The sequence below is a fragment of the Hyphomicrobium sp. B1 genome (genome assembly GCF_049532635.1).
Taxonomy (GTDB): Bacteria; Pseudomonadota; Alphaproteobacteria; order Rhizobiales; family Hyphomicrobiaceae; genus Hyphomicrobium_B.
The window spans coordinates 2,897,538-2,951,881 of the sequence record NZ_CP134871.1; the positions used below are offsets into that span (position 1 = coordinate 2,897,538).

The window sequence follows — 54,344 nt, forward strand, 5'->3', positions numbered from 1 at the left end:
TATCCAGCTCCTGCCTCAGCTCGTTCAAAACGAATTTGGCTACGATGCGACGTTAGCTGGCCTATCCTTATCTCCTGGCGGCTTCGTTACAATGATGATGATGCCCATTGCAGGCTATTTGACGGGAAAAGTGCAGCCGAAATATCTGATCGCGCTCGGGCTCGCCATCATCGGTTTTTCAATGTGGACTCTAACAGGCCTTAGCCCAGATCTTTCGTTCTTCTACGCGGTCTGGACTCGCATGTTTACGGCGGCCGGCCTACCGTTCCTCTTTATTCCAATTACGACGGCCTCTTATGCCGGCCTCAAAGGCGGCGACACCAATCAAGCCGCCGGCCTGATCAACATCGCGCGCAATCTAGGTGGCAGTATAGGCTTGGCCATGGTGCAGACGTCGTTGCAGCAACGCCAACAGTTCCACCAAAGTAGGCTTGTCGAAAATGCTATCCCGTCGAACATCCATTTTCAGGAGTCGCTGCGCCAAGCGACAATATTCCTGCAAAGCAGCGGATCTTCGGCGACGGATGCTATGCACCGCGCTGAAGCTCTTGTCGGCCAGGTCATCATGAAGCAAGCAACGTTACTGTCGTATATCGACACATTCTGGGTAATGGCCGTGGTTTGCTTCATTGCCTTTCCGTTTGCCTTTTTATTGCGCTCAATTCCTCTCGGAAAGGGCCCACAACACTAGTCTTTGCGCTGCTATCGTGGGGGCCGCCATGCTAAAAAGACTTTGCCCTATTTTACCGTTTCTGACGGCGTTCTGTGCAACAGCATGCAGGGCGCTATCTGCGCTCTCGTACTCAGTCTAGGTTGCCGCTTATCTCTTGAACTTTTTTACGGCTCGCGCGTTTGGGGATCGCCAGCAATGGAGATCCCGCATGCCCATCCTCACGACGGCCATCATGACGTTTATTTTACTCGTCCTCATCGGTATCGTCGTCGGAATTTTCATGAATCGCGGCAGCCGGAGTTGGCTCGGGCGCCGGGTCGCGGAAGCGACAGGAATTGGCGACGCCACCTATGCACTCGTGGGCATCGCAGGGTCGTTCATGGGCTTTCATATCGGTGTCATTCTCGAACTGTTGCCGAGCCTGCTGCTGTATCTCTGCGCCATCGCTGGCGCCCTGCTGACGATTATCTTCTGGCGCCGTGTCTGAGCGCTGAACAGGCAGACCCGGAGCATGGATAGAGCCGCACAAATCAAAACCTTGTTGGAGGAAGCCGACAACGCCAAAGCTTGGTTTGCTAAGTACACCGATGAGCTCAAAAGCGATCCGGCGAACGAAATGCTTTTGCGGCTAAAGGAATTATGTCGGGTGGAATTCGAAAAGCGATGGGACCAACTCATCGATTTGGATGTCGACGTTAGCGGATTGGCAGGCGTGAACAGACGTCCCCGGATCGAAGACTAAGGCCGTCGAGGCGCGCCGGACCCAAGAAAGTCGGTCTTTCGGCCTAACTCGGCTGTCGTTATGTCTCGCTTTCGATAAATGTAATCCTGGGCTAAGTTCCAACTGACGCGTACCTTCACGGTTGGAATTTAACGATGTCGGAGAATGACGACGCACCGCCAGTCATTGAGCCTCGCCCTGAGGAGCGGCCGCCCGATATTACTTTGCGAGCGCTTCTGCAGCGCATTCGCCAGCAGGAGCTGCTTGCGGAACTCGGCGTAAGCGCCATGCAAGGCGCGACCCTCGATGTGCTGTTGACGGAAGCGACGCGTCTGACCGCGCAAGGCTTGCGCGCCGACTTCTGTAAGGTCTTGGAATATCTGCCCTCCGAAAACCGTTTCCTGATTCGCGCAGGAGTCGGGTGGGAGCCTGGCATCGTTGGCGTGGCGACGGTCGGCGCTGATACCGAATCGCCGGCCGGTTTTGCATTACGCACAGGCAAGGCGGTCATCTCAAATCACCTAGAGAACGAAGAACGCTTTCGGACCCCGGAAATTTTGGCGGCGCACGGCGTAAAACGTGCCATGAATGTCATTTTGCAGGGCGATGGCAAACCTTTTGGCGTTCTTGAGGTCGACAGCCAGTCGGATGATGATTTTGTCGAGCACGACCTCGCGTTTCTTCAGGGTGCCGCCAATGTCCTCGGCATGGCGATTGAGCGGGAGCGTTACGAAAGATCGCTGAAAGCTGCAATTGATCGCCAAGAAATTCTAATCAAAGAGATCAATCATCGCGTTAAAAATAGCTTGGCTCTTGTCAGCAGCATGCTGCGGCTGCAAGCGCGAGAAGACGACGATCCGAAAATTGCCGAGCGCCTCGCCGAAGCCTCCGCGCGCGTCAACGCCGTGGCGCGTGCCCATGAGCGTCTCTATCAGAGCGATGATATCGAAAGTTTGGATCTTGGCGTCTACGTCGAGCAGATTTGCAAGGATGTCGACGCTGGCGTGTCGCAGCTTGACGTCCAAGTCGAGTCAGAACGCGGGATCATCATGACGACAGATCGTGCGATATCAACCGCGCTTATCGTGACCGAACTCATCACGAACGCAGCCAAGTACGCATACCACGAAAGGACCGGTGGCAAAGTCTGGGTGCGCTTGGCGCGCACTGGCGCCGAGACGGTGATGCTGACTGTACGAGATGAAGGCACCGGCCTGCCATCCGACTTCGATTTTCAAAACGGCAAGAGCCTCGGGATGCGAATGATCAACGCATTTGCGCACCAGCTGGGAGCACAAGTGATCATCAATCGATTGTCGCCAGGTACAGAAATTACTGTATCGCTTCCGTTGAACTTTCAATCCTAGCGGCACAGCCACGTCTCAGAACAGCCGCTATATCCCGAGAAATCGACCGCCGGCAGGCGGCTCCCAAGTCGGATTCTCAAAAAGGCAGTCGGCAATCGCATACCGTTGGAACCCATAAATGGCGCCTCGGGCATGCGAGCCGAATTTGTCCGTCATGAGCCAAGTCGTGAGGGTCTTCATAATCTCCTCGCGCTGCTCATTGTTCATTGCGTCAATGGCTGTCAGTGCTTGTTCGAAGCATGCAAGCGCACGGTCGGACGAATCTGCGAGGGCATGCCTGTTTGGGAAGACGTCCGAAAGCTTTGTATACGGTCTAGATTGGCCCATGTTGTGAGAACCTTTTGCGGCCTTTCAATGCAGGCTTTAAAAGAGAACTCGCCACGATCCGGCTCGTTTCAACGTCCTTCCCAAACAATTCTTCTATTATGGTTTCTGGCGTCTTAATTTCGCTCGCCCAAATACCCTCCCGAGCGTCGTGCAGCAGGCCATTCGATCTTCTCCGTCGCCTGCTCATGCTGCTCACGCCGGTTTCAGCCACCCACCATAATAGCCCTCGATTTTGTCCCTTGTTTCCTTGTCCCAAGGTCCGGCTTCATCGAGGAAAGAGGGTCCATTCTCCAAATCCTCCCTGGGAATGCCGACGACATAGCCGCCGGCGTCAGGAACGTATTTCAAGGCTAGCCATGGCACGGGATGGTATTTCTTTCCGAGACCAAGCACACCACCGAAGGACATCACGGCGTAGGCGATTTTGCCGGTACGCTTCTCCAGCATCACGTCGTAGATCTCGCCCATTGTCTTCCCGTCGGCGTCGAGCACAGGAGTTCCCTGCACCTTGCCGGCGGAGATCAATGTCAGCGTTTCATCGGGCGTTTGCATGACCCTCCTTCCTGAAGGTGAAGGCCGGAAGCGATCCGGCTCTTCAACGTGGTTGCAGGCATTAGCGCGGCCTAGGTTCACGATTTGTAGAACTTGTAATCCGGCAACGCTTTCAACGAATCCTTCGTGGCGTCAGTCGTGATTTTCTCGCTGTCGCCGTCTCGACCGACTTTCAGTGAACTGAACGGCACGCCCACATACTTGTCGCCGATACCAAGAAAGCCTCCAACGCTCAGCACGACTTCGTCCATCGTGCCGTCAGGTTTCAGAACAATGTCCTCGATGCTGCCGATGTTCTCGTTGGCATTGTTGTAGACCTTAGCGCCAACGAGCTTGCTGGTACGGAATTCATCTGCCGTCTGCATGTTGTCGGCTGCGAATGCTGGGAGCGTTGCCGCACTAGCCATCAGTAAGCCAGCGGCTGCGAGAACGTTGAGAGAAAGTTTTTTCATCGGGCATCTCCTTGCTTTGTGCTTGCAAAAGATTCCCGCCGTTGGATTGTTCCAGTTAAACTGAGGTCTATCTCGCAGGCACCTCGGTGAATGGAGGTCGCTTCGCGTCTCGCGCGCCCCGCTTTCATCGTGCCGAAACGCTCTGTCAAACGCTCTTCCAGCATCGGTATCGTTGGCGACCACCTGTGCCTGGCAACGGTCGGGGGACGTTTTTCGCTGGGAGACGCCGGTTCCAACAATCGATGCGGGGAATGGAAAGGCAGCAAGAGAAGAGGCTGCAGTGAACCAATAGACGCTTAAAAGCATCATCGTGGCTGTGATCGTCAACGCTATGTCGATACTCTGCTCTGGATCGAGAAGCAGGGCTCGATATTGATGAGCATCCGATTTTGCTGTCCCGTCGCATCCGCTGCACCCGGCGCCGCCGTCGTTCCGTCGAAGGGAAGGCGGCGCCCTACAGCAACGCGCACGATGTCGATCGACGCCAACTCTCTCTCAAGAACGTGGCATGTCCGCTGTGCAGGTCGAGCGATCTCGAATGGGTAGGCCCATAACGCGGAATTACGAGCTCCAAAAGGCCGAGCTGCGGTTCAAGCCGGGTCACCAGATTGACATGCGAATGACTCGCCTGCCGGTGGTCACAACCGAAGTGACTACTGCCGCGGGCTATGGGCGGAGGACTAGTTTTTGTGCTTTTTGCCTTCCAAATCTCTTGGATCGACGTTGTGGATCTGACTGCTCGGGTCCGTGCCCTGCTTGGCGGGCTGGTCGCCGGGCAACAATGGCTTGTTTCCCTCTGCCGGATCGGCGGGATGAGGTTGACCGCTTCCTTGCGCCGCCGAACTTTGGCCGGTCGCATTCTCCGGGTCATTGTCTGCCCACGTGTTATAGCTCAATGCGACAAGCGCAAAGCCGCCGACGAATACAAAAATCAACGCATGTAGCGCGGTCACTCTCATAATCCCGCAAACACTGCGAACGCAGATTAGTTGCTTGCTGATCCGCGATGATTGATGGCGTGCGGATAATCCATGCTGGTGGAACGTTGCTCGGTCCCGAGACGTTGCTCAGGCAAAGGAGATCAAAATGGCTGTCAACAAGCCGACGGGGGATAGCGCCCGGAAGGGTGCTGTGCGGAAGCGCTCGCAGATCGCAACCAAAATCCAAGGCGAAGACGTGGACGAAGCGGAGCAAAGAAACCGGCGAATTCATGAGTCAGAAGAAAGCGCCGGCCGCGACGAAGTATAAGGGCGTGCGCAAGGAACAATGACAAGCGAAAACCAAAATCGCGATCGGCGCAAAGGGCCGTGGCCGCTCGTCCTCTCTATAGCATTAGTGGGCGGTGCGATTGCCATTGGCATCATGGCGTGGACGGTGCACCTCGGCATATTCGAGGGGAAGGGTCTTTAGCTTGAGCCTTGAGCAGCTGAGCAATAGCCGTCGCCGACTTCACGAAAAGACTAAGCAATGCCGATTCCGCAGCGAAAATCGCGAGAGCTAGAGGACTGTTGACCAACGAGGTAACGAGTGCAAGTTGGCGGGAATCTTTCAGTTCCGCCGAAAAACAGACTTCAATCTGGGCAATGCGGGCGTCGCGTACATCATGCTGAAGAACCACCGGAATCACTAATGCTGCACGATGTATCGAAACCTGTCCGTCCCCCGCACACGTCGTAGGAGCTGAAACGGTCCGTATTTGCTGGCTTTTTTGAGCCTTTTTGGATCGGATCGGACTGCATCGGATAGAGGATTCTGGCGGAGGCGGTGCTCGCCGCACTGACGAACTAACGCGTTTTTCTCATAGCTGAATTTCAGCTCCGCTATTGGTGCGTCCCTACAGTCTGTACCTCAATCCGACCGTGCCGGCAGGTCTCGCACGATCCAGCGCGTATTCTTGATCGACCATGCGCGCGGTCCCGATGGAGCCCGATTCGTGCTGGCCCGGCGGTAGGGGAGCTAGATAACGAACAGCTTGCCATGCGGCACGTCAGGACTATCGCGTTGATGATGGGTTTCCGGCTCGCGCATCACGGCCATGTTATAGGCGATGCGAACATAATTTTCATCGAGCGCCATAAACGGACCCGAGGCTGACGTTCTTTTACCTCGGTCGACGCGGCAAGAAAGTTGAGCGCGACGCAGTCATCTGGAATCGGCGTCGCCCTGGGTCGAAAACAGCGAGGCCAAACGCGATGAAAGTCATCGCTGGCCTGCAACCATCTTTCGACCCAGTCGGCGAAGCATCCCTAAAACAGATCGGCTCCGTCTTCCAATGCCCGCGCTATTTAAGCAGCGGCGTCACAGCGGGGAGCACAGCCAAGCGCCTAAGCAGGCTTTGGGTGTCGTCACTTTGCATGCGATCTGCGAGGAATGACACGTCGTCATACCAGAGCCATCATCGCATTTCGTGTGGACCGGGCCCTTGCCCACGCGGCCCTGCCCATAGATGACGTTTGCAAGGCCGTGCGTCGAGAAGAGGTAGGCGATATCGTGAGTCATAGCTTCGCCGACCGCTCCGACCTTGACGCAATTACCAGCCTGGGCCGTTGCCGAAAGTGCGCAGAACGCCACCGCGGCGGCCAAGCCGAGTTTCAAAGAACGCATTTGCCCCTCCAAAAAATTAGTTTATCCCGTTCACGAAACTAGATGAGCTTTGTCCGCGGTAACAGAACCGGCCTGCCGCATGCCGGGTTATACGGAAAGAAAATTGGAAAGCGTGCCGCATTTGCCACCCATCCGGCAGTCCGTAGTGCTCCGCTCGACCAATGCGGAACAAAACCTCCATGCCGCCGGCCTGTGAGGCGTTGCCGAGGTTCCTTCTTCTGCGTCGGAGAGCGAACTTAATCGGCCTTCTCAAGGTGACGTTGGCGGAACTGAGCAGGCCCTTCGCCAGCGATTTGCCCAAACGCCTTTGCAAAAGCGCTCAGCGACGAATAACCGACTTCGATCGCCACATCGCTCACCCGTCTTCCGCGAATCAAAAATCCCATGGCCATCTGAATTCGCGCCTGCGCAAGCCAAGCTTGCCAAGTCATGCCGGTTTCTCGCGCGAACGATCGACGAAAAGTGCGTTCCGACTGCGCTGCGATTGCTATGGCCTTCGATAGCGAAACAGCGCTGAGATCAGCCAAGGCATAGTCCATGGCGCGGCGGATAGATGGATGTTGAGCGCCGGGCAAGAACAACGGAAGTTCGCTTTCCAGCCATTCACCGCACAGAAGCGCTAACGTGCGTAAGAAGCTGTCAGCCAGCGGATCGCTCTTGCTGGCGCCGAGCGGCCAACGAACCGCATGCAAGATCATTCCCTGCATCAAGCGGCTCCCGATCAAAATTCGCACATGCCGCGTCTCGTCTTCGATGGCATCCGGCGAAAAATACAGGGAGGCAACGCCACCCGTAACCAGGGAGCGATGCAGGGTTTCCGCGGGAATCCATGCCGCGCGGCCTTGCGGAAGGATATGACGCCCGCGTCTCGTCTCAATCTGCGCGGGCCCGCCCGTCGCGTAGATTAATTGATGGTAGTCGTGTGCGTGCCAATCGTAGAGAACGTCGCGCGCCGCATCGACGAAAGCAAAGCCGACGCCGGACGGTCTGTCGAGGCCGTAAGCGTGAAGGGCGTTTCGGGTTTCAAGGGCATTGAGAGTCTGCATGGCCGATTTTCGCTCTTATCTGGCCGGTGATCGTTAGCCGGTCCGATCGCTCGTGGCTATCATTCTGTTCGAACAGAGAGGATGATATGAGCACCGATACCCATAACCAGCGCATCGTCGACCAGTTCACCCGCTGGGCGAAACCGTTTTCTGAACTTCCTATTCACGCCGAGAGCGGAGCGATGACGCGTACGCTTGAGGCTTGTGAGTTGAAGCCGAAATTGGATGTTCTCGACGTCGCTTGCGGCCCGGGCATTCTTGCCTGCGCCTTGGCACCCCATGTGCGCACCGTGACGGGCATCGACATAACGGCCGCCATGATCGAGCAGGCGCGGGCGCGGCAGATGAAGGCCGGGCTGCAAAATCTCGAATGGCATATCGGTGATGCGGCTGCACTGCCCTTCGAGACAGGCAGCTTTGATCGAGTGACGACGCGTTACAGCTTTCATCACATGCCCGAACCTGCTGCCGCGCTCGCGGAAATGAAGCGCGTATGCCGTCCCAACGGACGCATCATTGTCATCGACGCGACGCCTTCACCAGAAACGCAGTTTGCCTACGACGAAATGGAGCGGCTGCGTGATCCCTCTCACGCAAGTGCGTTGACCCTGGAGCAACTCCGTGAAATCGGCAGGGAGGCTGGGCTTGGCGAAGTCATCGTCGATGCTTACCGTCTCGAAGCCCAGCTCGACACACTGGCAGAAGCATCCGATATGCCTGCGCTTACCACGATGTTCGATGCGGACATCGCGTCCGGCAGGGATCATATTGGCGTTGCAGCCTGGCACAGCACGACCGGCATCCGGTTCCACTTCCCCATTTCGATCATTGCATGGGAGCCGCGGAGCGTGGTCGGATGAGCCGCAGGCTCTTCGTCGGCGCGTCGTCCGCTCGATCTAACGCAATTCTCCATAGTCCGTCAGCCGGCAGCCAACACGATCGCAGCGCCAAAGCAACGCGGGACGCCGCTCCCGCGCCCCGCTAAATTGCCTAGCAGGATGGGCATGAGGGGGAAGTGCCGAAATGAACGTGCTGCACGGCGTTTGCGGGCTCGCGGGCCTGTTGCTGATCGCATGGATTTTCAGCGAGAACCGTTGGCGCGTGCCGCTGCGTGTTGTCATCGCCGGGGTCGCCTTGCAGATCGCTTTGGCATTCCTTTTCACCAAATTCCCGCCGGCAACGAAAGCATTCCTGCTGCTGAATGATGGCGTCACGGCGCTTCAGCAAGCGACCGACACGGGAACGGCATTGGTTTTCGGCTATCTCGGCGGCGGCGCCACGCCTTTCGTTGAAGCGCATCCGGAAGCGAGCTTTGTGCTGGCATTTCGCGCTTTTCCACTTGTTCTCGTGATTAGCGCCATCGCGTCGGTGCTGCTGTATTGGGGCATTCTGCAGCGTATCGTCGGCGCGCTCGCATTCGCTTTGCGCCGAACCCTCGGGATTGGCGGCGCACTCGCGCTTGGCGGAGCGGTGCATATTTTCGTCGGCATGGTGGAAGCCCCGCTGCTCGTACGGCCCTACCTCAAGACGATGTCGCGCGGTGAGCTTTTCGCGCTGATGAGCTGCGGCATGGCCGGCATTGCCGGGACCATGATGGTCATCTACGCGGCATTGCTGGGCTCCGTCATCCCGGACTCGCTCGGTCAGATTCTGATTGCCTCAATCATCAGCACGCCGGCGGCTCTCGCCATCGCGGCATTGATGGTCCCCTTCGTTCCGGACCCAAAGGAAGCGAGCGAGCTTTCGCTGTCGGATCCGCCGCACAGCACGATGGAAGCGATCGTCCGCGGAACGATCGATGGTATCAGCATCGTCGCGACGATCATCGCCATGCTTATCGTGCTTGTCGCTCTCGTCAGCCTTGTAAACCTTGCGCTTGGCCTACTGCCGTATTCCGGCACGCCACTTACGTTGCAGCAGTTGTTTGCCTATGCCTTCTGGCCGCTGCTCTGGCTGATCGGCATCCCCGTCGCGGACCTTTCGACGGCATCTCTACTGATGGGCACGAAGACCGTGCTGAACGAATTCGTCGCTTATCTCAACCTCTCGAAGTTGCCGGCCGACGCTTTGAGCCCGCGCACGCGCCTGATGATGACCTATGCGCTTTGCGGCTTCGCCAATTTTGGCAGCCTCGGAATTCTTGTCGGTGGCATGACGACGATGGCGCCCGAGAGGAAAAATGACATCATTTCGCTCGGACCGCGCTCCGTACTTTCCGGCACGCTCGCGACGATGATGAGCGCAGCCGTCGTCGGAATGATCAACTGACGCGCAGCCGACGCCTATTTCCTTAAGAAAACATGCAGTTCGTGGTGTGAATTCGAAAAATATAGCACCACGGGTACTGGGAACCGCCGTTTCGGTCACTACGTTCTCTACCGGCGTGGGCAGGGGGCTGCCTGCTTCGAGGGATGTTCCCGATGAGGACACACGGATATTCGGCCGAAGAGTTGTCGCGTTTTTATGCCGTCTTGGATCGCGCCGTGCGCGAAGCAGCAGAGCGCGAAATCGAACTCTCCATTCCCACCATGGTGCAGCGCCTGTTCTTTGCCGCAGACCACGGCGAACGTAAAGCCGATAGGCTCATCGCAGCCATATTTGGTGATGCGGCAACGGTTGGTTGTGCGTCCGCTGCATAATCAAAAAATTGTTCCGCGTTGCGAAACAAATTCCCCGCTCGCGCGTATCTGCTTCGATGATGGGGGTCATTCATGGCATTACATCCCATGGGATACGAGCTGACGCAGCGGGCCATTCGCATAACCTATGAGCGTGCGGTTGATGCCTATACTGTCGAAAGCGCGGTTCGTTATCACAGCGAACTCGTCGATCTTCTCGCGATCGAAGCGATGATCGTCAGAATGAGCGACCAGAACGAGACCACGAAAAAGGCGGCGATCGACGACATTACCGCCTGCGCCAGTTATCATCGGGACGTCGTTGATCGGCTGACAGACATCATCGAATCCAACCGGCAGCTGAGTTGGCGCCCCTGACGCCATGCAAAGTCGGAGCTGGGGGCGATGTTGTCCAGCCATCGTCTTGATGCGCACCTTCTGTATGCTGTTGATAAATTCCGCCTCCGGCTTGCCTCGAATCGCTCACAAGCGGACGTTGCATACCGTCTCCCATCATTGGCAAATTTTGGTGAGATCTACACCCCGGCAGCAGCCCTCGCTCGTCCGGGGTGTCCTTTTTGGAATTGCCGCGCTCCGCTGGCGCGTTGCCACCGGGAAATAGTCCAAAAAATTTGCTTGGTTCTCGGAACCCGGGAGCCCTGAGAGCGTCGTTGCTCATGCCACGGTGCTGGCGTTCCCCCGCGCCAATTTCCTACATCGTGGCCGACCCCAGAACACCCCGGCTCCCCCCGCGCCGGGGTGTTCCCTTTCTGCCCGGGCCGGATGTTTCTTAAATGAGCGGTTGGTGAGCGGCGGATTGCATATTTGCGCGCGAGTACCCAACTGCGGGTAATGCCCTCCGACCGCGTTCCTCAGCCTGATTTGTTTGGTCCGCTCACCTTGCCGGGACTTCGCTATCGCGACGACTTTCTGTCCGAGGATGATGAGAGCGATCTCATTCGCCACATCGATGCCGAAGACCTCGCGCCATTTCGCTTTCAGCAGTGGACCGGCAAGCGCCTCACGGCGACGTTCGGCTGGACCTACGATTTCGAAACGGGGAGGTTCGGCCCCACGCGGCCACTGCCAGCATTTCTCACGCCGGTACGCGAACGCGCCGCGCAGTTCGCCGGGCTGTCCGCCAGCCGCCTGGAACAGGCGCTTCTGATCCGTTACGACGCCGGCGCGGGGATCGGTTGGCACCGCGATCGTCCGGTCTTCGGGGAGGTCATCGGGATTTCGCTTGGATCGCCTGCGCCGATGCGTTTTCGGCAGCGGCTCGAAAAAGGTTTCAGGCGGACAACCGTTCCGCTTGCGCCGCGTTCGATCTATTTGCTGTCCGGGGAGGCCCGGCATGAGTGGGAACACAGCATCGATGCGCTGCCTGAGGCGCGATGGTCGATCACCTTTCGGACGCTATCGGAAAAAGGCCGGGTAAAAAGCTCCCGGCCTGAGTAATCCATGTGATTGTTTAGAAGCGCCGCTGCGCGGCATCGATGAGTTCCGAAATATATCTCTTCGCACGCCCCTCGATCTGCGCTGGCGAGTAGCCTTCCTCGCGCAGACGAGCGCGTAATTTCTGGACGGTATCGACAGCGCCCGAGCGCGCCATATCCACGGCCCGATCGAAAGACGCAAACTTCTGCGGATGCGTGCGCCGGTATTGCCAGATTACCGCGCCGACAGCGAATCCGATCGCCCCGGCCGCGATAAGCGCGACAGCCGGTTTGTTCAGACCGCCGTCTTCCGTGTTTGCAGTTTCGTCGTTCGCATTTTCATCCGGCGTGTCGTGTGCATACGTCATCTTGAAATCACTCTCTCTGGTTAAAAGATCACGAGGTGTGCGGCTGCTGTTGAGCCTGGGACTTGTCGCCGTCGTCGGAAAAACTAAAGACATAAAGCCCGGCCGCGACCGCCAGAACCAGCGGCCAATTCTTTGTTGCGGTCCTGAGTAACGCGGGAAGCAGGATAGGTGCGGCCGTCGACACGATGCCTATCAGCTGCTCGTTATCGAAAAACGATTTGGTGGCGTCGACCGGCTCTTCGCTTGCTGCCGCCTCCGGCTCCTCGTCCATAAGCGGGGACGAGCTGCGGAGTTTGACGACAATCGCAATGATGCCGCCCAGAACAACGAAAGCTGCAGCAACGATGAGATTGCCGATTTCCGCACCGTAGGTCCGATTGACGTAAATCGACAAGCTCGCCGCGCCAAAGCCAAGCGCGACGATAAACGGAATGGTAATCAAAATCCGATTGCCAAGATCGGCAATCGCATTGTCAACGCTGGCCTCAGCTCTCTCGAACAGGCTTGCAAACATGGGCGCCCTCCGAGCTTAGGCTTTCCAAATGGCGCCAAGAATGAAACCTGCAGCGACGGCCATGCCGAGCGTCGTCAACGGTTGCTCCGCGACGGATTTATCGACTGCGGTCGAAAAATTTTTCGCGACTTTCTGCATACCATCGCCAAGCTCTGCACCCTTCGACGCCAGCCGCTCGCCCGTATCCTGCAGATTGGCCGCCGTCCGTTCGAGCGAATCCATGGCGCGCATACCAGCGTCCACCGCCTTATCGGTTAAATCGTGTGAAGCTGATCTGACGTTTTCCGAAGTCTCTGAACTGGCCATGCCGTTCCTCCCGAAACCAAAACGATTTGCAACGCCAACGCCTCCCGGCGATCGTTTGTTCCGGGGCAATACCTTCAGGACGCTAGGCGATAGGACGCATGCCGATCATCTTGCGGATCGCAGGGACGGCGTCGCGCTTCCTCGATCTCATAAAGGCGGTTCAATCGCTCCAGGATCGGAATGGAGGTCGTCCAATCCATGTCGTCCTGCAAGATGCGTTTCAGATCTTCCGCCGATCGTTCGGCAAAAATTTCGACCCAATGCACCGGCTCCGCAAAGTTGCGCGGCAACGGGCCGAAGGACCTACGCAAACTCGAATTTTTTCGCTCATTGAGGGGTAATGCCGTCTACGGACGGAGGTTCCCCGACGGCACCCGCAGCGTCCGCCACGCGCTATCAAGTCAATGATCGGAAAACGAGATTCCGTTCTCATAAATTCTCGTAACCGAAGCTGCGTAGTTCTGATGCGGTGCCTTTCGACCTCCCAGCCAGGCTGTCTCTTTCTGAAGCGCACCTTCGCAGGCCGCTAACCGCCCCACAAAATAGTCGTGCCAAGACACCCTCCGGCAAGCTTCGTCAGGCACATTCGCAGCGATGAATGCGGAAAGGCGGAGATTGCCATGAAATGGCTCGGGATCGTAGCGGTTGCCTGCACGATGTTTGCCGGAGCGGCAGCGGCCGGCGAGATGGACGGCCGTCGCCCGGGTGGCCCAGGTGGCGGCGGGCAGAACCCCTGGAGCCAGAACTCCGGCGTCTTCGTCGATGTACCCTGGTCGGCGATCGACAACGGCAACAATTCCGGCATTCCGCCGCGCAGCGACTATGAGATCCACTGTCGCGACGTCCGTCACAGCTGCTTCGGTCAGTTTGGAGTGAGCGAGCCGGGCTATGGCCAGTGCATGGCAAGCCGCGGCTGCTAAAGCGTAAGACCTTCCGGGCGCGGAGTACGCCCGTTTACGCCTCCACTTTATCTTGCGTTTTCGTCTCGAAATCGCTGGCGTCGTGGCGCTCGCGCAATTGCTGATTGAGCGGCCCGGAAATGCGATTGACCATGCGGCCGCGTTTGACGGCAGGACGTTCCGCGATGGTGTTCGCCCAGCGGTTGACGTTGGTGTAGTCCTGAACCTGCAGGAACTCGGCCGCACCGTAGAGATCACCGCGGACAAGATTGCCGTACCATGGCCAGATCGCGATATCTGCTATTGAGTAGTCGTGCCCTGCCATGAAGGCATGCGCCGCGAGATGGCGCTCCAGGACGTCGAGCTGTCGCTTGGTCTCCATCGCGAAACGATTGATCGCATATTCGATCTTGATCGGCGCATAGCTGTAGAAGTGACCGAGGCCGCCGCCGAGATAGGGTGCGCTACCCATCTGCCAGAACAGCCAGTTCAGCGCTTCTGCGCGCGCATCTGGATCGGGAGGCAGCAGCTCGCCGAACTTTTCCGCAAGATAAAGAAGAATGGCGCCCGACTCGAAGACACGCCGCGGCTTAGGCCCACTGCGGTCCATGAGAGCTGGAATTTTCGAGTTTGGATTGACCTCGACGAAGCCGCTGCCGAACTGATCGCCCTTGTCGATGCGGATCAGCCAGGCATCGTACTCAGCGCCTTTATGGCCGAGCGCAAGCAGCTCTTCGAGCATGATCGTGACCTTCTGGCCATTCGGCGTCGCGAGCGAATAAAGCTGCAGCGGATGCCGTCCGATCGGAAGCTCCTTGTCGTGCGTCGCTCCGGCGATCGGACGATTGATGTTGGCGAATTGCCCACCGCTTGGCGCGTCCCAAGTCCAGATTTTCGGCGGGGTATAATCGGATGAGTTTGTCATGGCTGGGATTCTTGCATTGAAGGACATGGCGCCGCTTCGGTCGTAACAAGTGGACGGGAAGCCGCTTCATGCGCCGGAGCGCACCCAACATGACCCTTATCATCCATTGGCGCCAGCCGCACGCCGAGACGACAAGCGCGTCGTTTTGCAACGCCGCCCGCCTCGGCGCCGGCATGTAGGCCGGACATCCGGAGCGGGTACGCATTTGTCCCCTTAAGCGGACACCAGCAGCGTTATGCTGCTTTCTGCCATTTCGCGGGTCCCTGGGCCTTGAGCTGTTCTTCGAAATCGCCCACGCCGAATGGCAGAACCGGCTGCAGTTGGTCGTCGAGAAAGACGAACAGAACGTCCTCGGCGTTTCGGAAGCTGAAGAACACGATCACGTCGTCCTCGCCGCCGCCTTCGAGATGCGGATCGCCATTGGCGACGCCGACGACATAACTGCCGACGGGGCGGATTTCTTTCATGTCGCCGTTCGGTTTGTAGAACCTCAGCTCTCCCTGCAGCACCAGCGTAATGTAGGGCACCTTGTGCTGGTGAAGCATTATTCTCGACTGCGCACCGAACTTGAAAATGGCGTCGACGATGCCGTTTTTGCGGTCGACATTGTAGACGTAGAACCAGAGGTCATCGAAACCCTCAAGCTGCCGCCAAGCAATATTGCTGTCATCGAATGTGTTGCCGGACACGACGTTCCTCCGTTGTTTCGCGATGATATCTGGGCGCAATGCAGCGTCCTGAACGGAACATCGGCTAGCAAGCCAGCGCCGACTACGGCGAAAAGCCCAGCGGCCGCCGGGCAAATTTCCCGACGAAGCAAGTCGGCGCTTCACGCGCTGTCGGCGCCCCGATAGATTGTGCGCAGCTTGAGACTGCTATCGCTGGAGTGTGCAATGACGCTGAAGTGGCTGCTCGTTCGCCGGATCACGCTGGTCGCCATAGCCTGTCTTTTCGCCGGATCGCTCATCGCTATCTATCGCGTGGCAAGCATCGCAAAGCACCAGAATGAAGAGCTGGCGCAATCCGTCAGCCGCCAGCTCAATCTACAGCTCCTTCGGATCGACACGATGCTCGACATTCCGAAGAGATTTCCCGATTGGGACTTGGTCACCAGCTACGCACTTCAGCCGGGACAGTGCGTGCAGCTATTGAAGCAGGACGGGTCGGAATGGAGAACGAGCTGTGCCGGCGTCGACACGGTTTCGAACCCGTCGCCGCAATGGTTCATCGACGCGTACAGATCTTTCGCCGGCGGCGAGATGCGGGTATCTCGTCCGGTTTCATATCGCAACAAAGTTGCGGGCAGCGTGGTCGCAACCTTCAATCCTGCCGCGATTGCCGGCGAGACGTGGCACACCATTGCGCCGGTATTCGGCTTCTCGGCTTTGCTCGTCTCGCTGCTTTGTATCGTCACGTACTACGTGATCGATCGCGCACTGCGCCCGACGACGGTAATCCTAGACCGCATCAATCGCTTGGCGAAGGGCGATCTCTCCAGCCAGTTGCCATCCTTCCGTGTCGTCGAAATCAATCGCATCAGCGAAGTCTTCAATGCGCTCGTCGCCGATCTCAAGCGCGCGTCGTCGGAGCGTGCCGAGCTTGCGCGCCGCCTGGTCGACGCTCAGGAACAGCAGCGTCGCCACATAGCGCGCGAGCTTCATGATGAAATCGCGCAGAAGCTCAGCGCGCTAAATGCCCTTGCCGCCTGTCTCAGAATTGCGGTGCAACACGACGCGACGAAGCTCGAAGGCGAGGCGAGGGCGTTGGAGGACATGGCATCGAGCCTGATGACCTCTCTGCGCAAAACCTTGACGTATCTTCGTCCGCAGGAAATCGACGATCTCGGATTGCTTCCGAGCCTAGAAGGCCTTGTGGCCGCTTATAACACGGAGGCGAAAGGCCGGACGCGCTATACCATTGAGACGAGTGGAGACGTTGAAGAACTCAATTCCGAGACCAGAGCGCACGTATATCGGATTATCCAAGAAGCCTTGAACAACGCTGCCAAACACGCCAATGCGCAAAACGTCAAGGTAACGCTCAACCAGTTTCGCAATGTGGCTGGCGAGAAAATAGAACTGGCGGTGACAGACGACGGTATCGGGCCGATGCCCGACGCCAAACAAAAAACGTTTGCCGGATCGGGATTGATCGGCATGCGCGAACGCGTGCTCGCGTTGAGCGGATCGCTGGATGCCGGGCCGCTCGAGCAGGGAGGCTTTGGGCTACATGTGCAGTTCCCGTCGCACGTGCATGGGAGCGCCGCATGAGAAATATCCGTGTGCTGCTGGTCGATGACCACGCCGTGGTCCGCGAAGGCTATCGGCGCCTGATCGAAAAGCATGACGGCATGGAAGTTGTTGCCGAAGCCAGCGATGCTTCGTCCGGATATGCAGCCTTCAAGGCCGCGAAACCGGACGTGGTCATCGCCGATATCTCTATGCCGGGTCGTGGTGGTATCGATCTCGTACGCCAGATCCGCCAGCTCGATCCGCATGCCCGCGTTTTGATGTTCACGATGCATGCCGATGCAACTTACGCGCAGCAGACATTCCGGGCCGGTGCGCGGGGCTACATCACCAAGAGCAGCGCGCCGGATGTGCTGATCAATGCGATCCGCAGCGTTTACGCGGGTAAGCCGGCGCTGTGCGATGAGATCAATCGCATCATTGCCGAGAGCCGCGTGATGGATGACGTCTCGCCGATCGACGCCTTGACGCCCCGCGAGTTCGAGATCCTACGCATGATCCTCGATGCCAAGGCGACGGATGAGATCGCGAACGCCTTCAACCTCAGTCCGAAGACGATTGCAAATCATCACTACACGATCAAATCGAAGCTCGGCGTCCAGTCCGATATCGAGCTCGTCTACCTTTGCATGAAGCACGGATTGATCGCATCGGTGTTGGCTTCGGCATCGATTTAGACGCAATTTTCGGGAATTTTTTCACTTCGCGGAGTGGTGCGATGCAATGACGAATGTCCGCGTGACGAGCGAACTTCCGCTTGCATGAACTCCGTGCAACTGCCTACATGCTCGGCACCGGGGCTTATTCAAAATATTGTCAGCTGCGTTGCCCCGCTGCGTTGCTGTCATCCTGGGACTGCTCGGCCGTAAAGGCTTGGCTCCAAGCGGAAAGCGCGACCGTATCGCGCCGCAAGGTACCCACTATGACGTCACTTCAAGACCTTTCTATTTTGATCGTCGACCCAAATGGCGAAGCAGCGTTTGGACTGCGGCAGTCGTTTATTGCTGCGGGTGCGAAAGCACACGTCGTCGAAAGCCTCGCATTCGCAGAGCGTCTTCTCGATGCAAAAAATATAGACGCTGTAGTTCTGCCGTATTCGCAGGATCCGCAGACGATCGGCTTCTGCCGCATGCTCTCTGTGCGCAATATTCCGTCCGTCTTTACGTCGGAGCCACCTGCGCGCTATCCCACGCGTCAGCAGATGTCAGGCGCGATCATCGCCGTCAAAGGCCTGATCGACGAGAGTGGTCTGCAGACCTACCACTCCATCAATTGACATTGCAAAAAAAACGCCGAGCGCGGAGTGCGCTCGGCGTTGTCTTTCAGCTATCGCACAAACCGACACGTGGGCGCGCGAAGGTTGACTAGTCTTCCTCGTCCTCGTCGGGGACTGCCTCGTTCTCGTCTTCCCGTTCATCGTCAGAATCGTCATCGTCGCCCGGATAGGATGGTGCTCCCAAAGGCTCGCCGGGCATTTGCACGGGCACCGGCGAGGGCTCGTCCGGATCGAATTCTTCCGGCTCAACGACTTGCTGCTTCCGCTTGTCCATTGTCTCTTCCTCGCTCTCGAAAACGCCTTGCCTGAAATATTGTGCGTTCTGGGATTAGATCCAGTGGGCCGGCATACGCGTCCTTTGAGTTACGTCAGACGCACCAGCATCGTGTCAGGACCTCCGATGTCGGAAACGATCTTGGTGGCAAACGCATCGTCTCCGCCGACAACGATATAGGCGAATTTCAGCGCCTTGGCTTTTGCCTCTTCGGCGCCGGCGCCAGGCGTCAATTCGTGAAAGACAGAGCGGTTGAACATCCCGTCGTCCAAGATCTCCGCGATCGCCGGACAGGCGTAATAATAATACTCCCGCTGCTGCTCGATCGTGTCGATGAAGATCGACCCGAGCGCCTCCATAATGGCGCGCCGATTGCGATAGGTCGGGCTACAGGCAACGAGGATGCGCAGTGCGCTCGGGGGGGACTTGTGACGGCTCATGTTAAACAATTCCGCGATGTTGTCGGAACTCGAACGCGCCTCGAACCATTTTGCGCATGGCCTATGACAGGCATGAGCGTACTGATCACGAGGTGCGGCGAACGCACATAGCGGCCAAGCCAGTGATTAGGCGAGCGAAAAAATGCGGTCAGCGGGACGCCACGGTGTCGCGCAGCCTGCATTCGCTGTGGCTCATGCTCAAAACGACAAGAAGGTCTAACGAAAGTAGGATACCCAAGCCAAGGAGCACCGCAGTGGATAGTCGCATTTCGCAATTGGAGCGCGCATTCGAGCTGGCAAGCTCGGGCCGTTGTGCCTCGGTCGCGGACATCAAGCGCAAGTTGCGTGAAGAAGGCTATATGGACGACCAAGTGGAAGGGCCGTCTCTGTTTAGCCAACTGAACACTCTCATGAAAAAATCGAATGGCCACGCGTCGCGCAATGCGGCCCGTCCGTCGAGTTCGGGTTCGAGCGCAGCTTGAGCAAATCTCCATAAGTCTGGACGCACCCCGATCCCTGCCAATCGGGGTGCTCCATTCCGCTACGGCCTTCTGGGGCAGTCGCACTGAGGGATCGTGCGTGCCGTAGCCCCGGCTTTACCAACTGCGGTGGTTTCGGTTCCATCAACGTGAACGCAAGCGCTTCTGGACGGGTGTCTTGAGGACACGCCGGGAACTCCCCATGAGCGCGGGCCGTTGCCTCATCTCTCAGGAAGAGGTGGCTATATGGAAAGTTTCTCGATGGTGCAGGCAGGGCGATGGTTGTTTGGTGCCATTTCGATTTGCTGTTTCGCAGCAACTGTGACCGCTGCGGAGGCGCAAACGACGGAGCCCACGCCGTCTCAAAAACCGGACTCTCAAAAACCGGGCGGCCCGGCAAAGCAATCCGGCGATGTCCCGCTGAGTAAGAAGCTCGATAGGAATGACGGCGTGATCAAGCCGCCCCACGGCATTGATCCTGAAATTCATCAGGCACCCCCGGCGAGAACCGGCGATAAAATGCCGGTCATCATCCCGCCGGGCGAGCCGGGAGGCGATCAAAGCGTCCAACCCAAATAATGCCGCGTACGGATCATACGGCGTCCCTTTACTTTTCGGTAAGCTCGTCGATCGCGAATTGGCAATCTTCGAAGAGAATGTTGGCATATCATTCGTCTACAAACGAAGGCGGTAACCGCCCTTCGCGAAAGTCGAAAAATGGAGAGTAGACGCGATGAAAATTGTTCTTGCAGCTTTGATCAGCCTTGGACTGTGCAGCGCCGCGATGGCCGATGCGACATGCAGTGCGACCGCGAAAGAAAAGAAGCTCGCCGGTGCCGCGCTGAAAAGTTTCATGACGAAATGCACGAAAGACGCGAATACGAAGTGCAGCGCTGACGCGAAAGGCAAAAAACTTCACGGTGCAGCCGAGACGAGCTTCACCAAGAAATGCGTACGCGACGCGACAGGCGCGTGACACGGAACCGCAAAAGCAACTAGCGCGTTCTCGGCTCAAAGAACAGCAGCGGCGTGCTTTGACCCAAGCAAGAGGCGCGCTGCTTTCGAGTGGTCTGCGCAAAAATGAGCGATGTTAGCCCTCAAGTCATCGGCGATATGTCGAAGTCTACCGGATGCGAGCAACAGCAGTCGTGGAAGAAAAAACTGCTATGCTGGTTCACGGAGTTCGCCGGTTGGTCGGCACTTCTTATCGGGTCGGCGTCGGCCTTCGTCGTTGCGACGTTATCCGTAATTGTTTGGGCTGCCACCGGCCCGCTTTTTCATTATTCCGATACTTGGCAGCTGATCATAAATACCGGAACGACGTTGGTGACGTTCCTGGCCGTATTTCTCATTCAACACAGCCAGAACAGGGACGGCAAAGCCATACAACTCAAGCTCGACGAACTCATTCGTAGCACGCAGAAGGCGCGCAATCGGCTGATCGACCTTGAGCATTGTACTGATGAAGAGATCGAGCATCTTCAGCAAGAATTTGCTCGGCGCAGAAATTCGTAAGCTTCGCACGATCGCGCACATCCTGGGGCGGCGGAACCGTGGCCTGCACGTGGCGTTCCACGGCAGTGCGGCTGTCGAAACGGAAAGGATGTCGACCATGCAAGCCGAAAACAGATTTCTCAACACCACCGAAGTGCCCGGTACGTCTGTCTACGACGGCAGCCATGCCGAGATCGGCGCTGTCGATGACCTCATCGTCGACACCATGTCGGGAAAGGTACGCTATGCGGTATTGAGCTTCGGCGGATTTCTCGGGCTCGGAAAAAGCCAATACGTCATTCCATGGACCGCGCTAAAATGGGACTCGGATCTCGATGGCTATGTGACGGGCATTACCGAAGAGCAGCTTCAGTCGTCCCCCGATCTCGATCCGCTTTCGCTGCGCAATCGCGAGACGGAGACGCGCCTGCATGAAGCCTATGGTGCGCCTGGCTATTGGGAGCTGGAGCCGCGGAGATAAAACCAGGCTCTACAGAAGTCTGATCGCGCAGCCGTGAAGAGAGTTCGGGCGCTCTGTCGCAGAGCGAAACTCAACCGCATGGCGGCGCGTTCTTATCATTGATCTTCGCAGGAGAACGATGATGCATCCCGCAATGGCAGTTTGGATTTGGTCGGTCGCCATGCTGCGCGCATGGCAATCATCGATGTGGGAAGGCGGCAATTTAGGTCTGTCGCTGGATACCGCGCCAGCAACGACACAGCCTCGTACGCGTCTCGCAAATTATGATATTCGCCTCGTGCCGGCGAATGATTATCTGCATTTTGAGGTCGCCGAAAAGCCGCTTCCCGATGTCCTCCTGGATCGGCTGGCCGATCTCTATTGGGCGGAACGCGGCGCGGAACTCGCGATCTGACGGTGAGCCCTGTCACCCGGAAGGCTTTGGCCTATTACCGGTTGGCTCATCCTTATGGTCGACCTCAGCCAACCGTTTAAGCCGCTGCGTTAGAGCGTCGGGTAGCTCTTGGGCATCATTTGAGAACAAATCTCTCAATCGCACCGCCACCTGACGCTCGAAATGAAACATCCAGTCATCGATATCTCGCACGTGCCCATCCAATCTTTTTTTTCCGTGTTTGCATTCGTAACGTGTACGTTGGAATGCTGTTCCTGGTGTTTTGGACGCGCGACGAAGCAAGCGCGCAGAACGGAGCAAACTTCTTGCGCACCTCGATGCTCGGGGTTTGCCTTCGACAGGCATTTTTGCGCTGTTTGAACGAAGCGCCGCTGCGGATTATTCGGTTAACATCATGAAATAGAACGTTACGCAGTCGTCACCCGACCGCCGCATTCCGCTTCGACAACACCCGCAAACGTGCAAAGCGGGGTGCGTGATGGAAAAGGACAAAGCGGCGGAACGGATCGTTCACGGCTTGAATCTCATTCGCGGTGAGGCGGCGCGTCTCGATACCGCCCGGGCGGAGGGCAGGTCGTTCGAGGCGAAGCTCGCTCTTAAGACGATCAAAGACGAGTGCTTCCATCTTCGGCAATTTCTGTACGAGCTTCGCGAGGACGGTCGGCTCGATTGATCGAGCGGGCGAGCTGCACCGCGAAAAAATGCGGCCTGTGCGCTGGCGACGGCTCTCGGCTACGTCGGAGCACCCCAATGACGTCGGGTCGAAACCGCGGGTATTCTGCCATCGCAAAGACGCAGCATGACTATAATTTAATGGCCGAAGAGCTACGAAGGGAGTGCAAAGAGCGCCCAATAAACCCGCTCAGGACCCGATATCGTCCATTTGCGATAATCCGCGAGTATGATTGCGCGCCTTGTCCATATCGAACAAAGTAGGACCTACGTGCGTTGTGACAATGGCCGTTACGGGTCACGGCGAGAGGTGGTTTCCCATGTCGAAGCAGAAATTCGCGCTGGCCTTGGGCGGTGGAGCCGCACGGGGTTGGGCGCATATCGGTATTTTGCGAGGCTTGGCCGAGGCTGGGCTGGAGCCCGAAATCGTCGTCGGCACATCGATCGGCGCCATTGTCGGCGGTCACTATGCGTCAGGACGCCTCGATACGCTGGAGGAATTTGCCCGAAGCCTTACCCGTCGGCGCGTGTTCAGCTTTCTCGATCTGAGCGTTTCCGGTTCGGGCCTTATCGCGGGGCAACGCCTGTTCGACCGCTTCGACGATCATTTGCGCGGATACAAAATCGAAGACCTGCCCACGCGCTTCGCTGCAATCGCGACCGATCTGTCGTCCGGGCAGGAAGTGTGGTTGCGTCGCGGCAACGTGATCGACGCGGTTCGTGCTTCGTCGGCTATTCCGGGCATCGTGAAGCCGGTCAACATCAATGGCCGTTGGTTGGTCGACGGCTGTCTCGTCAACCCGATTCCGGTCTCGGTGTGCCGCGCACTGGGCGCGCGCGTCGTCATCGGAGTCAACCTGACGACGGAGTTTGGACGCGGGGGCATTTCGATTGGCGACGACGATGACGAGGTTTCAGAGGAGGTCATCGTCGATGAGGCGCCCATCACGCGCTGGAACGGCCGCGGCGCGTTCCAGCTTCTGCACCGTCAGTTGTTCGGGCGCAGCGACGGTGCGCCGGGAATCACCTCGGTTATTCTGAACTCCTTCAGCATTTTCCATGATCGGATCTCTCGCGCGCGGCTGATGGGCGATCCGCCCGATCTACTTGTTGCGCCGAACCTGGCCGACATCGGCGTTCTCGACTTCCACCGCGCTGATGAAATGATCGCGAGCGGTCGGGCGGCGATAGAACCACATATCCCAATGATTGAGAGTTATTTGAACGCTCCGCCTCCGGCGTTGATCAACACCCGGCTTTTTGCCGGTTGAGGCCAGGTCAGCAGCTTTTCAGCATGCATTGAACGGTGAATAGCGCCCGGGCGTCCGTGTACGGCACATCGTCACGCATGGGAAACCGTTTTAGGCCCGCGCGCGTCTACGTCTCGTGATTTTCTTCGGCCTTGGCTGCGTGGGCTTTCCCAAGAGAGAGCGGGCGTTTGATGACCGTAGTCGCAACCATTCAAGACGTCAGGGATTTCGCTCTCGCCAAGCACGAAGGGCAAGTGCGCAGGCATGACGGCAAGCCCTATATCTCACATTTGGACGGCGTTGCGTCGATCTTGAGAGAGCACGGATACACTGCGCCGGAAGTGATCGCAGCGGCGTTCCTGCACGATACGCTGGAGAAAACCGATACGACGCTCGAAGAGTTGATCGAGAAGTTCGGGATGGTCGTCGCCGAACTCGTCTTTTGGCTGACCGATACGGAGCAGGGAAGCCGCGATGCGCGCGCTTTGGAGGCGGCGTGGCGCCTTTCCCGCGCGCCCTGGAATGCCAAGCTCATCAAGCTGGCTGACATCATCGATAACGGTACAGCCATCATCATGTGCAATCCGGATTTCGGACCGACGTTCCTCGATGAGAAGCGGTTGCAATTGAAAAAGATGGCAGAGGTTGAAAGCAGCAGGCTGCTTCGCCTTCCGCTGTTCCAGAAGGCTGCCATCGTGACGGAATCTGCTTCCCTGTAAAATCCGAACACGGCGCGAATGCAGCGCGTCGGTGCATTCAACTCGCATGCTCGACGTTAGCCTCAGAAATACGCCGACGGCGAACGGCGCCATCGGACATGCTGGCACGTACGCGCGGCAGCGAGCCCGGCAGTTCCTCCTGCAGAAACGCAATCAGCTTCTCTCGAACTTCGCATCGAAGGTCCCACGCCGCAGGCGAAGTGCGTGCGCTGACGAGCGCTCGGAGTTCGACCGTTCCTTCCGTCGCGTCCGTCACCTGCAGATTGACGACCTGCCCGTCCCAGAGCGGCGACGCCTTGGCTATCTCCTTCAGTTTGTCGCGCACGCGATCGACCGGCACGGTGTAATCGGCGTGCACGAGAACCGTCCCGATGATCGATGCATTCTCGCGCGTCCAGTTTTGAAAGGGTTTCTCGATGAAATACGAGAGCGGCACCACCAGGCGCCGCCAATCCCAAAGCTTGATGACGACGAAGGCCGACGTGATCTCTTCGATCCATCCCCATTCACCTTCGACGACAACCGCATCATAGACGCGGATTGGTTGCGTCATGGCGATCTGGACGCCGGCGATGAGGTTGGCGAAAACCGGACGCGCCGCAAGCGCAACGACGAGACCGGCAACGCCGGCGGAGGCAAAGAGGCTGATGCCGTATTGCCGAACCGCTTCGAACGTCATCAATGCGGCGCCGACCGTTACGATGACGATGAGCGTCTCGGCCGCGCGCTGGAGTATGCGAACCTGCGTGTAATGCTTGCGGGCAAGCAGGTTGTCGTCAGCCAGCACGTCGAACCTGCGCAGATAGAAGTCCGCAGCGATCTTCGTTGCGATCAAGGCGACCCAGCCTGCGAGGATGATGAAAGCAAGGCCGAGCGCCCTGCTGAAAAAGGACTGGACACTGTCGCTGAGCGGCGCCACGGGAACGGCAAGCGAAACGATAATGATGATAAGCGCAAGCCTCGTCGCGCCCTTCGTGTTGGTGAAAACCGACCGCAGGTAAGGGTGATTGACGCCGATCCAGCGGCGCATCGTGGCGACCAGTGCGCTATGCAAGACGATAGCGACGGCGATCGCACCGAGCGCCAATCCCACCGGCAAGAGCCAATCCGGCATCGCACCGAAATAAAAAGAAGTAACGGCTTGGAGCATAAATCTCCCGCTGGGCCAATTGCTGCTTTGCAGCGTAACGCCAGGGGGAGGGGAGAGTTTCGTCGTTTAGACGATGACAGGCGGCAGGAGAGGGCCGAGATCCCGTCGCACCCGTGTCGTGCCGGAATGTCGCAGGAACGATCGGCGGCATGGGAGCGTAATCCTGGTACCACGGCCCGCACCTTCCCCCCAGGTGCCGTCCCTCAAGCCGTGGCCAAACCCGCACACCCTGGCTTCCCCCCGGCCAGGGTGTTCTTTTTTTTAATGGCTCAGCGGCGCTCCTGCTCAACCAGAGCCAAGCGTTTCAGCGGCTCAGCGATGATGTCGGGCAGAGCCGTGAAATTCCGTTCTGAAGTGAAGAGTTTTCTGAGACGCGGCGCGGCGCGATCCTTGAACTCGACCACCCAGTCGTCGTGTAAGGAACAGGTAACTTGTGCGAACTTGCCCATCGCGATCGTTCCTTCTCCTGCATTCAAATCCAACACGAGAAGAATACGCGAAAAGTGTTTCCAATCATTTGCCTGAAATTCGATTGATCTCGGCCCGGAATATCGAAAACGGCACCGCCGTTAGGAATTCGGTGACGAGCGCCAGTCGCTCTGATAGGACACCCGCACTGATCCCGGCCGCGGCGGATGTCGCGCCGGAAATCATCTCATTTGAATGGAAGGAAAAACGATGCCAACGATGTCAGACAATCGTCGCCGACGCATTATTGCCCGTCAGCGCAAGCTGGAAAACTTGAAGAAGCGGACTGAGAAGATCGCCAAAAAAGAGCGCAACGCCTAACGTGCGCACAACGCGGGGCGGTCGTCGCGCGTTATGGCTGCCACTTGAAAGTTTCGTTGCTCTCAAGAACGGCAGCAAGCCGCGCCACCGCCTCCGCATGTTGATTTAATCTGTCTTCCAGCGCCGCCATCATGTTGGACTTCACGGTTTGCGGCCATCGCCGCGCATGAATGAGGTTGAGCTCGATTGAGAGCTCAGTGATGATCTCATTGTGCCAATAAAGCGCGTCTTCGACGGTATAAGCGTCCAGCGCATTTTCCACGCAGATTTCCAGATATTCGCTAGCTTTCATCATGTTCGCATCCGGCTCGTCGGAACGCAGGTTTGCAGACGTGTCGCGAAAGAAACCGCGCCGCAAGCGAAGCGCATGCAAAAGTGCGCCGCCCTTCATGTGGTCGACCAGCTTGCGGAGCAGCCTCGAAGGATGGGTGCTGCCAAATGCGGGCAGAGGATGATTGCCGTCCGCCGCCATCGCTAAACCCTCCCTGAACATATTCTACGCTATGTGAGCGTTTCTCTTGGCCGATCCTCCGCCGTTCGAAGGACGCGCAATCGCCGGCTTTTGTTCCACCTTCGCGGAAGAATTTGGCTTATTTCCAACGAGCTGGCGAAAGGATCGATGCGAAGATCGGCTGGCGCTGCAACTTTCCCCCGGGCCGCAGGTAATAAAAACGATATCTGGCGTTTTACGCTCGGTATCGCGAGCCCAGAGACTATCTGTCTTCACAAACACCGCTCCGCGGATCCTCGATAGTCGTTGGAGTTCGATCCTGTGCCGGTCCACCCTCCCGGCGCGTGGGCTTCGTCGAGCGGAGCCGTAAAAAGCCTCGGTTTTTGCCTCAAGCGAAGCCGAGGCTTTTTATTTTTGAACGCAGGCGATTGCGGAACCTCTCAATTCCGAGAGGCGTTGAAGGCGCACAACGACAGGAGGTTAGTTATGAATTGGGATCGTATCGAAGGTAACTGGAAGCAGTTCAGTGGCAAGGTCAAAGAGAAGTGGGGACAATTGACCGACGATGATCTTGCCCAGGTGAACGGCAATCGCGAGCAACTCGAAGGCATTCTCCAGAAGCGCTATGGCTATGCAAAGGACCAAGCCAAGCAGGAACTCGATCGCTGGTCGGATTCGCTGTGACGCCGATATTAGCAGTCTTGTAATGGAAAGGCCCAAATTTTGGGCCTTTCTTTTTGGTTTCGGCGTCTAGAATGGCACCAGAGACGATTCTGCGTCGGGGGCATCAGGCATGACCGAAACGTTTTACGCCGAAATTCTCACGCGTTCAGAGCAAGATCGCGCCAACGGACGGCTGGAAATCTCGCTGTGCAATGCGGCCGGGGACTGTCAGACGATTTCACTTAGTACCGATGCGGTCGCGGCTCTTGCATCGCTCATTGCTAACGCACCGCAACCGAGCACCGCACTGACCAAAATCCCGGATAATTTTGCTGTCGGTCACGGTCGGCACGAACCGGTCGTGATGTTGCGCTTCGAGGACGACCCTGCCTACGGCCTGACGGCCGAACAAGCGTTTGGCCTTGGCGAAGCGCTACTGGAAGAGGCCGAGACTGTCGCTACAAAGATGAAATACGCGGTGCGCCAGTAGACAGCGTACATTCATCAGGCATGCCGGGCGGCAAGCTTCCGCGCGCTTTTCAAATCATGCACGAAATCGGCGTAGGCCGTCTCTTTCTCATGGCGATCCCGAATGCGCAGGATCGACGACGGATGCACGGTGATGAAGCCAGCCCTCGTCCCGAACTCTGCCGGTCCGCGTGAGCGCCCGATAACCACGGGCGCACCGGCCAGCGCATAAGCGGCAGTCCCGCCAAGCGCTACGACGAGATGCGGGTGGACGAAGTCCAACTCCTTCATCAGCCACCAGCGATAGTGCTTCACTTCTCCCATCGTTGGCTTTTCGTGAAGACGTCGCTTGCCGCGTTGCTGAAACTTGAAGTGCTTTACCGCATTCGTGACGTAAGATTGCGCGCGATCTATTCCGGCTTCACGAAGTGCTTTATCGAGCAGCTTGCCAGCCGGTCCGACGAACGGATGGCCTTCGAGATCTTCCTGGTCGCCCGGCTGTTCACCGACGAACGCAAGCGCTGCTCCAATCGGCCCTTCGCCGAAGACGGCACGCGTTCCACCCTCGACCATTGGGCCAGCGGCCGCCATCTCTTCGTTGAGTTCGGCGAGAGTGCGAGGCTCGTTCCCGACCGAAGGCGCGAAGAGATCGCCCGTCGAGGGACTCGGCGAAGCGCGCTTGCGCACAGATGGTTTGGAAGCTTCCTTCGGCATGGCGGGCTCAACGCGCAGATAAAAGGCGAGTTTAATCCATCACGCGCCAACGGGCGATTGGTTCCCATCAAATGAAATGGGCGCCGGAACGTGGGGTTCCGGCGCCCTCGTCTGAGGCAAGTCAGGGAGCACTGCCAACCTCAGTCGTGGAAGGTCTCCCCATGGAGAGCGAGATCGAGCCCTTCGGCCTCTTCGGCTTCGCTCACCCTCAAGCCAATCGTGTACTTGATGAGGAGAAGAATGATGAGGCTGACGACGCCGGACCAGACCAGCGTCATGGCAACGCCCTCGACCTGCAGCATCATCTGACCGGGATTGCCGTCGAGCAGCCCCGATTTGCCCGCGCCGCCGACCGACTGCACGGCATAGACGCCGGTCAGGATCGCGCCGAGGATGCCGCCAAGGCCGTGAACGCCCCAAACGTCGAGGGCATCGTCATATCCAAACATATGCTTGAAGCCGGTCACGCCCCAGTAGCAGACGACGCCCGCCGCTAGACCGATGATGAAAGCGCCGTTGACCGAGACGAAGCCGCAAGCCGGCGTGATCGCTACGAGGCCGGCGATGGCGCCGGAAATGGCGCCAAGCAGGCTCGGTTTGCCTTTGACGATCCATTCGAGCAGCGTCCACGACACGAGCGCGGCGGCCGTTGCGAGATGCGTGTTGATCATCGTGATGCCGGTCGAAGCGCCGGCGCTCAGCACCGAGCCGACGTTGAAGCCGAACCAGCCGACCCACAGCAGCGAGCCGCCGACCATCGTCAGCGCCAGGTTATGCGGCGCCATCTGAACGGTGCCGTAGCCCTTGCGCTTTCCGATCACGATCGCCGCGACGAGGCCCGCGATGGCCGAGTTGATGTGGACAACGGTGCCGCCCGCGAAGTCGAGGACCCCGGCGCCGCCGAGATAGCCGCCCGGTCCCCAGACCATGTGGGCAATCGGCACGTAAGCAAAGAGCAGCCAGAGCGACACGAAAATCATCGCGGCCGAGAACTTCATGCGGTCAGCCGGACCGCCCAAGGCGATGACTGGCGTGATGATCGCAAACGTGCCCTGGAACATGATGAAGAGAAATTCCGGGATGGTCGGTGCTGCCGGAGCCGGAGTATCCGGCGCAATGCCAGCGAGCATGACCTTCGAAAAACCGCCGAAGAACGCGTTGCCTTCCGTGAAGGCCAGCGAATAGCCGACGACGCACCAGATCACCGAAAGGATACCGGCTGCGAACGTGCACTGCATCAGAATGGCGAGGGCGTTTTTCTTGCGAACCATGCCGCCGTAGAAGAGCGCGAGGCCGGGAACGAGCATTGCCAGCACCAATACGGACGACGTCAGCATCCATGCGGTGTCGCCCGAGTTGATGGCCGGCGGCGGGGCGGCAGCCTGTGCGAGAGCGGCCACTGAAGACGCAAAGAGCGCTGCGGCGCCGAGAGCCGACGCTCTCAACGACGCCCGAATTCTTGAATGCATTATATATTCCCCCGAAATAGGTCACGATCGTCGACTGCCACTCGATCGGCAGGCGCAATCGGCTGCGTTCTCAGAGGGCACAAATATTTATCGCAAGGAATGTGCCAGTAGGCCGACGCAATAAAATGGGAACACGGAACTTGCGAAGCCTTGAGGCGCTTGCTCGTCGGTTGGGCAGTAGGAAAGTTTTTGGGCAGAGTGCTAAAGCTGCCGTGCCGAAACGTAGCCCGTCATGCCTGAGTAGCAGGAGCGGTGGCGTCAGCCCGGCGGCGAAATCGGCCAGTCGGCTTCGACGTATTTCCGGAACCAGGCGCTGAAACACTGCGGGACCGCCGCGATCTGCTCTCGAATCGCATCGGGGGTCGACCAGCTATAGCCATCGCATTCGATCGGGTCCGGAGCGATGACGCCGTCGTAGATCCCGCGAAAGACATGGACGAACTCATGTTCGACGAGGCCTGCGTCGAGTTCCGCCCGGTACGTAAAGGTTCCGATTGCCGTCAGCGGGCAGATGATCCGCATTTCTTCGTTGAGGCGCCGCGCAGCGGCTTCCGACGACGTTTCGCCGGGACGAGGATGGCCGCAGCACGTGTTCGTCCACAGACCACCCGAATGATATTTGTCGATCTGGCGCCGCTGCAATAGCAGGCGGCCTTTCCGGTCCCAAATCATCACCGAAAACGCCCTGTGCAGGCTGCCCTGCCGGTGCGCATCGAGCTTTTCAGCGATACCTGTTGGATTGTCCTCGCTATCTACAAGGACGACTTCTTCTCGAAGCATGGTCGCGGTTCCCCCAGCCGGCCCATTAGCACATCACCCAGCCGGGAGGATAGCGCCCGCTCATTGAGGCGAAATGGCGTCGGGCGCGCCCAGGCCCTAACTCAGCGACGGAAAAATCCCATCATGCGGGTGAAGTTGCGCATAATTTCATCGGCGGGTCGATCAAAGACTTCCAGTGGAATGCGGATGTGGTTGGGCGCTGGCATGGCCCAGGGCAACCGCATCAGGAAACGGTAATAAGGCCGCTTGCGCCAGTCGGCTAGCAGCGCGCGGTTCAGCGGTTCCTCGAGAATGATATGCAGTTCGTTGACCTCCGCTCCTCTGAGATTGAGCGAGACCAGATCGAGTTGTTTGATCGAGCGCCAGGCGATGATGCCGAGGCCCTCGGCGAAGATGCCGTATTGGCTGGCGCCGATCCGCGGCCTGCCCGTTTCGAGGAGCGGAAAATTATAATAGGCATATCCCAGCATGATGAGCGCCAGCGCAAACAGCACGCTGATGCCATGGACGATACCGAGCGTCGCTAGGACGACACCGATTAGCCCGACGACATAGACCGGAAATTGAATTTCTTCCCGTTCATAGGCCACCGTATAGCCGTGCATGTCGTTTTGGCCCACGGGCACACGGTCTTGCATGTCGACTTCCGCTGCGGCAGTCCGTGGGAGGAACAGTGCCACGAACATGGCCCGTCGTTAAGCCCCCGCTGTGCTCGCCAGCGATGAGACATGCCAATAATTCAGGCACTCGATCGGGGGGCGGGGCGGACGCCGTCGCTCATGATGATGACAATCCAATCGCTGTCATGCTCCCGTGCCTCGTGGTACCTTAGCTGAGGTGCGATGAAGAAAGAGGTCACGTCAGCAGCAAGGGGGCGTCGATATGATCCTGGGAATGGATTCGCTTACATTCGTGCACGTCGTATTGAGCTTGATTGGCATTGCCACGGGCCTAATCGTATTCTTAGGCTTCGTTGCCGACGCTGAAATGCCCACCTTGACCGCCGTTTTTCTCGTGACGACCGTTTTGACGAGCGTGACCGGATTTGCCTTTCCATTCTCCAAGCTGCTGCCGTCGCATATCGTCGGCATCATCTCACTGGTCGTGCTGGCCGCCGCCCTCTACGCCCTGTATGTCGCGCGGCTGTCCGGCTCCTGGCGATGGATTTACGTCGTGACAGCGTCGGGCGCACTCTATCTCAACGTCTTCGTTCTCATCGTACAGCTTTTTCAGAAAGTCCCAGCCCTTCACGCCGTCGCGCCGACGCAGTCTGAAACGCCGTTCGTTGCTGCACAGGGGCTGACGCTCGCAATCTTTATCGCTCTCGGCTTCCTCGCCGTTCGCCGGTTTCACGCGGCAAGCGCGCCATCCGGAGGCAAATTGCGATCGGCGGCGTGACCCATCGGTTACGCAGGGATGGCGTTATGCCCGCGAACGCGCGAAAGTGTTGCGATGCCCTTGATGCACCAGTAGCCTCGAGATAAAGGGCCTCGTTTCATCTGCAGGAAACGCGAACGCTGATGCGCCGCTACTTGAATTTTCTGATCGGCCTTGCGTTCGCGGTGCGCAGTCTTTTGCCTGTGGGCTTTATGCTTGCCGCTTCACCGGACGCTGAAGGCATGCCCCAGATCGTCATTTGTACCGGGCATGGACCGCAAAACTGGGTCCTGGATGAGAAGGGCGTGCCCCGTCCAGCCAAGACCTCACCGGACAACAAGAATGCCTGCCCGTACGCGGCTGCAGGCGCCGTAGCGGCCGATCACGACGCGCCGCAAATCCTCGCGCATACGGTCCGCTATGCAGCGGTCACGTATTCAATCACGGCGCAAATATTCCGAACGACGCCAAAGCCTGGCGCGCAATCCGCGCGCGGACCCCCAACCACTCTGATCTGAGTTCTTCCGATTTTTTTGTCGAGTTGCGTCGCTGCGGTATCTCGACCGCCTGCGTATGCGCGTTCGTAAGTCTGATATCAGAGTGGAATTTTCGTTATGCAAATCTTCAAGCCTCGCACCAGCGCGGCTCCGATACGCATTGGCATGGCAGCCGCGTCGACGGTGCTGTCATGCTTTGCCGCAGCGCCATGCGCACACGCTCAGGATGCGAATCCGGCGTCGTCCGTCCAGCTTCCCGACGTCAACATCGAGCAACCTAAATCGCAAAAAGTGCAGCAAGCAGCTGAGAAGCCAAAACCAAAGCGCATCGCCCAACAGAAGGTGACCGCGAAAGCACCTCAACCTTTGCCTGCGGCCGCGCCGACGTCGACCGACCAATTCGCCGGAACATTGCAGGCTGGCTCAGGTGCAAGCCCATTCATCGGCAATCCGGGCACACCCTCAGCCAATGTGGCCGCTGTGCCGGGAGCCTCCGGCGCAGGTGCTCAAACTGCGACCTCGGTAAGCATGAAGTATTACGAGGACACACCCGTGTTCTCCGTCGACGATATTCTTGACGACGTTCCTGGCGTTTCGCTGAAGCAGGGCAACGGTCCCCGAGACATGGGTATTTCCATCCGCGGATCGAACGCCAGAAATGGTTTCGGGATACGCAATATCGTTGTCCTCGATGACGGATTTCCGGTTACGCAGCCGGATGGCCTTTCCCGCAGCGACCTCATCGATCCGCACGCCTACGCAGGTGTCGATGTCTGGCGCGGCCCGTCGTCGGCCCTCTTCGGTAACTACGCGACCGGAGGCGCCATCAATTTTCGAACCTATCCGGGCGGCGTGATCGACGGCGTCGAATACGGCCTGGACGTTGGCAGCTTCAATTACCTCAACAATTACGTTATCGGCGGCAAGAAGGGTGACAACTGGGAAGCCTCCGTCTTTACCAGCGACGTTCGCGGCGACGGCTACTTCGGTTACAGCGGCTTCAATACTCAGACCGTCAATGCGTTGATGACATATCAACCGTCCTCGACCGACAAGTTCACCTTCAAATTCATCAACAACAACGTGGACACGGAATTGCCGTTTCGCACGTCGTTGCAGCAGTTCAATCAGAACCCGTTTCAGAAGGGCTGCCAAACGGCGGCGACAGCCGCCGACGGCTGCGCAACGAATAAGTTCTCCGCGACCGGCAATACCAGTTCTGGTGTCCCGCAAACCGCCGAGCAGGCAGGCGCCGGACGGGATGACCGCCGCACGATTGGCGGCTTCCGCTGGGACCATGCTTTCGATGCGGCAACGGCGTTACAGACGCAAGTTGTGGTCGACGATCGCAACATCAACCAGCCGACCGGTACGACGAGCGCCGTCGGCGATTATCTCTCCTACAACGTCATTTCCGGCGTGACGCACCGTTCGACCGCCGCCGGCCTGCCCACGCTGGGCTACCTCGGAGCGTTCTGGAACTACCTGCCCGTCGATGGCAAAACGTTCAACATCGCGCCGGGTGGCGGCGCACAGCGCGGCCTGTTGCAATCGGAGCAGACAGGTTCGACGATGAACGTCGGCGCGCGTGCCCGCCAGGAAGTGAAGCTGACAGATGATTTTTCCGTTGTCGCGGGCGCAACCGTGGAACGAACATCGCTCGATGGTTCTCAGATTGGCTACGTCTACAATACTGACGGAACGATCAAGAAAACGAACTTCGTTTCAGCCGATCGCGACTTGACGAACGTCGCGCCCGAATTGGGCGTCGTCTACACGCCAACCCGCGAATGGCAATGGCGGGCACGCGTCGGAACAGGCTACGGCACACCGCAGTTTTCGAACCTCTTCGTCACGCCCGAAGGACTGCCAGGCAACAACACAGAGCTGAAATCGCAGACCAACGTTGGCTTCGATGTCGGCGCAGACTGGACGCCGGCACCGGGCGTTGCGCTCAGCGTCACGGGCTTCTACGAATTCTTCAGGAATGAACTTGTTTCTCAGTCGCCGGGGCCAGGACTGCCCAACTTCTCATTTAACGCACCGGCTTCGGAACATCGCGGCATAGAAGCGTCAGCGAACATCGCGCTGGGGCATGGCTTCAAGCTGACGGCGTCGTATACGTTCGACGACCAGATCTATACCGACTATGCCGAGCGCCTTTCCGGCGCGACGGCGGCCGTCAGCCGCGACGGTAATAAAATTCCCGGCGTCGCACCGAACGAGGTGTCAACGCGCCTGAGTTACGATGTGCCGGCCGGCGCATTCAAAGGCGTCGGTGCGTATGCCGAATACGAATGGCACGACAGCTTCTTCATGGAGAACGCCAACCTCTTGAAGGCACCTGGGTACGACTTGGTAAATCTCAACGTTCACTACAACAAAGGTCTCAGCGGTGGTCCGATCAAGTCGCTGATGGCCTACTTCGAAGTCCAGAACGTGTTCAACGAAACCTATATCGCTTCGGCAAATAACATCACCGATCGTGTGGGGGCGGGAGCAGACGATCTGGCCGCTATATCCGGCTCGATCTACGCCGGCGCACCGCGCGCGTACTATGGCGGCATGAAGCTGAAGTTTTGACGCTACGCCTCCAGATGGTCCTGGGCGAGGCCTCACAATCCGAATGCCGCCGCGGACGCGCGCCGCGACGGCGTACCTTCCTATGTCGATGCTTCACCTGGATGTGACGCGAATCGCCTCCGCGCGTCTGCGCAATCGCAGGTCGAACTTGCCAGCAGTCGTTTTGACGCAGATCATAATTCTCATTTCGATTCGTGCGCGTGCTGAACGGGAGAGAAAAAATGGATCCCACCTTAATGGCATTGATTATCTGGCTCTTGATCGGCGCCGCGGCCGGTTGGCTGGCAGGGCAGATCATGAGTGGCGGCGGATTCGGATTGCTCGGTGATATCGTCGTCGGAATTATCGGCGCGGTTATTGCCGGTTGGTTGTTTCCGTTTCTCGGTCTCCGGCTGGGTGGCGGCGTTCTCGGCGAGATCATCGCAGCCGCCATCGGCGCTATCATTCTGCTCTTTGTCTTGCGGCTCGTGAAACGAGCGTAGCGAAGGGAACTCACCACTACACCGCGGGCCGCTCGTCACTCGGGGGAGACAACGGGCGGCCCTGCCCGTTAAACATTGAAGCAGCGATTGCAGTACCTCGGCTGGGACTGGCTGACAGGCGCGGCTGCAGCCGCAGCATCTGCGAGCCAGGCATGCACATTTTTGAAAAATAAGAAAATCCTTCGTCCGAAAATAATCATGATTTAGGGTCAAGGTCGCCGCTTGCGCTCACGGCACCCGACGCATCACGAATGCCAGCGTCGCGGCCCTGAAGTGAAAAATGGCAGTCTTTAAAACGCCAGTCGGATTGCTTCCCCAGTGACCAAATACAACAGCATGCGCAGGGCTCCGGTTTCCTGTTTTATCATTTCGAAAAACGAAGCCGACCGGATTGGCCGCACCATTCGCTCGGTCCGGCCGTGGGTGGACGAGGTTGTTGTCGTCGACAGCGAGAGCACCGATGACACCGTCAGCGTTGCGCTTGCGGAGGGCGCCCGCGTGATCACGCAGCGTTGGCTTGGCTTTGGCGGTCAAAAACGCTTTGCCGAGGAGCAGTGCCGCAACGATTGGGTTTTCAATGTCGATGCCGACGAGGTCGTCACGCCTGCATTGGAGCGTGAGATCCTTGACGTCTTCACCGGCGACGATCCGAAATTCGTGGCGTACGGCATGCCGCTGCAAATGGTCTATCCGTCGGCCTCCAAGCCTCGTCTGTTCGCGCGCGATCATTGGTACGTGCGTCTTTACGATCGCCGCTTCGTGCGCTTTCGCCAATCCAACATTCACGATGCCGTCGTGACTGACGACTACCCGGTCGGCCAATTGCGGGCGCCGATGCATCATTATTCGATGCGCTCGTTCCCTGACATGAAGCGCAAGTTGAATGACCGCACTTGGCTTCTCGTCGAGAACTCCGATGTGACTACAACTGGATCGGTCTCGCTTCGGTTGTTTACGGAGCTGCCGATGAATTTCTTCAAGTACTACATTGTTCGCCGTCACTGCATGGGCGGCTTTACCGGTCTCCGGTACGCTTCAATTCAGGCTTGGTACCGCTTCCTGAAAATCTATCGGATCTGGGGCGAGGCGGGTCACAAGACCAGACGGATGCCAGCGCCGGAAGCGCCCGCGGCCTGAATTTCCGCTGTGAGCAGCCATCCCAGCGACGGCGGCGCACGGAACGACCATCGACCAATAAGAAGTCTTCCACCCCGCCGCCAATTGCGGTTATAGAACAGCCGCGCACGGTCCCGTAGCTCAGTTGGATAGAGCATCTGCCTTCTAAGCAGAGGGTCGCAGGTTCAAGTCCTGCCGGGATCGCCAATGATTTCAATAAGTTGTCCGGATCGCCCTTCGGTCAAAAAATTCCTGCGGTGCGAACAGGGTGCGACCGGGGAAGGCGCTTCCAAGCGCATAGCCTACCTCGGAAGATCGTCTGAATCACTTCCGCTTATCGGACGGGCAAAACCAGAAAAGGCTGGCAGAAGGTCAGCGCCATCGCTGAACGCACGCTCGGTCAGCTTGCAGCGGCGAAGCATCTGGCCGACATGGGCGTTCCTCCCGGCAATCGACTGGAACTGCTCACGGGTGACAGAGAGGGGCAGCACTCGATCCGCATGCACATTCGATGGCGGGTCTGCTTCAAATGGACGGATGCTGGCCCGAACGAAGTTGAGATCACGGATTATCGCTGAGGACGAAGCCATGACGAAGACGACTTATCCCGCGCCAAGTCTGCTCGACATGAAACGGGTCACAACGCACCCAGGCGAGATGCTGGACGAAGAGTTCCTGAAGCCGCTCGACATGAGCGCGCGGGCGCTTGCGAAGGAGATTGGCGTGCCGGCCAATCGCCTGACAGAGATCATCGCGAAGCGACGCGGCATGACGGCGGACACGGCGATCCGGCTGGCGCAGTATTTCGGTGGGTCGGCTGAGTTCTGGATGAACTTGCAATCGATGTACGATTTGACCGTGGCCGTCGTCAAAAAGCGTAAGATCTACGCTGCGATCTCAACGCGCGAGGCCACCTAGCGCGAGCGGCCTTGGAATGGTTGGTGATTTCCGAAGCCAAATGTCCGCTTCGCCCCGATTTTTGAGGCTTTTTCGTGCCGGCCACAGGTCGTTTAGGACCACTCCCAGTGGGGGAATCTATATCCCAGAAGCTGACTTGACCAGCGGCAGCATGACCCTTCGAACTACGACCGGAATGTCGAGAAAGCGGAAGTCTTATTGTCGAAAGCGCATGGTCTCCTGATGAGCAGACATCGCGTCAGCAATGCCTCCAAGAACAGACATCTGGCGAATGGGGCATAAGATCAGTTGAAGGCGGTCGGGCGTCTAAGGCATTGCCGCACATGCCCAAGGCAAGAATTCGCAGACCTAGATAAGAATGCGATAGACGATGAGCTTGACCAAGCTTTCTCCAGATGGAGACGAAAGTTCTTGAATGTCGAGTTTTTGATCGTGACTTGAATCGACGCCTTTGAATCGCAGATCCACGATCGCCAAGTACTGATCTCTGGTTAGATTGTCTTTGTGGCCTGGGTTGCCTGCCTCGATTTCTTCTTTGGTAAGACGGCCACTCAGTTCGTCGATATTCAAAGTGCCATCTTTGTCGGAATCGAGTCGGTCGAACACCGCAGCCCCGGCTTGCCTAGCTTCGGCAAGATCAACGGTAGCATCGTTGTCCGTGTCCAGCATATGCAGGATCGCTGCTGAAGATATCCTCGCACTAATCGGCGTTGTAACGGTCAGAAATCCAATGCCTGACAACAGAAGCAGAGTTCTTAAACGCATGTTACCGTCGCGTTCGTTCATGGCGTTAGCGATTTTATGACCTCGTCGCCCGAGATCGAGATTTTGACGATGCCCTTGCCGTCGATGTCCATCTTCATCAGATCGACCATGCGGATCTGGCTGTTCTCGTGGGTGCGGAAAAAGTACTGCTTTGTCTTGAGATCGCTGGCCGAGGTCCACAAGGTATAGTCGGCAGGGATATTTCCATGCTCGTCTTTCTGCTCGCGGGCGGCACCTTTTGGTATGTCGAATTGGTTTAGGATGTGGAAGGCTTGCAGAATGGCAGCGCGCCCGGTCTTTGACGGAAAGACCGACTGACTGAAGGCGACCGCTCGAACAAAGCGCGACGGTGGCGTGAAGTCTCCCGGAAGGCCCGCCATGCCGGAGCCCTGGCCCGTCGGTAGCAGTGTGAGGGCGCCTAGATGCACGGGCGGCGCGTTCGTCATCGAGTAATTCACGAAGTTGCGAAGGTTTGTCATATGCCAGTCAAACGCTGGCGAGTTGGTAATCACACCCAGTGGATTATCGTAGACGTTGAGCTTGCCGCCCACATACTCGATGACGATGCTCTTGCCTGCAGCATCATGCACGATGTAGTGGGCCTCGGGCGCGAAGCCCCATCCAGCGAACACAACGGCTGGGACGACTACGCTAGCAATGTTGGCTTTAACCTCTTCGACGGTGGCGAAGTTCTCCAGAATCCACGATGCGACTTCCCACTGCGCAATGGTCTTGCCCGCGTCGCCCGAAGTGTAGGGCATGTATCCGGCGGAGGTTGGAAAGTAGAACATTCCGGCAGCTAGGCCCTTTTCGTTAAGTCCATCGAACAAGATCGGAAGTCCGACGCCGTTCATTCCGACACTTGCGTACTTTGTCGTCCACTTCAGTCCTTCTTTTCCGTCTGGAGTGGTGCCAATCCGCGCATACCCGCGCGGGACCATTATGAGTTCGGAGTGAATATCGGTAGCGAATTCTAAAGTCCGGGCGTGAACGACGGTGCCGTCTTCCGCAATGAGACGAATGCCCGTGCAGGCCTGTACGGCTTGCGCCGAGGCACCGAGAAGGATCGTTACAATAGCAACTGCAGCTATTTTGGATGTGGCGCGATGCCTAAACATTTGGTGGACTTTCTTTTGCCGTTGACGCGACTGTCTCTCGGATAAGCTAACTTCCGCCTTCGGTCTCGAGAAACCGGTTGTCCGTTCTTTAGGCCCAGAATGGCGACGCCGCGATGAGATCGTTGATACCCACGCTGGAACTCGTGAAACTGCCCTAACAGTTCGTCAGCACTCGCCATGGTTTTCGATGAGAAATTTAATGAAGGGGCAACGGCGAACAAAGCTGAGTGAAGCGAAGACAGCGCGCATTCCCGAAAACCAAAAGGTGCTTAAGAGTACCGTCACGCGGCGGACGGCCCATCGCGCGGGCGCATGCTTTCGGCAACCAAAACGACACCATACATGTTCGATCTCCCTCGAACACGTGGTGACCAGCCCCATCCGCCGCCTTGGCGATCACGTTCTCGGGGAAATGATGCAGCGTCAAATACATTCGTCTCCGCGTTGCGAAATGACGTTAAAAGATCGAATTCGATGACTTCATGCGCCCGCGAACTTTGACTGCGAGTGTGCTTGTCGTTCTGCACTATCCAAATTCTGCAAAATAGAAATACGAAATAGCCCGAGAAGATTGTCATCCAGCGCGCAATGCGTTTCGCATTGATCCGACGGAAAAGCTCAATCTCGCTCGGTCGAGACTTTAATTTGCATACGTAGAATGTAGCAGATCGGTGACGGCGTTTCACACCGTGGAATGATAGATTTCGAATCATGGTCCCGGCTTCGTGAGGCGGTCTGACAAATGGATTTATCCACCAATCGCATGACCTCCGTTGTTGTCGCGCTTTTCTGCGGCGCATTCGGATATACCGACACCGGTTTCGGCGCGGATCTCGGGCAAGGAACAGCAGCGCGCGCAGCATCCGTCCAAAGCGCCGACGGCTGGTCGTTTGTCTTCACGAGCTATGGCTGGATCCCATGGATGAGTGGAAACTCCGTTGTCAAAGGGCGGAGTTTCGACGTGAACGTCGATCCCAGCGATGTCTTCGGACATCTCGATTGGTCCACGCTACCGGCATGGATGAGCTATGCTGAAGCGCGCAAAGGACCTATCGGGCTATTCAATGACGTCGTTTATGCAAGCCTCAGCGGTTCGCGGGGCTTCGACGCGGACCGGCGAAACTTAGACTTTTCAGGAAATGTTTCAGCTGACTATACGCAAGTAACCGTTGAGGCAGGCGGCGCGTATGAAATTTGGGCCGATCGCAACCCCGTGCTTTCCGGCACAACGGCATTGGATGTCTTGGCCGGTGCTCGCTATTGGCATCAAGACGCTGCGATTTCAGCCAGTACTGTCACCTCCGGCAACCTTGCGGGGCTCGTACTCGAAAATAACCGGTGGGTCGCGAAATCGGGATCGGTTGATTGGGTGGATCCGTTTGTCGGCCTGCGCGTGAGAAACCAACTCGGCCCTCACGAGGAGCTTGTTGTTCGCGCTGATTTTGGAGGATTTGGAGTCGGAAGCGATTTTTCCTGGCAGGTCCTGGCGACGTATAACTGGCAGATATGTACGCTCTATGGCCATGTCCTCGATGGCTATGTCGGGTACCGCGCGCTGTCGGTCGACTACTCGCAGGGTTCCGGGACATCGAGATACGAATACGATGTCCTTCAGCAGGGCCCCGTCATTGGCTCTACGCTACACTTCTGAAAAAATCGTAGGCGGGCAATACATGGCCGCCAAGCTATCGTCATCGACTCCTGCGGCCCAACAAGAAGGTGGCTAGTCTGTCTTGGATGTTAGCGGCGCAAGACGAGACGTTCTCCTCGCGCCCGTGCGAGTGTCTGTGACGGACGCTCGCCGAATTGATTACGGTAATCGACTGCGAAGCGACCCAGATGCAAGAATCCGAATCGCAACGCGACCGAAGTCACATCGGTTTGTTCGGAAGGCTGGGAGAGCTGTCGCTTGACCGCGTTCAAGCGCATTTCATGTAACAATCGTTTGGGAGGTTTGCCGAATGCCTCTTGGCAAGCCAGATAAAGCGTGCGTTCACGGACCGCCATTCTCGCGCAGAGATCGGCGACTGTCATATGGCCTTCGAGGTTCTCCTTAAGAAGTGTGCGCATGGCCACCGAAACTTTGGCGCGGCGATGCAGCGGCTCAACAACCTCGAATGAGGGCACGATAGCAAGCACCGTGTCGAGCACCATCGAATGTGCTGCGTTGAGAACGTCCTGGCGAGCACTGGGCCCCTGATTCAAGAGTAAATTTAGCGTCTCATTCAAGAGTAGTGTGCGTTGCGAGACTTCGTGCTCACTGATCGGCCAAGATTGGAGAGTCTGCCGATCGATACCGTCAGTTCCGCGGCGCATTCGCATCCAGTGCTCGATTTGTGTCGTGTCAATCGCGACAACCATCAGGTCCGTCCGGCCATTCGCCGCGAACGCAATATCTTCGCCAGCGGGAACAAATAGTGGCTCGCTGGCGCTGGCCGGTCGGCCCCGGATGTGCAGCGAGCCTTCGGCTGCGACCGGTAGCGCCACAACCCAATTCCCTATGGGGGCCGTGCCCTGGTCTAGTATACCCGGAGACCATCGCACTCTGCCGAGTTGAAGCGACGTGAGAATGACTTGCGTCATCCGTCCGGAAAAGGCGCCGGCTCCAATCTGCTCATAGTGGATGTCCCACTCTCGGGCATCCTGAGCCATTAAATCGAAATCGTCGTAGCAATTGTCTTGAACGCCAACGAGTTCGAGCCTGTTTACGTTAGCGCGCATTTACTGATCTCAGCGCTCTTATTTTGCAGGTTCTGGATAGTGGCGGACTCACCGTGATGTTACATTATATTCGTATTGCCCCTAAATCACCAATTCCCGAATCACGTTTCTGACTGTCCAAGTGCCAAACTCTGGATCAAATGGCATGCACGTCCCACAGACCGGACTCAAAATTTCCTGAAAATCGAGAGCGAACTATGAAAACGACATTCGGCAAATGCGGCGCTCTTCTTATGTCACTCGCAATAACAAATTTTGTTGGTGGCGTTGCGTCGGCCTCAGACCTGCCGCCTTCGCTGGTGACCCCGGACAAGCTCGAGACCTCGATTGGCACCCTGGAATTCAAAGACGGTGTGCCGGACAAAGCCACCTCGCAAAAACTCTATGACAACCTTGACCTTACTTACGCGTACCGCGCATTCATGGATAACATGCGGGGGGTCAGCATCGATGCATTGCGGAGAGGCATGCATGAGATTGGAGTCAAGGATAACGAGGTGCTCGTCTTCTCCAACCTGATGGATTCAAAATCGCTTTTCCTCACGGCCAATGCTGACACGATCTATGTCATGGGCTCGCTCGATCTCAGCAACGGGCCCGTAGTGGTGGAAACGCCACCGCAATTCTTAGGTGCAGTTCAGGACGCTTGGTTCCGCTGGGTCATTGACCTCGGCGTGCCCGGGCCCGATCGCGGAGAGGGCGGGAAGTATCTGATCGTGCCGCCCGACTACAAGGGGCAGCTCCCGGACGGCGCCTATTTCATTGCGCGCGCCCGCACCAACACCATCGTCTGGTTTGGCCGGTCGTTTCTGGAAAACCACAGTGATCCCAAGCCCGTTGTCGAAAGTATCCGTAAGTTCACCAAGGTCTATCCCTACGAGCCAGGTGGTGTCGGCACTCCCATTGCGTCCTTCCTGGCTGGCGAGGCCAAGCTGGGTCGGGTGACTGAGCCCCCGCCGACGGTGTTTCACGAAGGCAGCGGCAAGGTGATAAACACCATTCCGCCGAACGACTGGACATTTTACGAGAGACTCAACGACGTCGTGCAGAAAGAACCTGCAACGTCGCTTGACGCGGAACTCATGGGTCCGATTGCAGCCCTCGGCATCGTCAAGGGTAAGCCGTTCGCGCCCGACGCGCGGATGAAGAAGATCATGACCGATGCGTTGGCACTTGCGAATGCCACGTCGCGCACGCTGTTCTTGAATCCTCGGGACCCGCGCTGGTTCTATTATCCGAATTCGTCCTGGTCGAACTATCTGTTCGAGACAGGATATGAGTTCGAGACACCGATCCCGATGATCACGCGCGAAGGGGTCAAGCCGTTCCCACCGACGGGCTATCGTACGATGGATGCGCGCACGAACTTCTTCTACGGCGTCACTGGCATCACACCGGCGATGGCGATGCGCTTGCCGGGCATTGGCTCACAATATTTGCTGGCGATGTCGGATGCGAACAAGAACCACTTCGATGGATCTAAAACTTACAAGGTGACCTTGCCTAAGGGCATCCCAGAGAAAAATTTCTGGTCACTTACGGTATACGACACGATGACCAGATCGATGCTCGAAACGCCGCAGCGCTATCCGCGCGCCGGCAGCCAGAGCTACCCGTCTCCAGCCGCTGAACCGGATGCGGACGGCTCAACCACGGTCTATTTCAGTCCGGCTCAACCCAAAGACGTCAGTCGCGGCAACTGGATTCAAACTACGCCAGGGAAGGGCTGGTTCACGATCCTGCGCCTTTACAGTCCGCTTGAGCCATTTTTCGCCAAGACGTGGAGACCAAGCGAGATCGAATTGGTCGAATAAGCGGACATGCTCTGCGTCGAGCTGAGCCCACACGAAACGATAGTGCCCAATTTCTGCTATTTGGACAAGGCGGCCATATCGATACTGTTGTGATGCCGAGAAAGCGGAAGATGGCTTGGCGTGGTCTAATAGCGGACGCGCTTTGCTGGCGTTGTCCGTTAACTCGATCAAAGCAGAAGTTAAATGCGTAGCTGAGGCAAGCGTCGGGCGCTATTGCATTCTAATTGACCAACTCGACATGCTAGCCATGCGGTCGAGCACGAGCCCGATCGTTGAGGAAACCCAATACGACAAGATTGAAAATTCCAAGAACCATCCAGATGATAAAATGCTGGTAACCGCGGGTTCGACAAACCTCCGGCCCCGCCAATTTGCACCAAAAATGTTCGACCAATGAAGTCATGGCGTTGGTCGCATACGCCCACATGACTACGGCTAATACGACGAGGATAGCGCCGAGCACCATTACGGCGAGCCGTTTGACGAAGCTGGTGGCCATTCGATTGCCTCGTGCCTCTCAGTCATTCCTTCGCTGTGCAATGCTCCGCAACTCCGGTGCAGCTTGGGCCTAATTCGTGCTGACCTTTTTCCAATCTTCGTCGGGATCAAACGTGCGGATGCCCTGAACTTCCGCGGCGGTATCCGGGCCGAGATCGGATTCATAAACCGTCTGGTCCTGATTGATCATAAACGTCTTGTAGCCCGACGCGCCGTATTTTGCCGGCCACGCGATGACGGCGAAGCCACCGATCATTCTGCCGTTTACGAGATAGGAGTAGGCTCCGCCAGGAGCGTGTGCGCCTTGGGCCGTCAGCATGCGGAAGTAGTAGCCGTGATAGGGATTTTGCGACGTGTCTCCGCCCTCGGACGATGGCTTATAACCGGCCGTCACGGCGTCGGCTACGAACGGTCCTAATGGACTTTCCGACTGCGACCCACTGCCGGGCGGCCAATAGAGGCCGTCATGCTTATCGGGTGAGCTGATGAAGCGCCGCGCGTAGGTGGGTGCGCCTTTGCCCTGCGGATTAAGTTCGACGTAATCGTTCTGCGCGTCCGCGATCGCGAGCAGTGTCTGAATGGTGTCGAGTTCGTTTGTGCCGACGCGGCGGTCGATGATTTCTTGTTTGCCCTGCTCGGGATCGAATGCCCACTCGTCGCCTTTTTTGACGATCGGGATCGGGAAGGGGAAATCATCCTCGCCGATGATCAGCACCGCCTTGTCTTTTTCGTCGGTATCTATGGATTGCTTCTGTTCGTAATCCTTCACGAATTTGCCTTTGGCCGCGCGATCTGCAACGGGGTCCCCGGATTCGATCCACTGTTTGAGCGACGGCCCAAGTATCGCCAGAAGCGCTTTTTCATCGTCAGACTTCGCTGCCTCGACAAGCGCCTTGGCAGCGTCCTCCGGCGTAGCAAATGTCTTCAGTTCGGCTCCGAATGCTGTGGCATGCGGCCCGGTCAGCAGCAACGGAACAGCACAAAGGAACATCATGAATTTCTTGAGGTCGCGCAACGCAAGCATGTCCGGATCCTCCCGGCCTAACGCGGATCAAGTTGGGGAATTTTGCCGCCCGACGCGAGCCAGCTTTGGTACGTTTCGAATGGAACGCCGAGCCGGTCGTAATTGACGGTCAGGTATCCTTGCGGATCGCGAGCAACAGTGCGCGGAGCAACTTTTCTCGCTTCTTGGGCGATGACGCCGACATAGAGCTTCGTGTCGCCGTTGTATGCAAAGCGATAGAAGCCGATGCCATTCGAAAGTCGGCCGAGCAAAACGACGTCGTGCTTCACTCTGATATCAGATCGCCGCCCGCCGCCGCGTCCTCCGCCTCCCCGGAAGCCACCTCCGCCTCCTCGGAAACCGCCTCCGCCCCTGAAGTTCCCGCCACGGAAGCCGCCGCGGTTGAACGAGGCGGTCCGGCTTGCTCTGCCGCGTGCGCTGGAACGGCGAACATTTTGCCCGGCGGCCGGGCGATCAAAGGCTGTTGGCCTCGGACGGGCTTGACGATCGGCTCCCGCCGGGCGCTGTGCAGGCCGATTTTTGAGGGCTTGTCCTGCCAGCGCACCACCCGCGGCGCCTGCCAGTGCTGCGCGGCCCGCATCGGCTCGTCCTCGGAACTGCTCGCGAGAGGCCGAGAAATTGCCTTGATAAGGCCGGCGGAACTGGTCGTTGAGACGACGGTTCGCGTAAGGTACGCCCCTTCGATGGACGACGTTATGCTGCCATCTGCCGTTCGTTATGTTGGTTCGATTCCAGCGATTGTATCGGTTCGTGTTGATCCAAAGCTCCGACCTCGGCCAGTTCGCGATACCCCACAGAACGGCGCCAGCTAGAATGCCGCTTCCCCACCATATTCCCGGACCAGCGATATATCCGGGTGGATACCAATAGTACGGTGGATAATCGGGATAAGGCCAAGTGCCATAGACCACGTTCGGATCGTAGGCAGGGACATAGACGAGGTCCGGCTCCGTCGGCTCTATCGTGATGTAATTTTGCGATCCGCTTGTATCGCGCGCTACCGTTTGTTGCTTCGTCGACTTCAGCTTTCCGGCGTCGTCAGCCCGTTGCCGCAAACTCTGGACGGCACTGAGAACATCCTGTTGCTGCGCGAGAAACGCATTGCCGAGTTGCTGGGTCCAATCAAGCTTTTCGTTCATCATCGCCAGCACACTCGGGAACTCCGTCAACGATTTGACGCTCGCGTCCCATGACCGCTTTTGCATGGCGTTCTCGAGCGCTTTTCCTTTCAGTTTCGGATTGGCTTGCGACCAGCGGGCTGCCTCCACGACTTCGAGAGGATATGTCGATGCCATCAAGACCTGCGTGAGCAGGGGATCGGGATAAAGCGCGATCGGCGCGACAAGCTGCTCGAGCTGCTCTTTGCTGATGGTCTGCGTCTGATCTGCTTGAGACCCACTGGATTGTGACTGATCGGTTTGGGACTCACCAATGTCCGCGTTCGGTTCCGGCGGCGCGTCCTGAGCGTACGCGCGTTGGACCGGCTGTCCAAGAGACAGCCAGCCGATCAACGCCGCAGCAACAATCAACAGCACGTATGCATTTTTATTTTTTATCGTTTTCATGCGCAGATATCCAAATTTACGCATTATCGACGGCGTCGATCTCAAAATCACTTTGATGCAATAAAAGAGCAGCGAAGCCTTGAGGGACATCGCTGCTGCTGTGCTACTATCTTGCGATCGTCACTGGACAGTGAGCGCGAGCCACGACATCGCTCGAAACCGAGCCGAGCATGAAGCGCGCGATAGCGCCTTTGCCGCCCGTTCCCACGACGATGTGGTCGACGCCGTGGTCTTCCGCATAAATAACAATTGCCCGCGCGGCATCGCGGCTTTTAACGGAAACAGCTTTCGGATCGGAGACGCCTGCCTTCCGCGCGAGCTCAGTTGCCGAGTTGAGCACGCGCGCGGCGTCGCCATCTTCCCAAGCGTAAATCGTCGGAGCGCCTCGACCTTCAGCTCCAACAGGCAAATTGACGGCCAGTAGCGTGAGTTCGGAGCCGGTGGCCTTGGCTAGTTCTGCTGCTTGAGCCACTGCATTTTTGGAATGGTCGGTCTCGTCTACGGCACAAAGCACTTTATGGGTCATTCTTTTTCTCCCTTTTTAAGTATCGGCGTTCAGTATTTCGGACGGTCGGTTGTGCGCATTGACTGCCGTCAAACGAATGAGTTCTCGGTATCGATCACCTGGGATCGGGTCGGCAAAAATGCAAACCCTTGTTAGGTGGCTTCAATCGATGATGTGATATCCGCCGTCGATATACAGTGTTTCTCCAGTAATGAGTTTCGCGCCGTCCATGCCGACGTCGTCGACCGACACGAGGCTTCGGGTCGGCGCCTTTGATTGGGCTTTCTGAAGCAATTTATCGAACTCGCCGATGCCGGAAGCTGCGCGGCGCGCGGAAAATCAAGTTTAATAAGCAAAATCCTTTGTTCCAGAAAAGTCGCCCGTGCGACTTCTTTCGACGGTGTAAGGGGCCGGGCGATGCACGAGATGAAGTTGAGCAGGGCTTTTACGCTGATCGAGCCGGGGCCCGTCGTGCTTGTCACCACGCGCGATGCGGAGAAAAACAACGTCATGACCATCTCGTGGACGATGGTCATGGACTTCACTCCCGTATTTGCGATCACGACAGGCGCCTGGAACTATTCCTTCTCGGCCCTGCAAAACACGCGGGAATGCGTCATTGCCGTTCCCACGATCGACATGCTGGACCGGGTCGTGGGCATCGGCACATGTTCCGGCAGCGATGTCGACAAATTCGCGAAGTTCAAGCTGACGGCGCGCGCTGGAAAGTCCGTCCAGGCGCCGCTGATCGAGGAATGCCTCGCCAACATCGAATGCAAAGTCGTCGACTTCGTCTCGCCGCACAATATCGTCGTGCTGGAGGCCGTCGCCGCTTACCTCAATCCGCAACGAAAAGAAAAGCGGATGATCCATGCCGTCGGCGACGGAACATTTATCGTCGATGGCCGCAAGTTCGATCGCAAGACGATGATGGCCTCAAAGCTTCCGTCCGGTCTTTGAAGCAAAGGCGACGGCTCCACGGACCGCAATCACCGTTCCATTCAGTTGAGGCGACATGTCAACAACCGTTGGCTACGTTCGAATCCATTTCACGATACCGGGCCATTTATCTTGGGCATGAGCCGCCTCATCGAAAGCTTCCAAGCCCGCCCGACGCTAAACAGCAACCGTCTAAAAAAGTTGGGCTAGATCAAATCTTGAGATTTTTGCAGCACGTTCACGCCGCCTAAATGTCGCTCAGAAAATGCCGGCGGGGGCGAGCGCATCAGGTTCGCTGGATGGGGAGCGCGGCAACGGCAATTCGAATTTAAGCAAGTTTGACAGAACTCAAAATGCCCGGAACCGGGTCTTGTTAACGTGCGTTCGCCGTTTGGGCCCTTAGCCGCGACGCCGGTGGCGTGCTATATGGCTGTCAGTATCGCGTTCTTGAGGAGTTGAGCCATGGCAACGGCACGGTCCTTCTGGAAGGGACATTTGCGCCTCGCGCTCGTTACCATTCCCATTCGTCTCGTTAGCGCCACCGCTTCGGAAGACAAGATCGCGCTCCATCAGGTCGACCGCAAGACGAAGCAGCGCATCCGTTATCAGAAGGTCGCGGGCGAGGGGGGACGTGTCGTGCCGCAGGCCGACATCGTCCAAGGCTATGAGCTCGACGACGGCAACTACGTCCTGTTCGAGCCTGACGAGCTCGACAAGCTGAAGCTCAACACCCGCCACACGGTCGAGTTGACAGAATTTGTCGATGCCTGCTCCATCGACCCGCTCTATTTTGACAATCCTTATTATGTTCTTCCCGACGGCGACGTGGCGGAAGAGGGCTATCGCATCATTCGCGACGCGCTGCGCGCTACCGAAAAATATGGTGTCGGGCAGCTGACGATCCGCGGCCGCGAAAATCTCGTGGCGATGAAGCCTTGCGGCAATGGCTTGATGCTTGAGACGCTCCGCTATGCCAACGAGATCCGCGATGCTGACGAGATCTTCTCCGACATCGGCACGGGCAAGCTGCGACCCGAGTTGGTCAACATGGCGAAGCAGCTCATCGACGAGCGGACGCGAAAGTTCGAACCGTCGGATTTCAAAAATCATTATTCCGAAGCATTGCGCGCCCTTGTGAAGGAAAAGGTCGAGGGCGGCCTGTCGACGGAAGTCGCAGGCGGCGGCGACGAGCCTTCGGGCGGCACGGTCATCGACTTCATGGAAGCGCTACGTCGCTCGACAGGAAAGTCGAAAGCCAAGCCCACGAACACACGCACCAAAACGGCAGCCGCGCGACAGAAGCGCGAGCCCGTCAAGCGGGCTCCGCCGAAAGCACAAAAGCGGAAGTCGCGCGGCCGCTGATTTTTGGTCCAAAATGTCGCAGACTCGTGATACCTTTCACGAACACTGCGAATTGCTCCGGCTCGCTGAGCGGACTTTGAAGGTCCACAGCGGTTTCTCGTAAAATGTGAGACGGGTCGCGATCTCGCCTGATTGCAACAGCAAATTCAGGAGGCTCGAAATGCACCCGTTCTTTGCGCTTTGGATGTGGATGTTCCTGACGCCGCACTTGGCTCAGACGATGTTCTTCCCCTTCACCTAAGATATCTAGGTCTCGATCACCTTGGTGACGGGACGGCGAACGTCTTTTGCGGGCTTGTCTTCTCGCAAGCCTTTGAACGCCGCGTGTCTCAGCAACCCATCGCCCGTCCAGGCGCGATACTCGATCTGCGCCACAAGATCGGGATGGACCCAGACGACGTCTCTGCGCTGCAGATTTGTCAGCGGTCCCTGGACCGGAGGCGCATCGACACGAAGCGGCCTCAGCTTGCGCATCAGGTCGGACGCGGTGCGATGCGTGTACCCGGTGCCAACCCGTCCGGCATAGATCAATCGCTTCTTGTCGTAATAGCCGACGACCAGCGCGCCGACGGCGTTCGGCCCGGCGCTCGAGACGAGATAGCCGACGATCACGAACTCATCGACCTGAATACATTTCGATTTCAGCCAGTCGTCGTGACGGCCCGAGCGATAGGGCCTGTCGATCCGCTTCGAAATGATGCCTTCGAGGCCGAGACTGCAAGCATCTGAAAGCATGCGTGCACCGTCCACGGCGAGATGCCCGCTGTATCGGATCGGCCCGGTCTTCGCTCGGCGGACGAAGAGCTTCTCAAGCAGACGTTTGCGATCTTGCAGCGTCGCGCCGATGAGATTGAGGCCATCGAGATAGAGAAGATCGAAGCAGTGCAGCACGAACTTTTCACTGCGCCCGCTTTTCAGCGCGGCGGCGAGCGCCGAAAAGCTCGAATGACCAGTCGCGTCTTCGACGACAAGCTCGCCGTCGATGATAGCATTTCCGCGATGAAATTCGGCGAGCGTCTTTGCAAGGCCGCCGAAACGATCGGTCCAGTCGAGCCCGTTGCGTGTCAGCAAGCGAACGTCGTTACGGTCGATGCGGGCTTGAATGCGATAGCCGTCGAACTTGATCTCGTGCACCCATTCCTCGCCAATAGGCGGCTTTGCGACGAGCGTCGCTAGGCAAGGCTCAACGAATGACGGCATAGCCGATTTAACGGCACCCTCGATTTTGGATGGAGAAACAAGACCGCCCCCCGATTTCAATGCCGAAGCCTTCAACGGGACCGATCGCGGGCGTTTTACCGGCGCTGCTTTTCGCACAAGCTCACGATCCCAGAAGCTTCTTGATCGCGGTCTTCAGTGGCCGCTCGCTGTCGCAATAGTCCTTCCATGCGGATGATTTTTTGAGGAGCGCGGGCACGCTGTGCACGGTGAAGCGCTTGGGATCGAGGCCCTGTTTCACTTGCGCCCACGTCAGCGGCATCGACACGGTCGCCCCCGGCCGCGCACGCGGAGACAATGGTGCAACGGCAGTCGCCATGCGATCATTGCGCAGGTAATCCAGAAAAATGCGGCCCTTGCGCAGCTTCTTGGTCATCTTGATGAGATAGGCATCGGGGCTATCCTTGGCCATCTGTTGGCACAGGGCGCCCGCGAACGCTTTAGCTTCATCCCATCCCACGCCCGCGCCGCCGCGCGTCTTCAGGGGCGTTACGACGTGAATTCCCTTGCCGCCAGTGGTCTTGCAGAATGCGACAAGACCGACATCTTCGAGCCGCTCGCGCAGTTCGTTGGCCGCAACGACAACGCGGCCGAAATCGACATCCGGCGCCGGATCGAGATCGAACACGAGCCGCCCCGGAACATCGGGCTCGAACGGAGCGCAGTTCCACGGATGAAATTCCAGCGCTGCGATTTGGCCGAGCGCGATCAGGCCTTCCACCGAATTGACTTCGATATAAGGCTCTCGATCGCCGGAGATTTTCACGAGGTCGATTTCCGGCGACATCCCGCGCATGGCGTGACGCTGAAAGAAGCTCTGCCCGTCGATGCCGTCGGGAGCGCGAATGACGGAGCAGGGCCGGCCTTTGATGTGCGGCAGCATCCACTCACCGACCGTTTCTAGATAATGCGCAAGATCGATCTTGCTGACGGCCTCGCCTGTGCCGCCGGGCCAAAGCTCTTTCTCCGGATGAGAGATCGCAATGCCGAGCACTTTGTCGGCGCCTGACGGCGCATCCGATTGCGACTTGGTTCCTGTCTTGCGCATCTTGCGAACGGGCGTCCGTTTCAGCGGTTTCTTTCGAGTGGCAGGCTCAGGCTCGTCGTCATCGGACGATGCGTTCGAATGCCAGACCGCATCGGGCCGCTTGGCGCGTCGCCCGCGAAGAATGAAAGGTTCGGGTCCACGGCCTTCGCCCGCCGCGATCTGCGTCATCGTCCGCTTCGAGGCGACGGAGCGATCCTGCGACAGGATCTTGTCGGCGTCACCCGCGTGCGCGCCTTCGTCCTTATGCTTGATGAGCAACCAGTTATTGCGTTTTCCGCCGCCGTAGCGATCGTTCTTCATTTTGACGAGTACCCAGCTGCCTTTGAGCTTCTCGCCTGCGAGCACGAATTTCAATTCGCCGTCGCGCAGTTGTTGTTCTGGGCTCTTGTCTCCGACGGGCGCCCAGAAACCGCGGTCCCACAGCATCACGGTGCCGCCGCCATATTGACCTTTGGGAATGGTGCCTTCGAAATCGCCGTAGTCGAGCGGATGATCTTCGACCTCGACGGCAAGGCGCTTATCTTTCGGATCGACGGAGGGACCGCGCGTCACGGCCCACGATTTGAACACGCCGTCGAGTTCCAGCCGGAAGTCATAATGCAGCCGTGTCGCGTCGTGTTTCTGAATGACGAAACGCAAATGCTGCGCCGGACGGACCGCCGCCGTGCCGCTGGGTTCCGCCGTTTTGGTGAAATCACGCTTGGCGCGGTATTCGGAAAGCTTTCTCTTCGCCATTCGACTGCATCCGGACCAGGGCTTGCGCGACAAATGTAAGGCTCGGCGATGCCTGCGCGCTAGACGTAGATCAAAGCAAAGCCGCTGGGAGCGCAAGGCTCCCGAGCGGCCCGGGCGCCGTTTGACAGGCGCCTGACGTACGCTGGTGCATCCGTCTGGCTATCCAACGGCGACCGGACACGCCTTGTTCCACAACATTTCGGCCGGGGGGCAATTTCATTTCCTTGCAACGAACGACCTCGCGTTTGCGCCAGCTCAAAGAGTTCCCTTCCGGAACTGCGACATTTACCCGGAAGTTTAGTCGCTAAGGATGTCGTGAGGGCATCCATCCGAGAGACCTAAGGAGTTTTTAGTATGAACCTCAAGATGATCGCGGCGCTGGGAGCTGCTTTGCTCCTGGCGCTCGGCAGTGTGACTGCCGAGGCGCGAAGCGGAGGTGGCGGCTTCCATGGCGGCGGTGGCTTCCACGGTGGAGGTGGCGGCTTCCGTGGTGGCGGAGGACACTTCGGCGGCGGCCGCATGGGTGGCGGCGGCTTTGCAGCGCGCTCGTTCCGTGGCGGACCGGGCTTTAACGGGCCGCGGGCTTTTCGAGGGCAAGTGTATCGCGGTCCGCGCAATTTCGCGCGCGTTCCGAACGGCGGCCGTGCCTTTCGCCCCGGCAGGAGATACGGATACGCCAACGCAAATCGCTGGCGTGGCGGCGGCAAGTATTGGCGGCACGGACGCCGTTGGCGCGGCTATCCGATTTATGCCTATGGCGGCTGGCCATATTACGGTTACGGCTATTATGACGATTACTATTATGACGCCGGCGACGATTGCGGCTGGCTGTATCGCCGTGCCGTGCGCACGGGTAGCCCGTACTGGTGGCGGCGCTATCAGGCATGCGTAGATTGAACGCGCCTCGATAGAGAGACAGCGTCCAAGCAGAAGGCTCCGGAATGCATCCGGAGCCTTCATTATTTTTTATGCCGATTTTGAAGATCGAGTTACGGGCTGGAGCTTCCCGTTCCCTGCGGCGAGCTTGGGACGCGCGCGC

General features: G+C 57.9%; 67 protein-coding genes, 1 tRNA gene and 1 pseudogene (2 of these 69 cut by a window edge). 38 read left to right on the top strand and 31 right to left on the bottom strand.

Going from position 1 to position 54,344, the window contains the following annotated elements:
• From RLW55_RS13815 to RLW55_RS13830, 4 genes are all read left to right on the top strand, one after another.
• Positions 1-691: the 3' end of a DHA2 family efflux MFS transporter permease subunit gene (locus RLW55_RS13815; protein WP_423414487.1), read on the top strand. 890 nt of this gene lie to the left of the window's left edge; 691 of the gene's 1,581 nt are visible here — the last part of the coding sequence; its start codon lies beyond the left edge, outside the window; its stop codon occupies positions 689-691.
• A gap of 190 nt (positions 692-881) precedes the next feature.
• A complete protein-coding gene (locus RLW55_RS13820) occupies positions 882-1,160 on the top strand; it encodes a transglycosylase (RefSeq protein ID WP_423414488.1) in 279 nt (92 codons plus the stop codon).
• Positions 1,161-1,184: 24 nt separating this feature from the next.
• On the top strand, positions 1,185-1,415 hold the full coding sequence (locus tag RLW55_RS13825) for a hypothetical protein (protein ID WP_423414489.1): 231 nt from the start codon (positions 1,185-1,187) through the stop codon (positions 1,413-1,415).
• Positions 1,416-1,549: 134 nt separating this feature from the next.
• A complete protein-coding gene (locus RLW55_RS13830; protein WP_414462997.1) occupies positions 1,550-2,761 on the top strand; it encodes a sensor histidine kinase in 1,212 nt (403 codons plus the stop codon).
• 519 nt (positions 2,762-3,280) lie between these two features.
• On the opposite strand, the gene RLW55_RS13835 is transcribed toward RLW55_RS13830, so the two are convergent.
• The 5 genes from RLW55_RS13835 to RLW55_RS13855 form a co-directional block, all read right to left on the bottom strand.
• Positions 3,281-3,640, bottom strand: coding sequence for a PRC-barrel domain-containing protein (locus tag RLW55_RS13835; RefSeq protein WP_409560294.1), 360 nt, complete (start codon positions 3,638-3,640; stop codon positions 3,281-3,283).
• 77 nt (positions 3,641-3,717) lie between these two features.
• Positions 3,718-4,092 carry a PRC-barrel domain-containing protein gene (locus RLW55_RS13840; RefSeq protein WP_409560293.1) on the bottom strand — a complete coding sequence of 125 codons (375 nt, stop codon included), beginning with the start codon at positions 4,090-4,092 and terminating at the stop codon, positions 3,718-3,720.
• A 680-nt stretch (positions 4,093-4,772) separates the two neighbouring features.
• Positions 4,773-5,045 (bottom strand): hypothetical protein, encoded by a 273-nt coding sequence (locus RLW55_RS13845; RefSeq protein ID WP_414462996.1) that lies wholly within the window; start codon positions 5,043-5,045, stop codon positions 4,773-4,775.
• 1,345 nt (positions 5,046-6,390) lie between these two features.
• The gene (locus RLW55_RS13850) at positions 6,391-6,696 is read right to left on the bottom strand and encodes a hypothetical protein (RefSeq protein WP_409560290.1); all 306 of its coding nucleotides are present in this window, start codon (positions 6,694-6,696) and stop codon (positions 6,391-6,393) included.
• A gap of 236 nt (positions 6,697-6,932) precedes the next feature.
• Entirely contained in the window at positions 6,933-7,742 is an 810-nt protein-coding gene (locus RLW55_RS13855) for an AraC family transcriptional regulator (protein ID WP_409560289.1), read from the bottom strand.
• Positions 7,743-7,828: 86 nt separating this feature from the next.
• On the opposite strand from RLW55_RS13855, the gene RLW55_RS13860 reads away from it, so the two are divergent.
• From RLW55_RS13860 to RLW55_RS13880, 5 genes are all read left to right on the top strand, one after another.
• Positions 7,829-8,602: a methyltransferase domain-containing protein gene (locus RLW55_RS13860; RefSeq protein WP_423414490.1), complete on the top strand. Its 774-nt coding sequence runs from the start codon at positions 7,829-7,831 to the stop codon at positions 8,600-8,602.
• Between the two features lie 163 nt (positions 8,603-8,765).
• Positions 8,766-10,010, top strand: coding sequence for a NupC/NupG family nucleoside CNT transporter (locus tag RLW55_RS13865; RefSeq protein WP_409560287.1), 1,245 nt, complete (start codon positions 8,766-8,768; stop codon positions 10,008-10,010).
• Between the two features lie 152 nt (positions 10,011-10,162).
• Positions 10,163-10,381, top strand: a complete 219-nt coding sequence (locus RLW55_RS13870; protein WP_423414491.1) for a hypothetical protein — start codon at positions 10,163-10,165, stop codon at positions 10,379-10,381.
• 72 nt (positions 10,382-10,453) lie between these two features.
• A complete protein-coding gene (locus RLW55_RS13875; protein WP_409560285.1) occupies positions 10,454-10,738 on the top strand; it encodes a hypothetical protein in 285 nt (94 codons plus the stop codon).
• Between the two features lie 447 nt (positions 10,739-11,185).
• Positions 11,186-11,818, top strand: a complete 633-nt coding sequence (locus RLW55_RS13880; RefSeq protein WP_423414492.1) for an alpha-ketoglutarate-dependent dioxygenase AlkB — start codon at positions 11,186-11,188, stop codon at positions 11,816-11,818.
• A 13-nt stretch (positions 11,819-11,831) separates the two neighbouring features.
• Here RLW55_RS13880 and RLW55_RS13885 read toward each other — a convergent pair whose 3' ends face one another.
• From RLW55_RS13885 to RLW55_RS13900, 4 genes are all read right to left on the bottom strand, one after another.
• The gene (locus tag RLW55_RS13885; protein ID WP_409560283.1) at positions 11,832-12,164 is read right to left on the bottom strand and encodes a hypothetical protein; all 333 of its coding nucleotides are present in this window, start codon (positions 12,162-12,164) and stop codon (positions 11,832-11,834) included.
• Positions 12,165-12,192: 28 nt separating this feature from the next.
• Positions 12,193-12,678 carry a hypothetical protein gene (locus RLW55_RS13890; RefSeq protein ID WP_409560282.1) on the bottom strand — a complete coding sequence of 162 codons (486 nt, stop codon included), beginning with the start codon at positions 12,676-12,678 and terminating at the stop codon, positions 12,193-12,195.
• Between the two features lie 15 nt (positions 12,679-12,693).
• Positions 12,694-12,984, bottom strand: coding sequence for a hypothetical protein (locus RLW55_RS13895; protein ID WP_423414493.1), 291 nt, complete (start codon positions 12,982-12,984; stop codon positions 12,694-12,696).
• Between the two features lie 74 nt (positions 12,985-13,058).
• Entirely contained in the window at positions 13,059-13,295 is a 237-nt protein-coding gene (locus tag RLW55_RS13900) for a hypothetical protein (RefSeq protein WP_423414494.1), read from the bottom strand.
• Between the two features lie 309 nt (positions 13,296-13,604).
• On the opposite strand from RLW55_RS13900, the gene RLW55_RS13905 reads away from it, so the two are divergent.
• Positions 13,605-13,904, top strand: coding sequence for a hypothetical protein (locus RLW55_RS13905; RefSeq protein ID WP_409560279.1), 300 nt, complete (start codon positions 13,605-13,607; stop codon positions 13,902-13,904).
• 34 nt (positions 13,905-13,938) lie between these two features.
• Here RLW55_RS13905 and yghU read toward each other — a convergent pair whose 3' ends face one another.
• Entirely contained in the window at positions 13,939-14,808 is an 870-nt protein-coding gene (gene yghU / locus RLW55_RS13910; RefSeq protein ID WP_423414495.1) for a glutathione-dependent disulfide-bond oxidoreductase, read from the bottom strand.
• Positions 14,809-15,041: 233 nt separating this feature from the next.
• Entirely contained in the window at positions 15,042-15,497 is a 456-nt protein-coding gene (locus tag RLW55_RS13915) for a hypothetical protein (protein ID WP_013948096.1), read from the bottom strand.
• Between the two features lie 204 nt (positions 15,498-15,701).
• Between RLW55_RS13915 and RLW55_RS13920 the strand changes: the two genes are divergently transcribed.
• The 3 genes from RLW55_RS13920 (at position 15,702) to RLW55_RS13930 (ending at position 18,333) form a co-directional block, all read left to right on the top strand.
• A complete protein-coding gene (locus tag RLW55_RS13920) occupies positions 15,702-17,078 on the top strand; it encodes a histidine kinase (RefSeq protein WP_423414496.1) in 1,377 nt (458 codons plus the stop codon).
• The gene (locus RLW55_RS13925) at positions 17,075-17,734 is read left to right on the top strand and encodes a response regulator (RefSeq protein ID WP_409560276.1); all 660 of its coding nucleotides are present in this window, start codon (positions 17,075-17,077) and stop codon (positions 17,732-17,734) included. Before RLW55_RS13920 ends, RLW55_RS13925 begins: the two co-directional genes overlap by 4 nt.
• A gap of 245 nt (positions 17,735-17,979) precedes the next feature.
• Complete coding sequence (locus RLW55_RS13930) at positions 17,980-18,333, top strand: hypothetical protein (protein ID WP_013948093.1); 354 nt, start codon at positions 17,980-17,982, stop codon at positions 18,331-18,333.
• Positions 18,334-18,421: 88 nt separating this feature from the next.
• On the opposite strand, the gene RLW55_RS13935 is transcribed toward RLW55_RS13930, so the two are convergent.
• Complete coding sequence (locus RLW55_RS13935; RefSeq protein ID WP_414462987.1) at positions 18,422-18,607, bottom strand: hypothetical protein; 186 nt, start codon at positions 18,605-18,607, stop codon at positions 18,422-18,424.
• Positions 18,608-18,696: 89 nt separating this feature from the next.
• Positions 18,697-19,047: a hypothetical protein gene (locus tag RLW55_RS13940; RefSeq protein ID WP_423414497.1), complete on the bottom strand. Its 351-nt coding sequence runs from the start codon at positions 19,045-19,047 to the stop codon at positions 18,697-18,699.
• 254 nt (positions 19,048-19,301) lie between these two features.
• On the opposite strand from RLW55_RS13940, the gene RLW55_RS13945 reads away from it, so the two are divergent.
• The 9 genes from RLW55_RS13945 to RLW55_RS13985 all read left to right on the top strand — a co-directional run bounded on the left by RLW55_RS13945 (position 19,302) and on the right by RLW55_RS13985 (position 24,536).
• A complete protein-coding gene (locus tag RLW55_RS13945; protein ID WP_155831240.1) occupies positions 19,302-19,529 on the top strand; it encodes a hypothetical protein in 228 nt (75 codons plus the stop codon).
• A gap of 243 nt (positions 19,530-19,772) precedes the next feature.
• Positions 19,773-20,105: a hypothetical protein gene (locus RLW55_RS13950; protein WP_414462984.1), complete on the top strand. Its 333-nt coding sequence runs from the start codon at positions 19,773-19,775 to the stop codon at positions 20,103-20,105.
• Positions 20,106-20,259: 154 nt separating this feature from the next.
• Positions 20,260-20,502, top strand: a complete 243-nt coding sequence (locus RLW55_RS13955) for a PsiF family protein (RefSeq protein ID WP_409560271.1) — start codon at positions 20,260-20,262, stop codon at positions 20,500-20,502.
• A 104-nt stretch (positions 20,503-20,606) separates the two neighbouring features.
• Positions 20,607-21,041: a low affinity iron permease family protein gene (locus RLW55_RS13960; RefSeq protein WP_409560270.1), complete on the top strand. Its 435-nt coding sequence runs from the start codon at positions 20,607-20,609 to the stop codon at positions 21,039-21,041.
• Positions 20,989-21,501, top strand: a complete 513-nt coding sequence (locus RLW55_RS13965) for a PRC-barrel domain-containing protein (protein ID WP_423414498.1) — start codon at positions 20,989-20,991, stop codon at positions 21,499-21,501. Before RLW55_RS13960 ends, RLW55_RS13965 begins: the two co-directional genes overlap by 53 nt.
• A gap of 133 nt (positions 21,502-21,634) precedes the next feature.
• Entirely contained in the window at positions 21,635-21,895 is a 261-nt protein-coding gene (locus tag RLW55_RS13970) for a hypothetical protein (protein ID WP_423414499.1), read from the top strand.
• A 478-nt stretch (positions 21,896-22,373) separates the two neighbouring features.
• Positions 22,374-22,568 (top strand): hypothetical protein, encoded by a 195-nt coding sequence (locus RLW55_RS13975; protein WP_409560267.1) that lies wholly within the window; start codon positions 22,374-22,376, stop codon positions 22,566-22,568.
• Between the two features lie 319 nt (positions 22,569-22,887).
• On the top strand, positions 22,888-23,838 hold the full coding sequence (locus RLW55_RS13980) for a patatin-like phospholipase family protein (protein ID WP_409560266.1): 951 nt from the start codon (positions 22,888-22,890) through the stop codon (positions 23,836-23,838).
• A gap of 170 nt (positions 23,839-24,008) precedes the next feature.
• Positions 24,009-24,536 (top strand): HD domain-containing protein, encoded by a 528-nt coding sequence (locus tag RLW55_RS13985; RefSeq protein ID WP_409560265.1) that lies wholly within the window; start codon positions 24,009-24,011, stop codon positions 24,534-24,536.
• Positions 24,537-24,573: 37 nt separating this feature from the next.
• Here RLW55_RS13985 and RLW55_RS13990 read toward each other — a convergent pair whose 3' ends face one another.
• Positions 24,574-25,686, bottom strand: a complete 1,113-nt coding sequence (locus RLW55_RS13990) for a mechanosensitive ion channel family protein (RefSeq protein ID WP_423414500.1) — start codon at positions 25,684-25,686, stop codon at positions 24,574-24,576.
• 269 nt (positions 25,687-25,955) lie between these two features.
• Positions 25,956-26,135 (bottom strand): hypothetical protein, encoded by a 180-nt coding sequence (locus RLW55_RS13995; RefSeq protein WP_409560263.1) that lies wholly within the window; start codon positions 26,133-26,135, stop codon positions 25,956-25,958.
• Positions 26,136-26,349: 214 nt separating this feature from the next.
• On the opposite strand from RLW55_RS13995, the gene RLW55_RS14000 reads away from it, so the two are divergent.
• Positions 26,350-26,475, top strand: a complete 126-nt coding sequence (locus tag RLW55_RS14000; RefSeq protein ID WP_414462980.1) for a hypothetical protein — start codon at positions 26,350-26,352, stop codon at positions 26,473-26,475.
• 31 nt (positions 26,476-26,506) lie between these two features.
• Here the strand turns inward: RLW55_RS14000 and RLW55_RS14005 are convergent, their stop codons facing one another.
• Complete coding sequence (locus tag RLW55_RS14005; protein WP_414462979.1) at positions 26,507-26,947, bottom strand: hypothetical protein; 441 nt, start codon at positions 26,945-26,947, stop codon at positions 26,507-26,509.
• A gap of 465 nt (positions 26,948-27,412) precedes the next feature.
• Here RLW55_RS14005 and RLW55_RS14010 point away from each other — a divergent pair, with 465 nt between their 5' ends.
• Both RLW55_RS14010 and RLW55_RS14015 read left to right on the top strand, forming a co-directional pair.
• On the top strand, positions 27,413-27,610 hold the full coding sequence (locus RLW55_RS14010; protein ID WP_013948074.1) for a CsbD family protein: 198 nt from the start codon (positions 27,413-27,415) through the stop codon (positions 27,608-27,610).
• 109 nt (positions 27,611-27,719) lie between these two features.
• Positions 27,720-28,079 (top strand): hypothetical protein, encoded by a 360-nt coding sequence (locus RLW55_RS14015; protein WP_414462978.1) that lies wholly within the window; start codon positions 27,720-27,722, stop codon positions 28,077-28,079.
• A 14-nt stretch (positions 28,080-28,093) separates the two neighbouring features.
• Here RLW55_RS14015 and RLW55_RS14020 read toward each other — a convergent pair whose 3' ends face one another.
• From RLW55_RS14020 to RLW55_RS14035, 4 genes are all read right to left on the bottom strand, one after another.
• Complete coding sequence (locus RLW55_RS14020) at positions 28,094-28,771, bottom strand: UdgX family uracil-DNA binding protein (RefSeq protein ID WP_423414501.1); 678 nt, start codon at positions 28,769-28,771, stop codon at positions 28,094-28,096.
• A 140-nt stretch (positions 28,772-28,911) separates the two neighbouring features.
• Positions 28,912-30,240 (bottom strand): ammonium transporter, encoded by a 1,329-nt coding sequence (locus RLW55_RS14025; RefSeq protein ID WP_409560259.1) that lies wholly within the window; start codon positions 30,238-30,240, stop codon positions 28,912-28,914.
• A gap of 258 nt (positions 30,241-30,498) precedes the next feature.
• The gene (gene idi, locus RLW55_RS14030; protein WP_409560258.1) at positions 30,499-31,020 is read right to left on the bottom strand and encodes an isopentenyl-diphosphate Delta-isomerase; all 522 of its coding nucleotides are present in this window, start codon (positions 31,018-31,020) and stop codon (positions 30,499-30,501) included.
• Between the two features lie 101 nt (positions 31,021-31,121).
• Entirely contained in the window at positions 31,122-31,658 is a 537-nt protein-coding gene (locus RLW55_RS14035; RefSeq protein WP_423414502.1) for a hypothetical protein, read from the bottom strand.
• Between the two features lie 244 nt (positions 31,659-31,902).
• Between RLW55_RS14035 and RLW55_RS14040 the strand changes: the two genes are divergently transcribed.
• The 8 genes from RLW55_RS14040 (at position 31,903) to RLW55_RS14075 (ending at position 37,993) form a co-directional block, all read left to right on the top strand.
• Positions 31,903-32,418 carry a hypothetical protein gene (locus RLW55_RS14040; protein WP_409560256.1) on the top strand — a complete coding sequence of 172 codons (516 nt, stop codon included), beginning with the start codon at positions 31,903-31,905 and terminating at the stop codon, positions 32,416-32,418.
• A gap of 122 nt (positions 32,419-32,540) precedes the next feature.
• On the top strand, positions 32,541-32,915 hold the full coding sequence (locus RLW55_RS14045) for a DUF2946 family protein (protein WP_414462973.1): 375 nt from the start codon (positions 32,541-32,543) through the stop codon (positions 32,913-32,915).
• A gap of 96 nt (positions 32,916-33,011) precedes the next feature.
• Complete coding sequence (locus tag RLW55_RS14050) at positions 33,012-35,477, top strand: TonB-dependent receptor family protein (RefSeq protein ID WP_423414503.1); 2,466 nt, start codon at positions 33,012-33,014, stop codon at positions 35,475-35,477.
• A gap of 221 nt (positions 35,478-35,698) precedes the next feature.
• Positions 35,699-35,959: a GlsB/YeaQ/YmgE family stress response membrane protein gene (locus RLW55_RS14055; RefSeq protein WP_409560253.1), complete on the top strand. Its 261-nt coding sequence runs from the start codon at positions 35,699-35,701 to the stop codon at positions 35,957-35,959.
• Between the two features lie 336 nt (positions 35,960-36,295).
• The gene (locus tag RLW55_RS14060; protein ID WP_423414504.1) at positions 36,296-37,096 is read left to right on the top strand and encodes a glycosyltransferase family 2 protein; all 801 of its coding nucleotides are present in this window, start codon (positions 36,296-36,298) and stop codon (positions 37,094-37,096) included.
• Positions 37,097-37,205: 109 nt separating this feature from the next.
• A tRNA-Arg gene (locus tag RLW55_RS14065) sits at positions 37,206-37,282 on the top strand.
• Positions 37,283-37,398: 116 nt separating this feature from the next.
• The gene (locus tag RLW55_RS14070) at positions 37,399-37,653 is read left to right on the top strand and encodes a type II toxin-antitoxin system RelE/ParE family toxin (RefSeq protein WP_409563273.1); all 255 of its coding nucleotides are present in this window, start codon (positions 37,399-37,401) and stop codon (positions 37,651-37,653) included.
• A gap of 10 nt (positions 37,654-37,663) precedes the next feature.
• Positions 37,664-37,993: a HigA family addiction module antitoxin gene (locus RLW55_RS14075; RefSeq protein WP_409560172.1), complete on the top strand. Its 330-nt coding sequence runs from the start codon at positions 37,664-37,666 to the stop codon at positions 37,991-37,993.
• Between the two features lie 348 nt (positions 37,994-38,341).
• Here RLW55_RS14075 and RLW55_RS14080 read toward each other — a convergent pair whose 3' ends face one another.
• Positions 38,342-38,779 (bottom strand): calcium-binding protein, encoded by a 438-nt coding sequence (locus tag RLW55_RS14080; RefSeq protein ID WP_414462915.1) that lies wholly within the window; start codon positions 38,777-38,779, stop codon positions 38,342-38,344.
• Complete coding sequence (locus RLW55_RS14085) at positions 38,776-39,876, bottom strand: linear amide C-N hydrolase (RefSeq protein WP_423414505.1); 1,101 nt, start codon at positions 39,874-39,876, stop codon at positions 38,776-38,778. The genes RLW55_RS14080 and RLW55_RS14085 overlap by 4 nt, the downstream gene beginning before the upstream one ends.
• A gap of 742 nt (positions 39,877-40,618) precedes the next feature.
• Between RLW55_RS14085 and RLW55_RS14090 the strand changes: the two genes are divergently transcribed.
• A complete protein-coding gene (locus RLW55_RS14090; protein ID WP_409560169.1) occupies positions 40,619-41,527 on the top strand; it encodes a hypothetical protein in 909 nt (302 codons plus the stop codon).
• Positions 41,528-41,616: 89 nt separating this feature from the next.
• Here RLW55_RS14090 and RLW55_RS14095 read toward each other — a convergent pair whose 3' ends face one another.
• Entirely contained in the window at positions 41,617-42,363 is a 747-nt protein-coding gene (locus RLW55_RS14095; RefSeq protein ID WP_423414506.1) for a helix-turn-helix domain-containing protein, read from the bottom strand.
• Between the two features lie 431 nt (positions 42,364-42,794).
• On the opposite strand from RLW55_RS14095, the gene RLW55_RS14100 reads away from it, so the two are divergent.
• On the top strand, positions 42,795-44,411 hold the full coding sequence (locus RLW55_RS14100) for a DUF1254 domain-containing protein (protein WP_423414507.1): 1,617 nt from the start codon (positions 42,795-42,797) through the stop codon (positions 44,409-44,411).
• 241 nt (positions 44,412-44,652) lie between these two features.
• On the opposite strand, the gene RLW55_RS14105 is transcribed toward RLW55_RS14100, so the two are convergent.
• From RLW55_RS14105 to RLW55_RS14125, 5 genes and pseudogenes are all read right to left on the bottom strand, one after another.
• Positions 44,653-44,910 (bottom strand): hypothetical protein, encoded by a 258-nt coding sequence (locus RLW55_RS14105; protein ID WP_423414508.1) that lies wholly within the window; start codon positions 44,908-44,910, stop codon positions 44,653-44,655.
• A 69-nt stretch (positions 44,911-44,979) separates the two neighbouring features.
• Positions 44,980-45,933, bottom strand: a complete 954-nt coding sequence (locus tag RLW55_RS14110) for a DUF2950 domain-containing protein (RefSeq protein ID WP_423414509.1) — start codon at positions 45,931-45,933, stop codon at positions 44,980-44,982.
• A 17-nt stretch (positions 45,934-45,950) separates the two neighbouring features.
• Positions 45,951-47,498, bottom strand: a complete 1,548-nt coding sequence (locus tag RLW55_RS14115; RefSeq protein WP_423414510.1) for a DUF3300 domain-containing protein — start codon at positions 47,496-47,498, stop codon at positions 45,951-45,953.
• A gap of 106 nt (positions 47,499-47,604) precedes the next feature.
• Positions 47,605-48,024 (bottom strand): universal stress protein, encoded by a 420-nt coding sequence (locus RLW55_RS14120; protein ID WP_409560163.1) that lies wholly within the window; start codon positions 48,022-48,024, stop codon positions 47,605-47,607.
• A gap of 141 nt (positions 48,025-48,165) precedes the next feature.
• Positions 48,166-48,336: pseudogene (locus tag RLW55_RS14125) on the bottom strand (SDR family oxidoreductase); the annotation flags it as partial.
• Positions 48,337-48,420: 84 nt separating this feature from the next.
• On the opposite strand from RLW55_RS14125, the gene RLW55_RS14130 reads away from it, so the two are divergent.
• Positions 48,421-48,963, top strand: a complete 543-nt coding sequence (locus RLW55_RS14130) for a flavin reductase family protein (RefSeq protein ID WP_409560162.1) — start codon at positions 48,421-48,423, stop codon at positions 48,961-48,963.
• Positions 48,964-49,404: 441 nt separating this feature from the next.
• A complete protein-coding gene (locus RLW55_RS14135) occupies positions 49,405-50,304 on the top strand; it encodes a Ku protein (protein ID WP_423414511.1) in 900 nt (299 codons plus the stop codon).
• A 246-nt stretch (positions 50,305-50,550) separates the two neighbouring features.
• On the opposite strand, the gene ligD (RLW55_RS14140) is transcribed toward RLW55_RS14135, so the two are convergent.
• Complete coding sequence (gene ligD / locus RLW55_RS14140; RefSeq protein WP_423414512.1) at positions 50,551-51,504, bottom strand: non-homologous end-joining DNA ligase; 954 nt, start codon at positions 51,502-51,504, stop codon at positions 50,551-50,553.
• A gap of 121 nt (positions 51,505-51,625) precedes the next feature.
• Positions 51,626-53,305 (bottom strand): non-homologous end-joining DNA ligase, encoded by a 1,680-nt coding sequence (gene ligD, locus RLW55_RS14145; protein WP_423414513.1) that lies wholly within the window; start codon positions 53,303-53,305, stop codon positions 51,626-51,628.
• A gap of 354 nt (positions 53,306-53,659) precedes the next feature.
• On the opposite strand from ligD (RLW55_RS14145), the gene RLW55_RS14150 reads away from it, so the two are divergent.
• Positions 53,660-54,202 (top strand): hypothetical protein, encoded by a 543-nt coding sequence (locus RLW55_RS14150; RefSeq protein WP_409560158.1) that lies wholly within the window; start codon positions 53,660-53,662, stop codon positions 54,200-54,202.
• 92 nt (positions 54,203-54,294) lie between these two features.
• Here RLW55_RS14150 and RLW55_RS14155 read toward each other — a convergent pair whose 3' ends face one another.
• Positions 54,295-54,344, bottom strand: the final stretch of a protein-coding gene (locus RLW55_RS14155) for a hypothetical protein (protein WP_024275937.1). Its footprint extends 277 nt past the window's final position; the window shows 50 of its 327 coding nt (coding positions 278-327); the start codon falls outside the window, past its right edge; the stop codon is at positions 54,295-54,297.

Coding starts and splice junctions, on each gene's coding strand:
- RLW55_RS14085 (WP_423414505.1), bottom strand. CDS start 39,876: ATGTTTAGGCATCGCGCCACATCCAAAATAGCTGCAGTTGCTATTGTA.
- RLW55_RS14000 (WP_414462980.1), top strand. CDS start 26,350: ATGGAAGGAAAAACGATGCCAACGATGTCAGACAATCGTCGCCGACGC.
- RLW55_RS13950 (WP_414462984.1), top strand. CDS start 19,773: ATGGAAAGTTTCTCGATGGTGCAGGCAGGGCGATGGTTGTTTGGTGCC.
- RLW55_RS14120 (WP_409560163.1), bottom strand. CDS start 48,024: ATGACCCATAAAGTGCTTTGTGCCGTAGACGAGACCGACCATTCCAAA.
- RLW55_RS14110 (WP_423414509.1), bottom strand. CDS start 45,933: ATGCTTGCGTTGCGCGACCTCAAGAAATTCATGATGTTCCTTTGTGCT.
- RLW55_RS14050 (WP_423414503.1), top strand. CDS start 33,012: ATGCAAATCTTCAAGCCTCGCACCAGCGCGGCTCCGATACGCATTGGC.
- RLW55_RS13820 (WP_423414488.1), top strand. CDS start 882: ATGCCCATCCTCACGACGGCCATCATGACGTTTATTTTACTCGTCCTC.
- RLW55_RS14100 (WP_423414507.1), top strand. CDS start 42,795: ATGAAAACGACATTCGGCAAATGCGGCGCTCTTCTTATGTCACTCGCA.
- RLW55_RS13890 (WP_409560282.1), bottom strand. CDS start 12,678: ATGTTTGCAAGCCTGTTCGAGAGAGCTGAGGCCAGCGTTGACAATGCG.
- RLW55_RS13925 (WP_409560276.1), top strand. CDS start 17,075: ATGAGAAATATCCGTGTGCTGCTGGTCGATGACCACGCCGTGGTCCGC.
- RLW55_RS14010 (WP_013948074.1), top strand. CDS start 27,413: ATGAATTGGGATCGTATCGAAGGTAACTGGAAGCAGTTCAGTGGCAAG.
- RLW55_RS13860 (WP_423414490.1), top strand. CDS start 7,829: ATGAGCACCGATACCCATAACCAGCGCATCGTCGACCAGTTCACCCGC.
- RLW55_RS14105 (WP_423414508.1), bottom strand. CDS start 44,910: ATGGCCACCAGCTTCGTCAAACGGCTCGCCGTAATGGTGCTCGGCGCT.
- RLW55_RS14005 (WP_414462979.1), bottom strand. CDS start 26,947: ATGGCGGCGGACGGCAATCATCCTCTGCCCGCATTTGGCAGCACCCAT.
- RLW55_RS14075 (WP_409560172.1), top strand. CDS start 37,664: ATGACGAAGACGACTTATCCCGCGCCAAGTCTGCTCGACATGAAACGG.
- RLW55_RS13935 (WP_414462987.1), bottom strand. CDS start 18,607: ATGGACAAGCGGAAGCAGCAAGTCGTTGAGCCGGAAGAATTCGATCCG.
- RLW55_RS13835 (WP_409560294.1), bottom strand. CDS start 3,640: ATGCAAACGCCCGATGAAACGCTGACATTGATCTCCGCCGGCAAGGTG.
- RLW55_RS13985 (WP_409560265.1), top strand. CDS start 24,009: ATGACCGTAGTCGCAACCATTCAAGACGTCAGGGATTTCGCTCTCGCC.
- RLW55_RS14045 (WP_414462973.1), top strand. CDS start 32,541: ATGCGCCGCTACTTGAATTTTCTGATCGGCCTTGCGTTCGCGGTGCGC.
- RLW55_RS13965 (WP_423414498.1), top strand. CDS start 20,989: ATGAAGAGATCGAGCATCTTCAGCAAGAATTTGCTCGGCGCAGAAATT.
- yghU (WP_423414495.1), bottom strand. CDS start 14,808: ATGACAAACTCATCCGATTATACCCCGCCGAAAATCTGGACTTGGGAC.
- RLW55_RS14135 (WP_423414511.1), top strand. CDS start 49,405: ATGGCAACGGCACGGTCCTTCTGGAAGGGACATTTGCGCCTCGCGCTC.
- RLW55_RS14035 (WP_423414502.1), bottom strand. CDS start 31,658: ATGCAAGACCGTGTGCCCGTGGGCCAAAACGACATGCACGGCTATACG.
- RLW55_RS14090 (WP_409560169.1), top strand. CDS start 40,619: ATGGATTTATCCACCAATCGCATGACCTCCGTTGTTGTCGCGCTTTTC.
- RLW55_RS13840 (WP_409560293.1), bottom strand. CDS start 4,092: ATGAAAAAACTTTCTCTCAACGTTCTCGCAGCCGCTGGCTTACTGATG.
- idi (WP_409560258.1), bottom strand. CDS start 31,020: ATGCTTCGAGAAGAAGTCGTCCTTGTAGATAGCGAGGACAATCCAACA.
- RLW55_RS13830 (WP_414462997.1), top strand. CDS start 1,550: ATGTCGGAGAATGACGACGCACCGCCAGTCATTGAGCCTCGCCCTGAG.
- RLW55_RS13885 (WP_409560283.1), bottom strand. CDS start 12,164: ATGACGTATGCACACGACACGCCGGATGAAAATGCGAACGACGAAACT.
- RLW55_RS14060 (WP_423414504.1), top strand. CDS start 36,296: ATGCGCAGGGCTCCGGTTTCCTGTTTTATCATTTCGAAAAACGAAGCC.
- RLW55_RS13975 (WP_409560267.1), top strand. CDS start 22,374: ATGGAAAAGGACAAAGCGGCGGAACGGATCGTTCACGGCTTGAATCTC.
- RLW55_RS13855 (WP_409560289.1), bottom strand. CDS start 7,742: ATGCAGACTCTCAATGCCCTTGAAACCCGAAACGCCCTTCACGCTTAC.
- RLW55_RS14020 (WP_423414501.1), bottom strand. CDS start 28,771: ATGCCGAAGGAAGCTTCCAAACCATCTGTGCGCAAGCGCGCTTCGCCG.
- RLW55_RS13930 (WP_013948093.1), top strand. CDS start 17,980: ATGACGTCACTTCAAGACCTTTCTATTTTGATCGTCGACCCAAATGGC.
- RLW55_RS14115 (WP_423414510.1), bottom strand. CDS start 47,498: ATGAAAACGATAAAAAATAAAAATGCATACGTGCTGTTGATTGTTGCT.
- RLW55_RS13865 (WP_409560287.1), top strand. CDS start 8,766: ATGAACGTGCTGCACGGCGTTTGCGGGCTCGCGGGCCTGTTGCTGATC.
- RLW55_RS14150 (WP_409560158.1), top strand. CDS start 53,660: ATGAACCTCAAGATGATCGCGGCGCTGGGAGCTGCTTTGCTCCTGGCG.
- RLW55_RS13970 (WP_423414499.1), top strand. CDS start 21,635: ATGGCAGTTTGGATTTGGTCGGTCGCCATGCTGCGCGCATGGCAATCA.
- RLW55_RS13940 (WP_423414497.1), bottom strand. CDS start 19,047: ATGAGCCGTCACAAGTCCCCCCCGAGCGCACTGCGCATCCTCGTTGCC.
- RLW55_RS14080 (WP_414462915.1), bottom strand. CDS start 38,779: ATGAACGAACGCGACGGTAACATGCGTTTAAGAACTCTGCTTCTGTTG.
- RLW55_RS14130 (WP_409560162.1), top strand. CDS start 48,421: ATGCACGAGATGAAGTTGAGCAGGGCTTTTACGCTGATCGAGCCGGGG.
- ligD (WP_423414513.1), bottom strand. CDS start 53,305: ATGGCGAAGAGAAAGCTTTCCGAATACCGCGCCAAGCGTGATTTCACC.
- RLW55_RS13960 (WP_409560270.1), top strand. CDS start 20,607: ATGAGCGATGTTAGCCCTCAAGTCATCGGCGATATGTCGAAGTCTACC.
- RLW55_RS13955 (WP_409560271.1), top strand. CDS start 20,260: ATGAAAATTGTTCTTGCAGCTTTGATCAGCCTTGGACTGTGCAGCGCC.
- RLW55_RS13905 (WP_409560279.1), top strand. CDS start 13,605: ATGAAATGGCTCGGGATCGTAGCGGTTGCCTGCACGATGTTTGCCGGA.
- RLW55_RS14055 (WP_409560253.1), top strand. CDS start 35,699: ATGGATCCCACCTTAATGGCATTGATTATCTGGCTCTTGATCGGCGCC.
- RLW55_RS13895 (WP_423414493.1), bottom strand. CDS start 12,984: ATGGCCAGTTCAGAGACTTCGGAAAACGTCAGATCAGCTTCACACGAT.
- ligD (WP_423414512.1), bottom strand. CDS start 51,504: ATGCCGTCATTCGTTGAGCCTTGCCTAGCGACGCTCGTCGCAAAGCCG.
- RLW55_RS13870 (WP_423414491.1), top strand. CDS start 10,163: ATGAGGACACACGGATATTCGGCCGAAGAGTTGTCGCGTTTTTATGCC.
- RLW55_RS13875 (WP_409560285.1), top strand. CDS start 10,454: ATGGCATTACATCCCATGGGATACGAGCTGACGCAGCGGGCCATTCGC.
- RLW55_RS13850 (WP_409560290.1), bottom strand. CDS start 6,696: ATGCGTTCTTTGAAACTCGGCTTGGCCGCCGCGGTGGCGTTCTGCGCA.
- RLW55_RS13920 (WP_423414496.1), top strand. CDS start 15,702: ATGACGCTGAAGTGGCTGCTCGTTCGCCGGATCACGCTGGTCGCCATA.
- RLW55_RS13995 (WP_409560263.1), bottom strand. CDS start 26,135: ATGGGCAAGTTCGCACAAGTTACCTGTTCCTTACACGACGACTGGGTG.
- RLW55_RS14040 (WP_409560256.1), top strand. CDS start 31,903: ATGATCCTGGGAATGGATTCGCTTACATTCGTGCACGTCGTATTGAGC.
- RLW55_RS14025 (WP_409560259.1), bottom strand. CDS start 30,240: ATGCATTCAAGAATTCGGGCGTCGTTGAGAGCGTCGGCTCTCGGCGCC.
- RLW55_RS13980 (WP_409560266.1), top strand. CDS start 22,888: ATGTCGAAGCAGAAATTCGCGCTGGCCTTGGGCGGTGGAGCCGCACGG.
- RLW55_RS13990 (WP_423414500.1), bottom strand. CDS start 25,686: ATGCTCCAAGCCGTTACTTCTTTTTATTTCGGTGCGATGCCGGATTGG.
- RLW55_RS13825 (WP_423414489.1), top strand. CDS start 1,185: ATGGATAGAGCCGCACAAATCAAAACCTTGTTGGAGGAAGCCGACAAC.
- RLW55_RS14015 (WP_414462978.1), top strand. CDS start 27,720: ATGACCGAAACGTTTTACGCCGAAATTCTCACGCGTTCAGAGCAAGAT.